This window comes from bacterium (assembly GCA_040755755.1).
Lineage (GTDB): Bacteria > SZUA-182 > SZUA-182 > DTGQ01 > DTGQ01 > DTGQ01.
Map to the genome: position 1 here is coordinate 1 of JBFLZW010000060.1, position 57,671 is coordinate 57,671.

46 protein-coding genes and 2 pseudogenes (1 of these 48 running past the window's edge) are annotated in these 57,671 nt (G+C 51.6%); 15 read left to right on the forward strand and 33 right to left on the reverse strand.

Going from position 1 to position 57,671, the window contains the following annotated elements; all coding sequences use genetic code 11:
* The first annotated feature begins 143 nt into the window (after positions 1-143).
* The 3 genes from AB1611_17535 (at position 144) to AB1611_17545 (ending at position 5,268) form a co-directional block, all read left to right on the forward strand.
* A complete protein-coding gene (locus tag AB1611_17535; protein ID MEW6381386.1) occupies positions 144-914 on the forward strand; it encodes a fumarylacetoacetate hydrolase family protein in 771 nt (256 codons plus the stop codon).
* Positions 915-928: 14 nt separating this feature from the next.
* Positions 929-1,966 carry a methionine synthase gene (locus tag AB1611_17540; GenBank protein MEW6381387.1) on the forward strand — a complete coding sequence of 346 codons (1,038 nt, stop codon included), beginning with the start codon at positions 929-931 and terminating at the stop codon, positions 1,964-1,966.
* 281 nt (positions 1,967-2,247) lie between these two features.
* A complete protein-coding gene (locus AB1611_17545) occupies positions 2,248-5,268 on the forward strand; it encodes a fibronectin type III domain-containing protein (protein MEW6381388.1) in 3,021 nt (1,006 codons plus the stop codon).
* A gap of 51 nt (positions 5,269-5,319) precedes the next feature.
* Here the strand turns inward: AB1611_17545 and AB1611_17550 are convergent, their stop codons facing one another.
* From AB1611_17550 to AB1611_17585, 8 genes are all read right to left on the reverse strand, one after another.
* Entirely contained in the window at positions 5,320-5,868 is a 549-nt protein-coding gene (locus AB1611_17550) for a phosphoribosyltransferase family protein (GenBank protein MEW6381389.1), read from the reverse strand.
* A 164-nt stretch (positions 5,869-6,032) separates the two neighbouring features.
* Complete coding sequence (locus AB1611_17555) at positions 6,033-6,905, reverse strand: hypothetical protein (GenBank protein ID MEW6381390.1); 873 nt, start codon at positions 6,903-6,905, stop codon at positions 6,033-6,035.
* Between the two features lie 262 nt (positions 6,906-7,167).
* Complete coding sequence (gene grpE / locus AB1611_17560) at positions 7,168-7,635, reverse strand: nucleotide exchange factor GrpE (GenBank protein ID MEW6381391.1); 468 nt, start codon at positions 7,633-7,635, stop codon at positions 7,168-7,170.
* A gap of 8 nt (positions 7,636-7,643) precedes the next feature.
* A complete protein-coding gene (locus tag AB1611_17565) occupies positions 7,644-7,910 on the reverse strand; it encodes a hypothetical protein (protein MEW6381392.1) in 267 nt (88 codons plus the stop codon).
* Entirely contained in the window at positions 7,910-10,030 is a 2,121-nt protein-coding gene (locus tag AB1611_17570; protein MEW6381393.1) for a tetratricopeptide repeat protein, read from the reverse strand. Before AB1611_17570 ends, AB1611_17565 begins: the two co-directional genes overlap by 1 nt.
* An 87-nt stretch (positions 10,031-10,117) precedes the next feature.
* Positions 10,118-11,086 (reverse strand): LysM peptidoglycan-binding domain-containing protein, encoded by a 969-nt coding sequence (locus AB1611_17575; GenBank protein ID MEW6381394.1) that lies wholly within the window; start codon positions 11,084-11,086, stop codon positions 10,118-10,120.
* 2 nt (positions 11,087-11,088) lie between these two features.
* Positions 11,089-13,455, reverse strand: a complete 2,367-nt coding sequence (locus AB1611_17580) for an Hsp70 family protein (protein ID MEW6381395.1) — start codon at positions 13,453-13,455, stop codon at positions 11,089-11,091.
* 286 nt (positions 13,456-13,741) lie between these two features.
* Entirely contained in the window at positions 13,742-16,411 is a 2,670-nt protein-coding gene (locus AB1611_17585) for a PAS domain S-box protein (GenBank protein ID MEW6381396.1), read from the reverse strand.
* Positions 16,412-17,922: 1,511 nt separating this feature from the next.
* Here AB1611_17585 and AB1611_17590 point away from each other — a divergent pair.
* Positions 17,923-18,381 (forward strand): PAS domain-containing protein, encoded by a 459-nt coding sequence (locus tag AB1611_17590; protein ID MEW6381397.1) that lies wholly within the window; start codon positions 17,923-17,925, stop codon positions 18,379-18,381.
* Between the two features lie 253 nt (positions 18,382-18,634).
* Here AB1611_17590 and AB1611_17595 read toward each other — a convergent pair whose 3' ends face one another.
* Together AB1611_17595 and AB1611_17600 are read right to left on the reverse strand one after the other, a co-directional pair.
* Positions 18,635-21,097: an SUMF1/EgtB/PvdO family nonheme iron enzyme gene (locus tag AB1611_17595; protein ID MEW6381398.1), complete on the reverse strand. Its 2,463-nt coding sequence runs from the start codon at positions 21,095-21,097 to the stop codon at positions 18,635-18,637.
* Positions 21,043-21,888, reverse strand: a complete 846-nt coding sequence (locus tag AB1611_17600) for a hypothetical protein (protein ID MEW6381399.1) — start codon at positions 21,886-21,888, stop codon at positions 21,043-21,045. Before AB1611_17600 ends, AB1611_17595 begins: the two co-directional genes overlap by 55 nt.
* Positions 21,889-22,478: 590 nt before the next feature.
* Between AB1611_17600 and AB1611_17605 the strand changes: the two genes are divergently transcribed.
* The 3 genes from AB1611_17605 to AB1611_17615 all read left to right on the forward strand — a co-directional run bounded on the left by AB1611_17605 (position 22,479) and on the right by AB1611_17615 (position 23,667).
* Positions 22,479-22,745, forward strand: coding sequence for a DUF4160 domain-containing protein (locus AB1611_17605; protein MEW6381400.1), 267 nt, complete (start codon positions 22,479-22,481; stop codon positions 22,743-22,745).
* Positions 22,746-22,781: 36 nt separating this feature from the next.
* Positions 22,782-23,027 carry a DUF2442 domain-containing protein gene (locus AB1611_17610; protein MEW6381401.1) on the forward strand — a complete coding sequence of 82 codons (246 nt, stop codon included), beginning with the start codon at positions 22,782-22,784 and terminating at the stop codon, positions 23,025-23,027.
* Positions 23,028-23,397: 370 nt separating this feature from the next.
* The gene (locus AB1611_17615; GenBank protein MEW6381402.1) at positions 23,398-23,667 is read left to right on the forward strand and encodes a DUF2442 domain-containing protein; all 270 of its coding nucleotides are present in this window, start codon (positions 23,398-23,400) and stop codon (positions 23,665-23,667) included.
* Positions 23,668-23,805: 138 nt separating this feature from the next.
* On the opposite strand, the gene AB1611_17620 is transcribed toward AB1611_17615, so the two are convergent.
* Positions 23,806-24,816: a nitronate monooxygenase gene (locus tag AB1611_17620; protein MEW6381403.1), complete on the reverse strand. Its 1,011-nt coding sequence runs from the start codon at positions 24,814-24,816 to the stop codon at positions 23,806-23,808.
* 1,194 nt (positions 24,817-26,010) lie between these two features.
* Between AB1611_17620 and AB1611_17625 the strand changes: the two genes are divergently transcribed.
* Positions 26,011-26,799 (forward strand): hypothetical protein, encoded by a 789-nt coding sequence (locus tag AB1611_17625; protein ID MEW6381404.1) that lies wholly within the window; start codon positions 26,011-26,013, stop codon positions 26,797-26,799.
* 451 nt (positions 26,800-27,250) lie between these two features.
* Entirely contained in the window at positions 27,251-28,558 is a 1,308-nt protein-coding gene (locus AB1611_17630) for a hypothetical protein (GenBank protein ID MEW6381405.1), read from the forward strand.
* On the opposite strand, the gene AB1611_17635 is transcribed toward AB1611_17630, so the two are convergent.
* From AB1611_17635 to AB1611_17665, 7 genes and pseudogenes are all read right to left on the reverse strand, one after another.
* Complete coding sequence (locus AB1611_17635; GenBank protein ID MEW6381406.1) at positions 28,539-28,784, reverse strand: DUF2007 domain-containing protein; 246 nt, start codon at positions 28,782-28,784, stop codon at positions 28,539-28,541. The two genes, AB1611_17630 and AB1611_17635, sit on opposite strands and share 20 nt — an antisense overlap.
* An 82-nt stretch (positions 28,785-28,866) precedes the next feature.
* Positions 28,867-29,382 (reverse strand): isochorismatase family cysteine hydrolase, encoded by a 516-nt coding sequence (locus AB1611_17640; protein MEW6381407.1) that lies wholly within the window; start codon positions 29,380-29,382, stop codon positions 28,867-28,869.
* 139 nt (positions 29,383-29,521) lie between these two features.
* Positions 29,522-31,687 carry an LPS assembly protein LptD gene (gene lptD / locus AB1611_17645; GenBank protein MEW6381408.1) on the reverse strand — a complete coding sequence of 722 codons (2,166 nt, stop codon included), beginning with the start codon at positions 31,685-31,687 and terminating at the stop codon, positions 29,522-29,524.
* Complete coding sequence (locus AB1611_17650; GenBank protein ID MEW6381409.1) at positions 31,677-33,056, reverse strand: folylpolyglutamate synthase/dihydrofolate synthase family protein; 1,380 nt, start codon at positions 33,054-33,056, stop codon at positions 31,677-31,679. The genes lptD and AB1611_17650 overlap by 11 nt, the downstream gene beginning before the upstream one ends.
* Positions 33,031-33,960, reverse strand: coding sequence for an acetyl-CoA carboxylase, carboxyltransferase subunit beta (gene accD, locus AB1611_17655; protein ID MEW6381410.1), 930 nt, complete (start codon positions 33,958-33,960; stop codon positions 33,031-33,033). Before accD ends, AB1611_17650 begins: the two co-directional genes overlap by 26 nt.
* A gap of 280 nt (positions 33,961-34,240) precedes the next feature.
* Positions 34,241-34,444: pseudogene (locus tag AB1611_17660) on the reverse strand (type II toxin-antitoxin system HicA family toxin).
* Positions 34,445-34,984: 540 nt separating this feature from the next.
* Positions 34,985-36,595, reverse strand: coding sequence for a hypothetical protein (locus AB1611_17665; GenBank protein MEW6381411.1), 1,611 nt, complete (start codon positions 36,593-36,595; stop codon positions 34,985-34,987).
* 133 nt (positions 36,596-36,728) lie between these two features.
* Here AB1611_17665 and pdxA point away from each other — a divergent pair, with 133 nt between their 5' ends.
* Entirely contained in the window at positions 36,729-37,760 is a 1,032-nt protein-coding gene (pdxA, locus tag AB1611_17670) for a 4-hydroxythreonine-4-phosphate dehydrogenase PdxA (GenBank protein ID MEW6381412.1), read from the forward strand.
* Complete coding sequence (rsmA, locus tag AB1611_17675) at positions 37,757-38,689, forward strand: 16S rRNA (adenine(1518)-N(6)/adenine(1519)-N(6))-dimethyltransferase RsmA (protein MEW6381413.1); 933 nt, start codon at positions 37,757-37,759, stop codon at positions 38,687-38,689. The genes pdxA and rsmA overlap by 4 nt, the downstream gene beginning before the upstream one ends.
* Here the strand turns inward: rsmA and AB1611_17680 are convergent.
* The 3 genes from AB1611_17680 to AB1611_17690 are packed head-to-tail and all read right to left on the reverse strand — an operon-like array spanning position 38,625 to position 41,479.
* The gene (locus AB1611_17680; protein MEW6381414.1) at positions 38,625-39,926 is read right to left on the reverse strand and encodes a stage 0 sporulation family protein; all 1,302 of its coding nucleotides are present in this window, start codon (positions 39,924-39,926) and stop codon (positions 38,625-38,627) included. The genes rsmA and AB1611_17680 overlap by 65 nt on opposite strands.
* 37 nt (positions 39,927-39,963) lie before the next feature.
* Positions 39,964-40,974, reverse strand: a complete 1,011-nt coding sequence (gene holB, locus AB1611_17685) for a DNA polymerase III subunit delta' (GenBank protein MEW6381415.1) — start codon at positions 40,972-40,974, stop codon at positions 39,964-39,966.
* Positions 40,946-41,479 carry a MogA/MoaB family molybdenum cofactor biosynthesis protein gene (locus tag AB1611_17690; GenBank protein MEW6381416.1) on the reverse strand — a complete coding sequence of 178 codons (534 nt, stop codon included), beginning with the start codon at positions 41,477-41,479 and terminating at the stop codon, positions 40,946-40,948. The genes holB and AB1611_17690 overlap by 29 nt, the downstream gene beginning before the upstream one ends.
* A gap of 262 nt (positions 41,480-41,741) precedes the next feature.
* Here AB1611_17690 and AB1611_17695 point away from each other — a divergent pair, with 262 nt between their 5' ends.
* Together AB1611_17695 and AB1611_17700 are read left to right on the forward strand one after the other, a co-directional pair.
* Entirely contained in the window at positions 41,742-41,969 is a 228-nt protein-coding gene (locus AB1611_17695; GenBank protein ID MEW6381417.1) for a UPF0175 family protein, read from the forward strand.
* Between the two features lie 77 nt (positions 41,970-42,046).
* Entirely contained in the window at positions 42,047-42,331 is a 285-nt protein-coding gene (locus AB1611_17700; GenBank protein ID MEW6381418.1) for a hypothetical protein, read from the forward strand.
* A gap of 82 nt (positions 42,332-42,413) precedes the next feature.
* On the opposite strand, the gene AB1611_17705 is transcribed toward AB1611_17700, so the two are convergent.
* The 4 genes and pseudogenes from AB1611_17705 to AB1611_17720 form a co-directional block, all read right to left on the reverse strand.
* Complete coding sequence (locus AB1611_17705) at positions 42,414-42,782, reverse strand: DUF5615 family PIN-like protein (GenBank protein ID MEW6381419.1); 369 nt, start codon at positions 42,780-42,782, stop codon at positions 42,414-42,416.
* The gene (locus tag AB1611_17710; GenBank protein ID MEW6381420.1) at positions 42,779-43,009 is read right to left on the reverse strand and encodes a DUF433 domain-containing protein; all 231 of its coding nucleotides are present in this window, start codon (positions 43,007-43,009) and stop codon (positions 42,779-42,781) included. The genes AB1611_17705 and AB1611_17710 overlap by 4 nt, the downstream gene beginning before the upstream one ends.
* 123 nt (positions 43,010-43,132) lie before the next feature.
* Positions 43,133-43,237, reverse strand: a pseudogene (locus AB1611_17715) (IS3 family transposase).
* A 332-nt stretch (positions 43,238-43,569) separates the two neighbouring features.
* Positions 43,570-44,565 carry an RluA family pseudouridine synthase gene (locus tag AB1611_17720; GenBank protein MEW6381421.1) on the reverse strand — a complete coding sequence of 332 codons (996 nt, stop codon included), beginning with the start codon at positions 44,563-44,565 and terminating at the stop codon, positions 43,570-43,572.
* Positions 44,566-45,403: 838 nt separating this feature from the next.
* On the opposite strand from AB1611_17720, the gene AB1611_17725 reads away from it, so the two are divergent.
* Entirely contained in the window at positions 45,404-47,392 is a 1,989-nt protein-coding gene (locus tag AB1611_17725; GenBank protein ID MEW6381422.1) for a hypothetical protein, read from the forward strand.
* 97 nt (positions 47,393-47,489) lie between these two features.
* On the opposite strand, the gene tatA is transcribed toward AB1611_17725, so the two are convergent.
* The 8 genes from tatA to AB1611_17765 all read right to left on the reverse strand — a co-directional run bounded on the left by tatA (position 47,490) and on the right by AB1611_17765 (position 53,726).
* Positions 47,490-47,720, reverse strand: coding sequence for a twin-arginine translocase TatA/TatE family subunit (gene tatA, locus AB1611_17730; GenBank protein ID MEW6381423.1), 231 nt, complete (start codon positions 47,718-47,720; stop codon positions 47,490-47,492).
* 24 nt (positions 47,721-47,744) lie between these two features.
* Complete coding sequence (locus tag AB1611_17735; GenBank protein MEW6381424.1) at positions 47,745-47,888, reverse strand: hypothetical protein; 144 nt, start codon at positions 47,886-47,888, stop codon at positions 47,745-47,747.
* The gene (locus AB1611_17740; GenBank protein ID MEW6381425.1) at positions 47,857-48,507 is read right to left on the reverse strand and encodes a formate dehydrogenase subunit gamma; all 651 of its coding nucleotides are present in this window, start codon (positions 48,505-48,507) and stop codon (positions 47,857-47,859) included. Before AB1611_17740 ends, AB1611_17735 begins: the two co-directional genes overlap by 32 nt.
* Before the next feature lie 3 nt (positions 48,508-48,510).
* Positions 48,511-49,317: a 4Fe-4S dicluster domain-containing protein gene (locus AB1611_17745; GenBank protein MEW6381426.1), complete on the reverse strand. Its 807-nt coding sequence runs from the start codon at positions 49,315-49,317 to the stop codon at positions 48,511-48,513.
* 6 nt (positions 49,318-49,323) lie between these two features.
* Complete coding sequence (gene fdnG, locus AB1611_17750) at positions 49,324-52,308, reverse strand: formate dehydrogenase-N subunit alpha (protein ID MEW6381427.1); 2,985 nt, start codon at positions 52,306-52,308, stop codon at positions 49,324-49,326.
* A gap of 186 nt (positions 52,309-52,494) precedes the next feature.
* Complete coding sequence (locus AB1611_17755; protein ID MEW6381428.1) at positions 52,495-52,938, reverse strand: hypothetical protein; 444 nt, start codon at positions 52,936-52,938, stop codon at positions 52,495-52,497.
* Positions 52,935-53,129: a helix-turn-helix domain-containing protein gene (locus AB1611_17760; GenBank protein ID MEW6381429.1), complete on the reverse strand. Its 195-nt coding sequence runs from the start codon at positions 53,127-53,129 to the stop codon at positions 52,935-52,937. Before AB1611_17760 ends, AB1611_17755 begins: the two co-directional genes overlap by 4 nt.
* Before the next feature lie 213 nt (positions 53,130-53,342).
* Entirely contained in the window at positions 53,343-53,726 is a 384-nt protein-coding gene (locus tag AB1611_17765) for a GxxExxY protein (protein ID MEW6381430.1), read from the reverse strand.
* A gap of 287 nt (positions 53,727-54,013) precedes the next feature.
* On the opposite strand from AB1611_17765, the gene purL reads away from it, so the two are divergent.
* Positions 54,014-57,671, forward strand: the 5' portion of a protein-coding gene (gene purL, locus AB1611_17770) for a phosphoribosylformylglycinamidine synthase (GenBank protein ID MEW6381431.1). The gene runs 164 nt beyond the window's last position; only the first 3,658 of its 3,822 coding nucleotides appear in the window; it begins with the start codon at positions 54,014-54,016; the stop codon falls past the right edge of the window.

Here is a 57,671-nt window from a genome sequence, read left to right on the forward strand (position 1 = left end):
ATATGTTCTCATATTGTCGCTCATGATATACTCCTTTTTAATTATTTTTTCAATTACTTAGAGTATATCATGAGCGACAGCTAATGTGTTCTCAATCTATTTCTAAAAATGTGTCCGGTAGTGAGGATACTATTAAGGATACTATGATCAGACGATTTGTACGATTTTCGACCCAAAGTTATACCGGCTATGGCCTGCTGGATGAAGGTGAAGAGAAAATAAGGGAGATAGAGGGCTCTCCATTCGGAGAGCACCTTGTGACCGACCGCTGGCACGATCAGAGCCAGGTCAGGATTTCGCCACCCTGTCAGCCCTCCAAAATCGTAGCCGTAGGGCTTAATTACCGGGACCATGCCAGAGAGTTGAACCTGCCCGAACCGGATGAACCCCTGCTCTTTTTGAAACCACCGAGTGCGGTCATCGGCCACGAAGGGACGATCATCATCCCCGCAATGTCTCAGCAGGTCGAATATGAAGGGGAATTGGCAATTGTCATCGGCAAGCGGGCCGGGAGGGTCAAACCGGAAGATGCGGCTGACTATATTGCGGGCTATACGTGTGCCAATGATGTTACTGCCCGTGACTTACAGAAAAAAGATGGTCAATGGACCAGGGCCAAATCCTTCGACACCTTTGCCAGCTTTGGTCCCTGCCTGGTCTCAGGGCTTGATGCGGATAATCTTGGCATTCGTACCTACCTGAATGGCCAGCTCCGGCAGTCGTCACATACCAGTCAGTTGATTTTCTCTCCCGCTTTCCTGGTGAGCTTTATCTCCCGGATTATGACCCTGCTTCCGCACGATATAATCCTTACCGGCACCCCGGCCGGGGTAGGCGCTCTGCATCCGGGAGATGTGGTGGAGGTGGAAATCGAATGCCTGGGGAGGCTGAGAAACAAGGTTATTACCGAATGAAAGGAGGAATCACCATGAAACCGGATTTCACTCCAAACTGTCTGGCCACAGGTATCGGCAGTCTGCCCCATACTGAAGCTCAAGAGGCATGTGAGCTGGTTATTCAAAATTTGCCGGATATCCCCTTCTGGCCGCAGATGCCCAAAAGAAGCCCTAGGGAAAATATGTACTGGCAATACAGCGAGAACCTGCCGGGTCTGACCTTCGAGGATGACCGGATGTTTATCCGTACGCCGGAGGATTTTTCCGCCATAGAGCGGTTTTATGAACATTTTCTGTCTGAAAATCTCGATTTTTTCTCGATCAGCCAGCCCTATGCAGCCGGATTCTATAAGCTGCAGGAATATCAGGACCATCTTCGCACTGCCTGGGCGGTCAAAGGGCAGATTACCGGGCCGATCAGCTACACTTTGCAGGTTACCGACGAAAACCGCAAGCCCCTGCTCTATAATGATGAGCTGAAAAGCATAGCGATCAAAAACCTCCTGCGCAAGGCAAACTGGCAGGAGAAAATTCTCCAAAAATTCAATCCCCGCACGATTATTTTTCTGGATGAACCCTACTTGACTGCGTTCGGATCAGCATTTACCAGTCTCAGCCTGGAGCAGGCCAGAGAATGCTTGGAGGAGGTCCTGCAGGGAATCGATTCTCGTACCGGCATTCATTGCTGTGGAAACACTGACTGGTCACTTCTTTTGGAGACTTCCATCGATATCCTCTCTTTTGATGCCTATGAGTATGCTCCTAACCTCCTGTTATACCAAAATCAGTTAAGGAAATTCCTGGATCGCGGGGGAACCATTGCCTGGGGAATAGTGCCCACCAATGAGGATGCCCTCAAAACCGCTGCAGCCTCTGAGTTATTGGAAAAGCTGGAAAAAATCTGGCAGGATCTTGCCAGGCTGGGCATTGACCGGGAACAGCTTACCCGCACCGCCCTTATTACTCCAGCCTGCGGTCTGGGGACAGTGCACAAGGATATGGCAGCCAGGGCACTGACTCTGGCCAGGGATATTTCCCAAATGCTGAGGGGAAAATACCGGCTGGAGTAAGGCAACCGATGCATTTTGCCGGTATCCTTTTCATCCCGATGCACCAAAATATATCAAAAATTCCGGCTTTTCTCCCTGCCAGCCGGGAGATGTTCAATTATCTCCAATAAAGTCAAGCTCATTTTCATGGTCTCTTCTGGCATCTATCTTGCTTTGCCTTAATCAATGGCAGAGCCGACTATTCCTATCTACAGATGCCTTTTCATCAATCAAGGTAAATAAGAACGATCCTATTGGTCTGGAGGTGGCAAATCATGAGTTTTGGCTGGAGAAGATCATGGATGAGCACTGGAGTGTTACTTTTGGGTATGATTTTGGGCAACCTGGTCCTCGCAGGGAGTGCCCGGGCTTTTCTTTCCCGGAAAAATGGGGAACCTCAGCGTAACTATACCTATTATATCCAAAGACCGGAAAGAGCCAGAGGAGAGGTAGCTCGATCAGTGACCAGAGAAGAGAGGAAACAGAGCTGGCAGGAGTTTGAGCGCAGGCAGGGAAAAGGCCGATGGCAGGCTCAATCCTGGAATACGGCAACCGGCATGCTTCACCGGGCCAGTCGAGTTACGAAGCCTGCACCGTATGAAGGGCTCTGGCGCAAACTCCTCGGGAGCGAGGATGAGCTGGTAGATGATGCCATCCAGTTTGTGGAGGAGAATCCTGAGCTCTTTCAATTAGGAGCATCCGGTATCAGGCTTGCCAGAATGGCTGAAATGTCGGGGATTTGGTATCTGGATTTTCAGCAGGAATACCAGGACATTCCGGTTTATGGCAGCCGTATCTGGTTTCAATTTGACGACTCATACCGGCTCATCTCCTTCGGAGCGGATGCCTATCCCGGTATCAAGCTTGAGGCGAGGCCGCTGATCGATGAAGCTCAAGCCTGGGAAAGGGTCAGCCAGCATCTGGGAATAGATTCGCCGGGAACACCGGGGAGCGGATACGAAGCGAGCCTCGTCATTCTGCCCGTCCGGTTCGGAGATGATCTGGAGTACTTTTTAGCCTGGATGGTGGATGTGAGCGGAGGTATATGGCGGTATTTTGTGGATGCCCGCAATGGCCAGATCATCAGCCGCTATAACCGCTCCCGGGCAGTAGTATCCGGGACGATCAGAGCCAGAATTTTACCCCAGTTCTACGATGATGCCCCCAGTGAAGTGGGATTGAGAGACCTGTATGTCTACCTGCTGGATAAGAATCAGGTATATAAGGCCCTCTTCGAGGATAACGATACAACTCCCGCCGGATGGAAAACGGAAGGGATGTGGGCCTATGGCCAGCCTGAACCACCGGCTGATTCATCCAATCTGATGACTACGGGACATGGCGGTCCTCTGGACCCGGATTCAGGGTATACGGGGCTGAAGGTTTTTGGATATAATCTCAAGGGAGATTACACCAATTTGATGCGCCCTGCCTATCTGACTACTCCTGACATCAGTTTCACCAGGAACCCAAGATCTAAACTGGTCCTGCGGTTTTGGCGATGGCTGGGAGCATATAAAGAGTATTCTGAAGATGAAAATGGAAACCGTACCAGCTACGATCGCGCCTCGGTTGAAATTTCCGTGAATAACCGGATAACATGGGACACTATCTGGTCCAATGCCAGTGGGCAGATTGAAGATGCCTTCTATCAGAAATCCGCGGGAGTTGGCTGGAACCTCCAGACCTTTGATATTTCCCCTTTCATGAATGATGGCAACCAGATAAATATTCGCTGGGGCATAGGGCCGACCGACAGTTCGGGAGTCTTTTGCGGCTGGAACATCGATGATGTGGAGGTCGTGGAAAGCCTCGTCAATCCAAATACTACTGCCAAAGGAACATTTAATACTGCCCCGGGTAACTATCAAACCGATCTCAATGGAAACTTCCAGTTTCCGGATGTCTGGCCGGGCAAAAATGCATTTCCCAACAAACTGGCCCTCACCGCCAAGCTGGCAGGGAAATACGTGGAGGTAAATAACGAAGACAGCTGGGATGCTATCTGGGTAGTCGAAGGAATTGATGACCTGGATTTCCAGGATCCCAATTACACCCGCTTTGTCTGGAACCCGGAGGATCAGAACAACGGAATTCCCCCGGCCAGCCTTGATACCCCCAGTGTCTACTCACGCATCAGCAGCTACGGTGAGTTGAACGTTTACTACCACATCAACAGGCTCCTGCAATATATCAAGAAGCTTGACCCGAAATACGATGGCATGTGGCGGAATGGGAAAAAAGGCCCCGTAAGAGCGATCGTTGGATGGGGAGATTATTATACCAATGCCTTCTGGACTCCGGAAAACCGGATATACTTCGGAGAAGGAGATGGCAAGCTGGATGGATACCGTGACTTCTCCCTGTTCTCCGATATTATTTACCATGAATATACTCATGCCATAACCGAAAGCTTCTACTCATTTTTCCAGCCTCATCCTGATGCTGCCCTGGGAACTACCAGCACGGATACAACGTCAACTCAGCCCCAATTGACCACCGAGCTTGATGCCATGCATGAAGCCTTTTCCGATTACTGGGCGGCTGCTATGACCGATGACCCCGATATCGGCAATGGCGGCTTCTGGATAGGACACGACTATGTACGGAGCCTGATTTACGACGATCCGAACGACCCTTACGACGATCCGAATGATTATTTAAGATATCCGGAAGACTATGGTGATGATGCTTATGTCAACAGTCTGATTCTGTCTCAGGCCATGTGGGATGTCCGGAAAAAAATCGTGGAAGTGTACGGGGCAGAGCTTGGAGTAGAAAAAGCAAAAGAAACGGTGGACAATCTCTTTCACCGCGCCCGAATCAGCGGTTCGACGACCTTCGCCGATTACCTGCAGGATGTTATCACCCACGATAACCAGATTAACCAGGGGGAATATTCGTTCTTTATCAAGGAACTGTTCGGCAAACACGGCATCAGCAGAACCCCTCTTGCCCCCAGCAATCCCGTGGCTACAGTGAGTGACCGCGCAGTCCACCTGACCTGGGAAGCATCTCCTGACCCTGATGTTACAGGCTATCATGTCTATTACCGGACAGAGAACGATATCGAAACCACCAGGGAGGATCCCAGCGTCCAGAGAGATGCCGGGAATGTTACTTCTTTTACCGTTGACGGCCTGACCAATGAAACGACCTATGTTCTCAAGGTCAAGTCATATAACGAGTATGGCACGGAGAGTGAATCTTCCGACTATGTCTATGCCACTCCCTATGATCCGGCAACACGGTCCTCGACTGTTACCGGAGGGGATAACAACGATGTCGGCATCTGCTTTATCACGGCCATCCGGCGGAGATAACCTCCCGTATCAATAGTCGAAACGAGGGAGGACCTGGTGATCAGATGCAGGCTATCCGAAAATTATCTGATACAGGTCCTCTCCCTTTTGCCGGATTTCTTCCTCGGTAAGCCCCTTGAGCTCATGAGGGAACACAACCCATCGATCGACCACTCTCAGATAAAAGTCGGGAACTATGTTTGTCTGGTTCTTGCACGGCTTGAAAAAGACGGTCGCCACTTTAATCCTGAGCTGTCTTTCCCCGGCCCTTTCCTGAATTGTCCGGATTACCGTGTCGAGGGTGCGGCCGGTATCGAAAATATCATCCACAATCAGGATCCTGTCACCATCCTTCATGAGCGTTAAGGCATGCTCCAACCCATCGATGTGCACTTCCCCCGGACATTCGATGCCCCGATAGGCATGCACCTTGATAACCGTATGGGCCAGATTCAGACCTTTAAAAGTCAAAAACTCATGAATGGCGATTCCCGGAGGGGTACCTCCTCTCCAGATTCCAATCAGCAGGTTCGGGGAAAAACCACTCTCATAAATCTGCCGGGCCAGAGCGAATGAGTCAAGCAGCAGCCTGTTGGCATCGATAAAGTCTTTTTTGATCATCACAGATCCTTTCCTGGGAAAGTTTTTTAGAGTAACCTCAGCACTACTATTTTATGAGAGACGAAGAATTATTTCAAGGGGATAATTCAGGGGAGAGTTGATTGAAACGGTAACAGGGATGGCTGGTTACAGCCATCCCTGATATTTTTAAAGATTACCGGAAGTTACAACCTGCCAACCGAAAATGTACCGGCGTCGGTTTTCAGGAAGAGCGGATCATGAATCAGGTAGGATCCCTGAATGATTGCCGGCAAGGTCAAGGTTGCTGCACTGAAGGTGCAGGTCAGGGTCAGAGAATAGGTGACGAGGCTCAGCGGATCAAAGTAGTTGCCGCTGAGAGTGAAAGTTGGAGCATTGTTGGTGCCCGCCACATTGATAGCTACCGGAATCAGCTTATTGCTGAGCAGCCCGGCTGTGCCGGTAACGGAAACCGTCAGGATGTCATAAACAAGGTTCATAGTCATGACATTGGTGGTAGAGGTGAGTACGCTCGTCCAACTGCCATAATATATCCCCGTAGGATCAGGATAGACGGGAACGGTAATAGTCACCGTGGGAGTAACCGCAACCGTGGTCGCAAGTGCAGGAAGGAGAAGACTTGTTCCTCCTCCTCCAGTGAGAAGGACATCCGCTGTCCTGCCCAGGGCTTCGGAGCCATTGCTCAAGTAATACCTTGTCAGATCATAGGGATAACCCAGTCCGCCAAGCCCATACAGACCGAGTCCGCCGTACAAGCCGCCATACAATCCATAAAGCCCGTATAATCCCAGCCCGCCGAGTCCGTAAAGCCCATAAAGCCCAAGGCCGCCGTACAACCCACCGTAGAGACCGTACATTCCGCCGAGACCGTACAAGCCGTACAGACCGCCATAACCATAGAGACTGCCGCCGTAGCCATAAAGGCCGGCACCATACAGCCCCCCATACAAGCCGCCGAACCCATAATAGGCATGAGCACTTCTCTGAGTCATAAAAATTGCCGTACCAGAAAGTAATAAAGCAATGACCAAAACCTTGAACCGAGACGAGCTAAACATAAATCAATCCTCCCTAACAAAAAAATTCCACTAACCTGTTTCCCCCCCTGAACCTGAGAAATACAAAATGTCGATGACGTTGCTGACTTGATAGAAGTGTCTAATTATTATTGACGGACCAGAGAGAGAAAAATTACTAAAAAAGAAGTCAGGAGTCAGAAGTCAGGAGTCAGAATAAATACTTCTGAATCCTGTCTTATAACTGCTTTTCACTGACCACTGACCGCTCTCTTCTGACTTCTGACTCCTGACTTCTGACTCCTTAATTATTTAAGACCGTAATCACTTCGGCAGGCCGGATGACCTCTCCGTCTTTCTTCCGGTACCCTTTTCGCAGTACCGAGAGAATCTCCTCGTTTTCTTTCCCCGGCAGGGCTTTGGTTTCTACCACCTTGCAGAGACCGAAAATGGCCTTATTATCCGGAAATTCAATTTGTTCTACCCCCCGTTGAGAGAGTATCCGCAATATCTTCCGGTAGACGGAGCGAAAACTTTGCATGGCCATCCGGGCGGACTTGTCCCACCCCTGTTCTTTTGCTTCAATGCTCTGAAATATATTTTCAAATGCATCGAGAACCTCGAAAAGTTCCAGGTATAGTTCCTTTTCCCATTGCCGGTGATCATTCTGGAGAGAAGTAAAGGCAAAGGAAAGGTCAGCAATCTGCTTCTGAAATCCAATCAGCCTGCGGCGGATTAATTCCTTGGGTGTGTGCGGAGGAGTCGCTGTCATGAGCGCGGTTAGAACCTGTCAAAGGAATGAAGCAATTCGAGATCGTCAATGCTCAGGTGTTTTTCCGGCAATTTGACTTCCTGTGCCCATCGCTGGCTGTCCAGAAGGTAGATAAATGCCGCTACCCTTCGGGTTCTTGGATTCATCAGCTCTTTCTGGGCATCGGCGATTTGCCGGGTTGTATGATCTTTCCTCTGCAAGGCCAGAGTCACTGCCCGGATAATTTCCTGCTGGGTGGCGTCTGGGGTAATCTGCAGGATTCTATACGGATTCATTATTCAACCTCCCTCTCCAGGTCCTCAAGTTCATCCAGGATATCGTCAAGAACGGGATGGTCAGGGTCAACCTTCTCACAATTCTGATATAAGTCCCGCAGAAAGAAGATCTTCTTTTCCCGGCTAAGGGGTGCATTATCGAATTCATCGAGAACCGTGTCAACGAAGTCAAAAAATACTTCTTCTATTTCTTCATTCTGGGCACTGGCGGCAATAGCGGCCGCTTTTTTCACATTTCCCTTGCCAAGCGCCCTGGCCATCTCATTCACAAGGTGCTGGGACTCCATCTCGCGGAGTCCGGTCCTGGCGAATTCGTTATCCGGATTCAGGTCCAAAGCCTTCCTGCAGATGCGCTCTACGTCCTGGGCCTTGATCAATCCTTTCGCATGCAGGGTATTTGCCTTGTAACTCATGATATAGGAGGCCATATCCAGAATCTCCCTGGATTTGATATGACGGACCAGAATCTGCATCACCTCGTCCAGGGCAACCAGTTCTTCCGGCTCGGCCTCGATCTTCTGTGCCAGTTGGATAATCTCTTTTTCGTACTCTTGAAACCGCTGAATCAGGGGAATGGCCTGAGTGAAATATTTCTTCAGATTGGTGGTCTCTCCCTTGTGCAGCTTCTTCATACCCAGCCGGAAAAAAATCTTCTGCCGACAGTAGCCGATAAATTCATTCTCTTCCTGGGCAGGCAGTGCGGCCATAGCCTCCTCAAGTCTCCCCTGATGCAGCAGCAGGTAACTCGACCGGGCTGAAGAGAACAATGCCCCCACCGTCCAGAACCGCTCATCCGTCTCCCATTCAGATCGCACCTCGCGCAGCCTTTCGAGAACGAGGGGGGATAAGCCAAAGTGCCCGGCAAAATCCGGAGTGCACAGGATTTCAGCCAGGGATGGCTCCTTGTGTGCAGCCTCATGGAGAAAGGTAATGGATTGCCGCTCCAACTCCCAGTGACTCAGTATCTCTTTCAGCCCTTCCTCGCCCTGACTGGTTTTATAGTGCTGGATCAGTTGCTCAAGTTTGTCCTGGAGGTCGCCGGTCATCTGCCTGCGGTCATCATCATCGGCGGCAGGCGGCCCGGATGGAAGCTGATATTTTGGGTTATAGATGACCGTCAGCCAGAAAGTAATGGCCTGCGGCAGGTACTCAGCAGCGGTTTCAGCCAGCCGGAAATAGACCTTGGCCAGAAAAAAGGGTAAAAAATCCTCATACCCTCCCTGAGACTGCAGGGAGAGAAGAAAGTCCAGCATGGCTTTGAAATTTCCCTGTGTCCAGAGGTGTTCGAGGTGTTCCAGGCTCATGGACCTGACACTCGCTCGAACCAGAGGGTCAGGACAGCACGAGAGGAGATCGACCGCCTCCTGATAGGCAGCATCGAATCCCCCTTCAATCCGTGATCTGCCGCGGAGATCGCACAGGGCTATTTCAAGGAGATGCTGCTTCTGCCGCGCTAATTCCGGTGTGTCCTGACTGATCGACTCCCATTGCCTGAGGGCCTTGCTGTATTGTCCGGTCCTGGCCAGAGCATACCCTGCATAATAGCGAGCTTCGGGCTCCTGTGAGGAGGTTGACTCGAGAAATCTGACTGCCTCGGCATATGCGCCCTGCTTCACCAGACAGATGCCGATGCGGTGCCTGGCTTCAGGATTCTCCTCCAGCTCCATGACCTCCCGGTACCGCTCTATGGCCTCGGCGTAGCGATGATCGGCCTCGGCCTGATAGCCGGGTGCAAGAGTCGGTTTGGGTATTTTGCCCAGCAGCCTGGTTACGACCGCCCGGATTTCCTTATTGTCCCAGGCTTCAAGGGAGCGATGAAAAACCTTGAGCGCTTCTCTGAGCTTTTTCTCCCGTTCGAGCTGATACCCCTCTCTCACCAGGTCCTGGGCCCTGGCCATTCTCTGTGCATTCTCCTCGCAGATATGGATCCGCCTTTGAACCTCTTCCGATGGCCAGATCTGATATGCCTGCCCAAAATGGTGTTTGGCCGACCCGAATTTTTCTTTTTGAAAAAGTTTTTCCGCTTTTTCCAGAAGTTCCTGATATTTTTTCCTGCTTTCACGATTATCAGGAAATCCCTGGCCGGATTCAGTTTCTTTGCGTTGAAGATTTTGTTTCATATTGATTTTCCTTTATTTTAAAAATAGAAGCCAGGAGACAGAAGTCAGGAGTAAGAATAACGGCTCTTTTTTCCTGACTCCTGTCCTTTAAAGATCAGGCAGCGGAATTTTAATCTTCTGACCAGGTTCAAGGCGAAGCTGAGAATTCAGGCTCTCGATCCTGGAATACTGATCGTCAGTCCGGAAAAATTTTCTGGATAAGGTTTCCGGAGTATCTCCAGCCTGGACCTGGTACCACAAAAAAGCGAGCGAGCCATGCCGCTCGACAGACCGGCTAAAGACAATGGCTGCATCCTTTGGATTTTCCAATACCTTGAGCCGCTGGCCGCCTTTTATCTCGAAGACGCTCACTTGCGGATTCATGGCCAGAAGCACCGGATAATAACGACCGCGCCCGTAGAACCTGTCTGCAATCGACCACAGGGTATCCTGGTCTGTGGCTTCATACCAGAAAAACGGGGCTTCCTTCGGCCTGGAGGCCCTGTCCTTGCGGGGGGCAGGGTGCCTGCCGGCAGTCCGGTCCGGCATGGAGGCTACGGGACGGACGGCTTTGGGGACCGGCACGGGCTTCGCCTCCTGCGCTTTCGGCTCAGGCTGTGCTTTATGCTCAGGGCTCTTGCCCGTGTCAGGCGATTCCCTGCCGATATCCTCGTGCGAAGGAGCTCCGAGCGTCATCGCTTCTTGCGCCGCTTCCTTTCCCGGCTCTTTCGCAGGCGCTTTCGCTTTTTCCGACTCGATCTTCTTCATCAGAGCCAGCATGGTCTGGTTAACATATTCCAGCCTGCTTTGATTATCCGCCAGGGTCCTGACAATCCGGAAGTTCTGGTAGAACATCCATCCCAGGCCCATGAGAAGGATAACGACTGCCGTTAATCCCAGCCACCATATCCTCCTGCTCCCTTGCGGGCTGACAGCTCTGACTGCTGTTTCCTGATGCTCCGGCAGTGCATCCAGAACCTGGAAACAGGTCAAATCCGCATTGCACTGAGGACATTGCTGCTCATCCATTGGGATCTGCTCTTTCTCGCAGATCGGGCAGCGCTGAACCTGTTGCATTCCTATTTGGCTATTCCTTTCTCCACTTTTATTCTCTGGGTTCTCTCAAGCTCTGCGATTTCCTCAACCTCCGGCATGATTTCATCGACCAGGCTCTTGAATTTCGTAAAATCGGATTTTTCCAGACAGGTGTGCATATTATCCAGATAGGTGCCAATACGCTCAGCCTTTGGAGAGTTATGCTGCCGGTAATAGCTGTAGGCTCTTTCCAGCTCCATGAAAATCACAGCCAGACGATGTTTGCTCACTTCGTCGCTCAATTCCTTCGTCAGAGCAACGGTTTCCTCATAGCTGCCTTCCTGGTCGCTTTTTTCAAGCTTTTGGAGTACCTTTTCCACCGGCTCGATTTCCTTCGGATTCATGAAAATGCGGCAATTATTCAGCATGGCTTTGGCATAATTAATGGTTCCCCAGGGCGATTCATCGTGCTCCAGCATCTTATTGGCCTTATCCAGCTTCTGCCTGGCCCGCTCGTACCTGTCCTCTTTGACCTCGCCGGTCTCAGGATCGACAATCTGGTTAATGTCCTGAATAATGCCCACTGAGCGATGAATAAGGTCGTGAACCGCAAAAAACTGATGTTCTTTGGCATTAGCATGGCGTATGGTTTCTTCCAGGGACAGAAAGAGCTTTTCATCGGCTTTCCCGCGGGAGAGTGTCCGGGATATCTGGATATGCGGCTGGTCTTTCATCCTGGCCGATACTTCGATGATATTATTTTCATCTATCCGGAAATCGCAGATTATCTCCGGCCTGGCATCTTTTTTCCTCTCCCCTTCTGCTTTTGCTTCCGCTTCGGATTCTTCGCCGATGCCAAGCCATAGGTCGCCGATGGATTCTTCCACCTCATTCACCATGTTGAAGAATTTCAGGTGAACCAGTTTTTGCTCCGGGTCAACCAACTGAAAGATTTCGGTTTTCTCTACAGGCAACGGCGTATTTTTGGCCACCAGGAGATAGCGGGGATTATTTTCCAGGTGGATGTAGTAATCATGCGCTGCTGAATGGACGATTTCAACCACGCCGGTTTCCATCAGGTATTTATCCAGATCGAATCCACATTTTTTGCAGGTCCTGTCAGCCTGCGACACTTCTTTTCCACACTCCGGGCACTCGTAGCTTTCCGACAGCCGGTGAGAGAGGATCGCCGCACCTTCGGCTACTGACAGCATGGGTTTTTTGTGAATCATGACCTTATCGGCCCCGAATCTTTCCGCTACCTTTCTCTGCACCAGCGGGATGCAGGATGATCCGCCGACCAGGAGGACCTTGTCAATCATCTGCGGAGTAAAGTGGAGCCCCTCAAGGATACCCTCCATGAGCTGAACGCTTCTCTCGACCAGGGGCTGAATCAGGGCTTCAAACTCCTGCCGAGTAATTTCCACCTCGACATTCAGGATGTTTCCCTCCTCGTCCTTCAGGATACCCAGAATATCGAAGAAGGCAGTTTCCTTTTCACTCAGTTGGATTTTCGCCCTCTCAACCTTTTCCCGCAGCTCGCCCAGAAAACGGTTTTTCGTATCCGAGGGGAGCTTTTGGATCAATTCCTTTACATTCACTCCGGGATAATTCCTTTCGATCAGGCCAAAGACATGCCCCATCAGCAGGTTGTCAATATCATTGCCGCCAAGCCACATGTCCCCGCCCTTGGCCTGCTCGATGAACTGCCCTTCGACCATGGTCAGGACCGAAATGTCGAAGGTCCCGCCTCCGAAATCATAGACCAGGATGGTATTGATGTTCTTGTCACGGGTCTGATCGACACCAAAGGAAATGGCGGCGGATGTCGGCTCCGGCAGGAGCCGCTGCACCTTGAAGCCAGCCTGGGCCGCTGCTGTTCTGGTGCCGTGCTTTTGCTTGTCGTCGAAATATGAGGGGACGGTAATGACTGCGTGCGTTACCTTTTCGCCCAGCTCTTTTTCAGCATCTTCCTTGATTTTTTTCAGGATCAGGGCTGAAATGTACTCAGGCGTATGTTCTTTTCCATTCAACATTACAGCGATGCTCTGCTCGGTGCCGGTCGAAAGGGGCCTGATCCGATAGCTGACCTTATGCTCTCTGATAATTTTCTGTACTTCTTCATTGGTGAAGCTTCGCCCGATGATGCGCTTGATGGACACAATGGTATTTTCAGGATCCTGCTTCATCCAGGCCAGGGCATCCCGGCCGACAATATAGTTCTTCTCCCTCTGGGTAACACATGAAGGAGTGAGCTCTTCCTGCTCGGCATTCTTGAGGATTTCAGTGTGAACCCGCTTGATTCCAAACACCGTGTTGGTTGTGCCAAGATCAATCCCTATGGCCTTGCCGGGTTTCCCCTCATGTTTTGCCCTGCCAAAAAGGGAGAAGGAATTTAATAAGCCACCCATTTTTTAATTTCCTCGCTTTTTTCTGCTCATTTTATTAGTTCTGTTTACTTTGAAACGCGATAGATTTGTACTGGATTTATATTATATCATAAAAGAAAGGATTTACAAACCCCATAAGTTAAGGCCAGATGTTCCCCATCTTGGATGAAAGCCTCCATAACTCCCCTCCCCCTTGAGGGGGGATGCTGGGTGGGGGTGATGGTTATTCTTCACCTTCCTCATCGAGAAAAGGAACATGGGGACATCTGAGTTAAGGCCATTACGGAGAATATTGAGAAAATCTGTCTCACTGAAGCCTGCGTTCCGCGTAAATACCCAAAAGGCCCAGAGCCCCATCCCCGGAACCGCGGACCGCCTGCAGGGAGAGCTCCAGCGAAATCTCCTGCCCTCCCTGAGCCAGATGCACCACCTTCCCCTCCCATCCTCCTTTCAGTGCCTGGCCGATAATCTGATCAACGATATCCACCGAAAGGCCGGGGCCAAAGAGGAATTCAACCGGCTGCCCCATGAGCTCATCCATAGGGTAGCCAAGCCGCCGGCAAAAAGCGGCATTGGCCAGAATAATCCGTCCGGTCCGGTCGGTCAGGATTATGTATTCGGGCAGGGCATCCACCGCCATACGGAAAAAGGATGTTTCCCTCCGGAGATCATCCAGCTTTTTGGTCAGCCACTCTATCCGGCCCTTGAGGTCGCTCTCTGCCTGTTTGAATTGAACCATATCCCTGATTACCACCTGGATGACCTGATGGTCCCCGCAAGCGACAATGTTGGCATGCAGGTCCACCGGGAACGATCCCCCCTCTTTTTGCCGGAAAAAGCTCTCGATCCGGCAGGTTTCACCCGCAGCCACCCGGTGTAAGAATTCCCGTATCCTGCGCTCCTCATCAGGGAGATGAAGCTTCCAGAAAGCATGATCGATCAACTCCTGATACGGATAGCCGGTGTACTGAACGACCCGGTGATTCACTGCCTGAATTTTCCCTTCCAGGGTGCAGATAACGATCATGTCGCTCGCCTGGTCGAACAGGGTCTGGAACTCCTCCTTGAGAATCCGGGTTTCCTTTTCAATCGCATTCCGGACAATGAGCAGGGACAGGTCTTTTGCCAGGGCGGCTACCAGCTCCTGTTCCCTGTTCGTATACCCTGCCGGCCGGTCAGCCAGGCAGATTATGCCGATCACCTCCTGGTCTGAGATGATCGGCACTCCCAAAAAGGAGTGAAAGGAAAACCGGCCAAAGGAGAGGACCGTGCGATTGGCTCCGCTTCCTGACCACGGCATGCCCCGGGAACTGGTATTGATGATCTGGGGTTTTCGCTGCCGCATAATGTCTCCCAAAACGCCGACCGGACGAAATACCTGACAGCCTTTCTCATCCGCCGTTTGAACGGAAAGCCCCAGGCTGGCCAGGGGGACCAGGTTGCCATCCTTATCTTTCAGCAGGAAAAGACCAAAAGGACTGTCAGTCAGCTCCAGTGATTCCTCCAGGGAATATTCAGCCAGTTTTTTCAAATCCCGCTCAAGGAGCAACCCGGTTGAAACCCGGGCCAGCAAGACCAGCTTTTCATTCTGCCGGGTGATTTCTCCCTCCTTTCGTTTCTGCTGCGTTATATCCCGGATGATAGCCGTAAATATCCTGCCTCCGGCTGCCTTGCCCGTCGATGTAGACAAATGAACGGGAAATTCCTCTCCGCTCCTCCGTAAACCGAAGGTTTCAATGGGCTCTTCAGTGGAGACACCGGGCGCTTCAGTGGAGACACCATGCTCTCCAGCGGAGACAGCACCGGCAGGGCTTTCATCCACCATGCTCCGGATAAAAGCGTGTTTATAATCCCGGCGAAGCCTGTGAGGGATCAGCAGGCCCGCCTTCTGATTCAGTATCTCTCCACGCTTCCAGCCGAAGATCCGTTCCGCTCCCGTATTGAAGAAAAGTATCCTCCCTTCCTCATCTATGGCCATCATCCCGTAGGCAGCCGATCGTGTCAAAATCCGGTAAATATCCACCTCTCTTTTCAATGACCTGATCTTCCGGCTGACTGAGGCCCTCATCACCTGAAAGGCCGAAAATACCGATCCGATCTCATCATGCCCGACCTCGTCATGAGGGGTTTCACCATGAGGGATATCATTATAAGGGGTGTCGTCTCCGGAATTTTCCTCCCGGCTGAAGACCGCCATTCCTTCCGACAGATTTTCCAGCCGATCAATGATCGATGTTTTGGCAAAAACCAGCCAGATCAGCACCATCAGGACTGTAAGACCAAGATTCAGCCACAGGAATCTCTCTCTGGCATGTTCCAGGAAAAGGGCCTGCGGCCGGACAGGAATGATAATCGAGATGGCCCCCAGAACAGGACCATCATTGACTTTATCATTATTGACCTTATCATCATGGCCCTGACCATGACACTGCAAACAGAATTCTCTGGCCCGGAGCGGTTTCAGACAGCGAAGAGCTTTTTTCCCCTGAAACGATACCAGCTTGACGTATTCACCTTCTTCCCCCTGATCTTTATTCCGCTCGAAGACCGCTATCCCTTCCCGCTCAAAGGAGTCTGCCATGTTCTCTGGATTACGGGGATTACAGGCGACATAGCGAACACTCAGGGAAAGAGTTTTCTCAAGGATCCTTTCCATGCGCCCTGGCCGATGACCGATATGAGAATGAAAATTCCCTGCCGGTTCCTGAGACGCATTTTCAGAATGAGTCTCCATCCTCCCTTCTTCTTCCCCCGCCGCATCCATTGAACCCATTGAGCTCATTGAGCCCATCTCATACCAATTCTCATGCAGGCTCCGGGCCACCAATCGTGCTTTTTCTCTTGCTCCCTCTACCCTGGCCAGGTATTCCCGGCGATACGTGAGGAAACTGACCACCAAAGACGCAGGCATAAAAACCATGATAATTATCAAACTGAACTTTTTGGTCAAACTCCATCGAACCGCTTGAGGTCGCATTCTCTTCCATTCCCTTGTTATATCGTAACTACTCAGGCACAAAGGGGCAAAGGCACAGAGGCACAAAGTTACCTTTGCCTCTTTGTGTCTATTTGCTGCTTAACTTCCCAGCTAAATCGCCCAGCATGCATTATATCTTCTTTGCCCCTTTGTGCGAATATATTTCACCTATCGGCTAATTCCCCGGTCGGAGGTTCAAAAGAAAATCGCTCATACTTGGTTGGATAGTTACCCCTCCTGTCTCCTGACGGCAGGTGAGACGGTTCACTGTCAAACACTGATCAGAGGCATCTCGCAAGGGTGGGGCTGCTTTTTTGCCCCACCACTATCGCATGGGCAAACCATCGACCAGGGTAAAAAATCTTACCTCTATGAAACCCGGCCTCCCCTCCCCCAGGGGCCAATGTCATTAACTTAGGGGCGAATTTTTCTCCCTCGCCCCTCTTGAGGTTCAGGGGCGGACAGTTTTAATTTATCAGAGGCAGCCTCCTGTTGTTACACTATAAGGGAGCGAATGCTCCTCATAATCCATCCCTCCCCCTATTGAGGCAGGGAGCCCCTGTGGCAGGGGAGGTTAGGTGGGGGTGAACAAAAACAAGTTCTTCCCCTCCCTTTAAGGGCAATATCTCTGATGTTAAGCTACTTACCAGGAAAGCCCCTCACCTGCCCCAGGTACTCCTGAAATTCCCCCGATGCCGGTAATTTAAGGATAGGTACAGCTCCATAGAACGTATGGACAAACCCGTAAAAGTTGCCGGTTCCTCATCTTCACGAGCCAACGTTTTCAACAGGTTCGAAGCAAAATTTCCTGGCACGGGATTTGCTTATTACCTCTGTAGTTCGAATCGGTCGCGCCTGGTGATTTCAAAAACCACAGCTCATGAGGCTCTGCCTCATTGTTCGGGGAAAAGAATAACCAGGAACAACTGATTCAGAGCGAACGTACTACCAATTTCATATTTTTTTACCTCCTTCGGCTAAAGGGAGTGCGAGCGGCTCTTTGCACTCCCTTGCTCTTACCTTTCAGGTGCTGGAAGGATAGCCCGGAGAGCAGGTATCTTTCCCTGCCCGAATGGACCTGTTCTCCCCTACACATTTGTCGAACACGGAAACCTTACAACTACCAGCATAAGCCATTAAAATTGCGAAGTATTCACGCTCCACTCATTATTCTGCCGATCTGAGAGGTTCGACAATTTTGTCACCCCATAGATCATGGTGAGCGAATAAGTCCTGGTAAATCAGTTGCTTATCTGTTGGCATTCAACTTGCTATTTAGTTAGTTGTTCTCAATAACATCATGAGAAGCAAAACGGAATTTGTCGCCCGGATTTTCTCAAGCAGCGACAATATGACTTACCGAATATCTGCTTTGTTCTTAAGGAAATATTTTCCAGGAACAAGACTTACTATGAATAAGACTTACTATCATAATCATAGAAGAGAGGAGTCAAAATATGCAGACAGAGCGAGTTGAAAAGACCCGTAAGCAAAAAAGATTGATGCAGACTATGATTAGAACCAACAAGGATTTGTGGGATACCAAAAAACGGCTGGAAAAAAATTGCAAGGATTTGAAATATAAACTCAAGCAAAACGAGCAGGAGTTGTACCGGGAAAAAAAGATCGGCCTGGCTCTCTATGAAAACATCACCAGCGGATTGCTCATTATTAACCGGGACCACTCCATTGCTTACGCTAACCCCGCAGCAGAATCGATCACCGGCTACTCCAGGGAGGAGCTCCTTCACTCCGACTGCTTTAATCTGCTTTCCTCTGCGGATTGCAGGGGAACCGGCCTTTTGCTTCCTCCTCCCCTGAAAAAGGATTCCCAGGTTAAGCTCAAAAGCCACATCCATAAGAAAAATGGCCAAAAGATCAAGGTAAGTTTGCATATTCAATCCATTGTAGATGAAAATAACCGATTTTCAAAAGGATTAATCCTGTTTAACCCGGAAGTGCAGGTTTAACAGATTGTATTGACGTGTTTATCATCGACACGAGCATCATTGACACGAGTATCATTGACACAAGCCATCACCCCTTATTTCCTCTCTCCCATAAAAGGCCAGCTCTTTTCTACCTTCAAGGAGCTGGCCTCCTCCTTTTGCTGCATGGTGAAAAAGGCATTGGGGAAAATCGTACGATTTCTTGAAAATGATCAATTCTTGCATAATCTTTGCCCTGTTTTTCAGATTTTCAGATAGTCAGAGGTTCAGAGGATCAGACTGAGGGGCCACGAACTACACGAAAACCGCTATAGTTGACCCGGCTACTCGGGACGCTCCAGTAACGGGCGGCACAGCGCAGATTGACCTGGTAGCTGAGGAACGAGCCCCCGCGAACCACGCGGCCTTCACCATTCTTCGGGCCAAGAGGGTCTTTCACTACGCCCTGCCGAGCACAAAGCTGGTAATACTTCTCGCTGTACCAATCCTGGCACCATTCCCAGACATTACCGGCCATATCGATCACCCCTTCAGGCGAGCAATTATCAGGGAAAATCCCCACCGGCGCGGCCTTCCCTGTCTCGCTTTCATAAAAATTGGCGGTCTCCGGTGTTGGCTCATTACTACCCCAGGGATACTTTCGATATTCCTGGCCAGGACCGCGCGCCGCGCGTTCCCATTCAGCCTCTGTGGGCAGCCGTCCTCCGGCCCAGCAGGCAAAGGCGGCAGCTTCATACCAGCTTACGGACACCACTGGCCTGGAAGGATACTGCTTTTGATCCTCCCACTTTTTCGGCTCCCTGTACTTACCAAAGCCGCCTGTTGCTTGCCAGTATCGATTATTCTCATACCCGCCATCTTCAATAAACCGCCGGTATTGCTCAACCGTGACCGGGTATTTACCGATGCGATAGGCAGACAACTCAACCTGGTGGACCGGTGATTCATCATTCCGGGCATCCTTATCGAAATTTCGCTCCGTGCGCTTATCCCTCTGTGCCCCCATCCAGAATAATCCCCCTGGAATCTCAATCATCGGCCCAGTCCTGGGATCACCCTCCGCCAGTCTCGGATCACCCGCCTGAGCCAGGGCGTCGGCAGCCTCAATGCGCACTTGCATCGGCACATTCCGGTAGGCGGCCTTATCAAAAATGCCCATGACCTGGCGCATAATCTCAGGATAGGCCGGGTTGGCGGGCTTATACCTATAGGGTGCCAGATCGCGCTCGATACCGCCTGAAAGCCCCACCTTTCTGGCCAATTGCGGCAGGGTCTCATTGGTTCCCTTCTGCGGTCCCCGGGTGATGATTTCGTCAATCAGATGGTTGATTTTATCCAGACCCTGTTTATACAGTACGCCACTCAGCAGGAGCACCACCTCACGCCATTCACTGCTGGAGAGCCGCTCGTTTTCAAACAGTATCTCCAATTGCTTCGCCTCCAGAAGGCCGGCGATCTCAAATGCTGCCAGATACTCCTGGAAGCTCAGATGCCAGAATTCAAGACGGTGGCTTCGCTCGACGATGATGCCGCTGTCCAGCATTTCTTCGCCCAGAAATCGCTCGGCCAGCTCAACCGCCGTATGTTCCCGGTTAGAATCAAATTCCGCAGCCAGTTGCTCGGCAGCCCAGCGCAGCCCTACCTGCCTCTGGCGGCCATCAGGATGAATGAACATAGCCAGGGCCAGCTTCTGCAGGAGCTTGCGGGATCGATCGACCGAAAGGCGGCCTGGGCGCTGCTCTCTGGCACGCAGCAGCCAGGTAATGACAGACTCATAGAGCTCGGCGCGCTGCTCGGGCAGGCGGTTTTCATTCCAGTGGACCACGGCCAGGGCGGTAAGCATGACCGGGGTGCTGGCCATCCGCCGGATCTGCGGACTTGACTGGAGCGCGCCAATAAGCTCAGCAAGGTGCTGCCGCGATTTCTCCGGCGCATCAGGGTAAAGCGCAGAGCTCCATTGGGTCAGAAAGACCTTCATGGCCTGCTCATCGAGAGGCGCAATCTCTGCCAGGGCAAAGTCTCCCTCGGGCATGACTTTGCCAATAAGCGCACCCGGCCTGCTGGTCAGGACAAGGCAGCATTTGGGGTAGGCCCTGAGCAGATGAGCGACCAGGGAGCTTATGTTTTGGCGCATTCTTGAATTCGGTGCCTCATCCAGGCCGTCGAGCATGATCAGACAATGCCCCTCCTTCATTTCCCGGCGAAAGTCCTCGGCTGAAACCTGCCAATCAAATTCTTTACTCTGCTCACCGAGAAAGTGGAACAGCCATTCTGGGCTGTCTTTGTGTGTCGGCGAGTGAGCGGGATCTTTAGCTTTCCATTCGTGGATATGGTCTGCCAACCTGCCCAGACGGACAAAAACAGGCAGGGGCGGCTGGCCTGGCCAGATGATCTTTGCTGCGGCACTGGAGGCAGACTCTTCCCCCAGCCATTTCTTACAGAGCGTAAAGGTGATCAGCCGCAGAAAAGTGCTTTTTCCGGCACCGGGATCGCCCTTGATGATCAGCCCGCACCTGTGCATGGCTTCCTTCATGGTTTCCTGCAAGGATATTTGCAGAGCTTCATGCAGGGACATTTCACCTGCCATCATTCCTTCATCAGGGTGCAGCCTGCCTTTTCCATCGCTTTTCCGGAATGACCGGCCCGCAACACCGGCAGTCTTTAAAGGAATATAGAGCTGATCTATGCCGAATTGATGGACCTTGCCTTCACCGGACACCAGCCCCCGAATGTCCATATATCCTGTCTCCGCCTTGAGATAGCCGAGGTAGCGGTTAAAGTCCACTCCACGAGCTCAAGGGAAAAACCAAGCCTGTTACCCAGCATGCGCTCGATTTGGGCCACTACGGCACCGACTTTTTGCCGCTCGGCATCGACATCGCCGGGAGAGGAGAGAAAAATGCGGATTTTCCGCACAAAGGTTTTTTCTCCGGCAGCAGCGTCCCTGCCTTTATCACTGGGGAGCGAATGCTCCCTGGTCCGGATTTCTGGCCGTTGAGGGATAACTCGGTGGGTGATGGTATCGGCTATCCTGTGACCATCGGGATTCTGGATGATGTACACATCTCCGTGTACAGTGTTAATGACACCAGCAGGATTCTGGCTCCCGGTGATGATGGTGCTATCACTCACCCTGCCGCCGATAGCTGCACCGCCAGCCCCGGCGGCCACAGCTCCCGGCCCCTGGGCAATAGCCCCGTCGCCATGCGATACGGCATGACAGACCGGCCTGTCAGCTGGTGCATACTGCTTCAGAAGATCGAGCAGGGCCTGAGCCTGTCTTACGATCTCATCATCCTGGCTCGCGTTAGCGCTTTTGAGTACTTCCTTTAGTGCTTCCTGCCCGTCTTTAGAGTCTGGCTCCTCATCTAACCGATCAAGGGCGACCTTAGCCCCGGCTCTGTTGCCAAGCTTGCGGGCAATAAGGGCTTTCAGTCCCGCGTAAGCGTCCTTCATTCCCTGCGCAGTCACATCCTGAGCTGCGGCCGCCGCACCGGCGGCCAGTGCTGCTATGATTGTTCTCTCCATTCCTTGCCTCCCTGCTATTTACCTTCTCCCTCCTTAAGAGGAATATTTCCTTGCTCGTACAGCTCTTGATACCATTCAAAATACCCTTTAGTTGATACTCTTACATCAGAAATTTCATAATACTATTATTATTGGATAGAATCCAATTAAATTTCTCTGGATCATTAAGGAGTTGGGGAGCAGGTGTCAGGTCCTGACATGGTACATAAAGCGCTCTTATGGGAAAGACGGCACGGCAGTGTTGTATTTTTCCCGCAGAGGCGCAGAGGATATCATTTTCAGTCATTCTCTGCGCCTTTGCGTCTGCGGGAGATCATTCTTTCATCCTTAAATATGTGCCATCGGATGTGTGCCATGTATCCCATATGGGCGATCCCCGAACATTGGCAGAGTAAATTGACTTTAGTCGCAGAGGCAAGCAAATAGCGTGAAGCAGGTTCGGCACTTGACTTGATACTCAAAATTCGATACAAAAACATGAAAGTCTAGGATGGATTTCCGATTCATATTATGGATATGAGAAGATAAAAATAGAGAGTATATTGAAAAACGAATTATTTTTCGATCATATAGGGAAAAAGGGAGATGTAATGCCAACAATTTCTATGTTTTATGGGATAATAATTCGAATGTATTGTGCTCCAGGTGAACATAATCCGCCACATATTCATGTGTACTATCAGGAGTATAAGGCTATCATTAATATTCTATCCTGCGAAATAACAGAAGGCAATCTGCCGGTGAAGCAAAGCAGACTTGTTCTGGCATGGGCTGAAATTCATAAAGAGGAATTGTTAGCGGACTGGGAGTTGACATCGAATGGCGAGCTTCCTTTCAAGATTGAACCTTTGAAGTGAAATGAAATGAAATGAAGTAAGTGAAATGAGGGTTATATGTATTTATCAGTCAAAAATGTAAAACCACTAGATGAATATAAATTATTGATAAAATTCGAAAATGGTGAGGAGAGGATATTCGATGTTGCTCCATATCTAACCATTGGTAAATTTTCAGAATTGAAAGATGTATCGTTATTTAATTCAGTGACGGTTAAATATGATACGATAGAATGGGCAAACAATTTGGACATGGACCCTGAATTTCTCTATAGTAAGAGTATCGAAGTCAATGGAAAGTAAACGGTAAAATTGGGAAGAAAGGTGTGAAGTTGGGGTCATCCTCAAATCCGGAATCAAGTCTTGAATTGTAATTTTCCCTGTGCTTCTGAGAGGCAGATAAATAAAGCATAAAGCGGAGACATGGGCGCTCCCCAGGTATATGCATTGACACGGTTATAGGCTATTAGTTACAATTATTTTGCTTGGTCATATTACCTATCACCTTTTTAGGGATGAGAGATAACATTTAGTAAATTTACCTGATAAGTCATAAGCGGATAATGAGCATATAATTGGGAGATAGAGTTGATGAATAACTGGAATCTTGCGCAGTCAGGCCAAACGATAAATAAAATCGAACCATTACCATGAGGCAAGACATATGTGGGATATGAACGAAGTAGTCAAAATCGAATACAAGGGCGATTATGTGTACCATATCGTTTTTGACAATTCTGTCAACGGTGATATAGATTTTTCACTCTATCTCACTAAGGGGCCTGTGTTTCATGCTTTAAAGGACCCAGAGTTATTTAAAAAAGCTCGTATTGACGGAGGGACGATAGCTTGGCCTAACGGCGCCGATATCGCTCCTGAAACTATTTATGAGGCCATCGAATCCGCGAATCCGCAGAATCCGGGGTCAGAATCGGGGTCTTGAATTATGATTTTCCCTGCGCCAATATTTTTCTCACTCCACACCCCTCACCCCAGCCCTTCTCCCCAGAGGGGCAAGGGAGCAGGAAAGCCGGGCTGAGCCTGATGCATATCCCCCCTCACTCCCATGCCTTTTCCCCCCTCACTCCCACAGCGAGGCCAGTTTTGTTTCCGCACCCTCGACCAGTTCCCGGATAATTTCCTGCACGGGCTGGATTTTTTTGACGAAGGCCACGCTCTGGCCAGCCATGACCGAGCCGTTTTCCACATCGCCGTCGATCACGGCGCTTCGCAGGGCACCGACCCAGAATTCCTCCAGTTTCATCTGTGCGGCCCTGCGGTCGATCCTTTCTTCTTCCAGTTCCTTCAAAAGGTCCAACTGGAGTTGGTTGAATCGTTTGGTTGCCTTATTGACAATGGCCCGGACAGGGACAACCGGCAGAAAAGGATCAAACTGGTAGGTCTGCTGAGCATCGCGGGCACTTGATGAGATCAGTTTTTTCTTGAAATCCGGATGAGCGATGGATTCTTCAGCCGCGGCAAAGCGGGTACCCAACTGGCATCCGGCAGCCCCCATCAGGAGGTACTGGGCGATCATTTCTCCCGTGCCGATTCCACCGGCCACAAAAACCGGCACGTTCTGGACGTGCAGCAGGATTTCCTGGGCCAGGACAGTGGTCGAGACCGGGCCGATGTGCCCTCCTGCCTCGTTGCCCTCCAGTATCAGGGCATCCGCCCCTGCCTTGATCATCTTTTTGGCCAGGGCAAGGGTGCTGGCAAAACAGATAATTTTGGCCCCGCTTTCCTTGACCTGATTAATGGCCTTATCCGGAGGGATGGCTCCGGCAAAGATGACGTGGCTGAGCTTCTTCTGAGAAACCAGGTCAACGTGCTTCTCAAAATTGGGGGCAATGGTGATCAGATTTACTCCAAAGGGCTCCCGGGTCAGCTTTTGTGTGGCCTCGATTTCCTTCTCAAGCACCTCGACCGGCATATTGCCGCCTGCCAGGACCCCGAAACAGCCATGATTTGAAACCGCTGACACCAGATGAGATTCACTGACCCAGGTCATGGCCCCGCATAAAATAGCATACCGGGTTCCCAGAAAATGGATGCCCTTTTCCCACAGCTTACCAAGATATTTCAATTCCATCAAAACTTCCTCCTTTCACAGGAAAGTCCTTATTATAGGGCTGCCGGGCGGTAAAGTCAATTGACGGCACTCCGAAAAAAACCATAGGAATTATGTACCCATGCAGATGCATGGTATCTGGGAAGCGTTCATCCCGTTCACCTGCCAAGACCCCTTGCAAGATAGCCGGTTCAATCAGTTACGGTCGCCTCCGAAGGGGGATTGCGATTTCCATAGAAACTATGTATCCATCCATAGTTTCTATGCGAACCACACCCTCCGCAAATTGGCAACAGAACCTCCATCTTCCCTCTCCGCTGTGCAACATATCGAAATTAAAACAAATAGTTATTCATGTTACTCCCTGCCAGAGGAAAATCATGCCCACACCTGGCATAAAGATTGCCCCAAGCGGCAGATGGAGCGGTAATGAGGAGCATGTATCAGCCTCATCGATCGTCCGGTACAGTCAATTCATATTCATTCCAGGAGCGCAACAACTTCAGGAGAGCAGCAATTATGACAAGTTAAATTACTCCATATCACATAAGACCATAGAGACATTGCCGAGAGGACAAAACAGCTTATCTTGCGGCTGCCGCGCTTTCTTCTCTCACTTCACCTTCCGCTATCTCTGGTATGAGCTCCACTGTAGAGAGTCTCCTGTTCGATCTCCATTTTCTGTTTTTCTGAAAAACAGGTCTCATTTTCCCGGCTCAAAAATCCCACGGACAGCAATTCTTCCAGGACCGCATCTCCTTATGATTGGCTCTGATACTGATTCCCGACCAGGTAATCGCATAAGTCACTAACCTGGCCGGAGAGCAATTAGCCGGTATTTCTGCAGCGGGGCAGAATCCGTCTTCCCCTGTGGCTGGAAAGTTTCCTTCATCCTCTTCTCCCTCTTCCCTCCTGAAAGGCAAGGTTTGCTCTGAGGTAAAAGGAATGAGGTCTGCCATTTCCGGCGCTGGTTAACCCAGAGCAGGCGCAAGGGAGGGAGAAGAGGGAGAAGAGGATGAGAGCAGTCTTTGGAAGTCAAAAGTCACAGGGCAGGTGAGCTGTTCCTCACAAAGTGATGGTGATAAAGAGTAGGGTCAGGAGGTGAGACGGTCATTTTGAAGTGACAGGATGAAAATTCTGAAGAGGCAACTATTTTTTTCTTGTTCCGGAACGAGTCAAAGCAATCTTTGGGGGGAGAAAGAGGGGATTGGAATCATGAAACTTTCTCAAGGCAAAACCTTAATTATCGGCATTCTTTGTTTATTGACGTTTACTTTGTCCAGCGGGACGGCAAAAGCGTATTACGGCGGCCTGTATGGAATGGGATTGTACGGCGGCATGTACGGCCTCTACGGCGGGATGTATGGCGGGCTTTATGGTGGCCTGTATGGAATGGGATTGTACGGCGGCTATGGAATGTATGGCCTGTATGGCATGGGCCTGTACGGCGGCATGTACGGCCTCTACGGCGGGATGTACGGCGGGTTTAGTCCCTTTGGACTGCAAAATATGTACTATACTATTGACACAGGATCAGGGTTAAGTTATCAGGTACCCTTCCTGCAGATCGCTCCGCTTCTCGGTATAGCCGGGATGTATTCTGCCATGTTCCCGTCCCTGTTTAATCCGGCTGCTGCACCGGCAGTGGCTGCAGAACAGGCTGGCTTCTGGCAGGGGCTGTGGTCCAACAACGTCTACTCCGGCCCCATGACTCTGAACCTGGCGGCGGATCCCCTGACCCAGGCCCTGAGTGGAACCGCACAATTGCTGACCAATTACAACCTTTCAGTATTGGTACCCGTTACCGGCACCGCCCTGAACGGCCAGGTTCTTGTTTCCGGCACCGGAATCGGCATTGGCAGCCAGACCTTTGAGCTTGATATCAGCGGACTTTTGACCTCAACCACAACCATGGGTGGAACGTATACGATCATTAATCTTGGCAGCAGCGCGGTTGTTGAGACAGGAACCATTAACCTGGCACTGTCTGCCCCGGTTATTTAATCGAATGTTCGTGAAAACCCTTCCTGACTGAGGCAGGCAAGGCACCGGCAAGGGAGGCGCGGTGCTGAAGTGGTACTGCCGCAATCAGGTTTGGGATCAGCAGGAGGCACAGCCGGAAGCCATACCAGGCTCTCTCCGCTGTGCCTCTGGTGTTTTCTCCTGTGCCTCTGTTATGTTCTGCAGTCAGTTTCTTCTGAAATACTCTTCGGTGCAGCTTCCGGAAAATCGGAATTTTTTCATTTTTCCCCCTCTTTCTATCACTTACCCTCCCTGATCACCTGCTTTCTCACCGGCACGAGCCACCGGATGCGGTCAATTTTGAAATAAATATCCTGTAAGAGAGCCTCTGTGCCGAAAAAGTAATTAAGAGGCTGAGGCTGTTGAACCCAAGCAATGAAGATGCTGAAGCTGAACCTGAAGCGATACAGAGACCGAGAAGGATACCAAGACAATGCCGCTGAAGCCATTTTTTTCTCTCCTTGACGGTGCACTCAATTACGATTGCTCATCCTGCAAGGCAGCCTGCTGCCGGGGCGGATATGGAACCGCTGTCATGCATGGCCGCGAATGGGCCAATCTGAAGCAGAAATACCCCCTCATCTCCTATTTCGCCATAGATCAGGGGAAATACATCTATCTTATTAATCATGCGCCCAAGTGCTTTTTCCTCAATAACCAGTACCTTTGCCAGATCGAACGGGAAAACAGCCGGATTGAAAAACCGCTCCAGTGCAGGATTTTCCCCTACCAGATCTGCGGGCGGGTCCAGGACAGGCCCTTCATCCGCGTGGGTCTGCTGTGCCCTTTCACCGTTCATGAAGGACTGGATGGCAATATCCGAAGCGAAAATTTTTACCGGGAAATCGAAGGTCCTCGTGTTGTCGAAAAGGCATATGATATCTTTGATACTCAACTGGAGAGTTTTCTCCCCGCTCCTCTCTCTCTGGAAACGAGCAGTATTGAATCCGCCCGCACGTATTTCCGGCAGGGAGATATTGAAGGATTTCTGACAGAGCAACTGGCTGCAAGCTCTGCTGTCCTCAGAGAAACAGGGCTCATCAGCGGACGGCCTGAGCTTTCTTCCCGCCTGATCATGGAAAAGCTGATTTCCCAGCAATGCCAATTCTTAGGTATTGATCCGGCAAGGCTTACGGTTGATAAAAAGATTATTGGCCGCTCTCTTATCAGCATCAGCCCTGTCCTGCGCTCTTCAATGCTGGAAAAACATCCCTATTTTCAGGTCGGCTACCTCCTGGCCCTTTATCTCTATTCTCTGATTTCAAATCAAATCCAGGATGACTCACTCACGGTCCAGACAATTGCCAGCATTAGTCTTCAATTAGGGACGAAACTCGAATACCTGGCCCTCTTCCCCTTTCTGATGACACCCAGGTGCAGCCCGGAGACTATTATCTCAAAGACCAGGAGCCTGCTCGATAAACACCCCGGCTCCAGGGAGGGACATTACCCTGGTGCAACCCTCCCTGATTACCCTGACAGTGCCGATCCGGAGGCCGGGGACAGAGGCCGTGCTCTCCTGGGTTTTGTAGAGGATATTCTCCAGGGTACGGCTTTCGGTTCTGCAGCCTGCCGGCACTTTGGCCCTCTGTGCGAATTCAGCAAGAATCAGGCTATTGAATATTATATCCACTATCTCTTACCCTTCTTCGTGCAAGCTTTTGACGAAGAGGCTTTCCTGACCGGGAAAAAAGCAACCTCACTCTGCCGGAACCAGTTCGCTATTCCGTCCTGTCCGTGAGATAGTCCTGAAGTATCTGCTTTCCTGTTTCAACTTCAGTCATCGGCACCATGATCTTAACTTCGCCCAACTGACCGATATCAAAAGGAAACTGAGCCACGCGGGAAGACCTGAGGAGACAGAAAATCCCTTCTGACTCCAGGAGCCCTTTGATAATCCTGGCTTCGTATTCACTGGTGGTAGCGTATATCTCTACCCATTTCTGGCTGCTCTTTTCATCAGCCATTTTTGCTGTCCCCCAATTTTTTCTGGCTTCATGGCAGTCGGCTGCGCTTTCATGGCAGTTGACTGCACATGAATCAATTTGCTTATATGATCTTTACGCCTAATACCGTTTCCATCTGCTTCAAGGCAAAGTGCTGGATTTCAGAGCTGCTGAAGGAGGCCACGCCCTGGGCAGGCACTCTGACGGTATAGTCCCGCTCCCGCAATCCTGCTGCGGTAAAAAGGATACTGATATCCGTGCATATGCCCATAATAATTACAGTATCAACATCGAGCTTTTGCAAAATATCCTCCAGGCCGGTCTGATAAAGACCGCTGAACCTTGCTTTAGGCACGATAATTCCCGGATAAGGCCGCAGCTCCTCGATCAGTTCCGTTTCTTCGGTTCCTTCGATGCAATGGGGAGGAAGCATCTGAAATTCCTTATCGTCCGGAGCATGATGGTCGCACAGGTAGATAACCGGAAGATGGGAATACATTTTCAGAAATTCGGCCACATAGGGAATAATCTCCCTCACCTTGTCTCCACAATAGAGAGGGAATCCCTCCAGAAAAAATCCCTTGACCATGTCAATCACCAAAATCGCCTCAGTATTCATCTCAATAATCCTTCTATAGCAAATTGTCAAAACTCAAAAAAGCCTCTCAACCGGGCACAACGGTTTTCACCCGGTGTTTTTCTCTGTGCCTCTGTGTCTTGAGTGGTGTCCTTTGCCTTTTGCCTTTTGGCAGTAACTCCTAAAATCCCAGCTCGCCCAGAGATTCAAGACCCAGCGTAAAATTCCACCGCTGTCCGTCAAACCTCTGGATGTAGCCCAACCGAAGGGACCAGCAGCTTCCCTGATAGGTAAGGCTGTATTGGTTCTCGACCACTGATCCATTCTCAAGATCGTAGTAAAGAGTCACCTTTCCCATGAGTCGGGAAGGTAAAATCCGGAGCGGCAAACCGGATTGCACGCTTCCCTGGATAAGGTTGATGCTTTGATCCTGAACGATCCCGTGCTCTTCATCACTGATCTTCTCAAGATGGTTATACCGCCAGCCGAGACTGGCAAATTCCTGAGAGGATCCATATAACCAGCGGACATCCGTCAGCCGCATCTGCCCTGCATCGCAATTGTAGCCGTACTTGAGCTCAAACTGGCTCCCTGTGCCGCTGCTTTTGGGATGAAAGGGGCAGGAAGATGCTTCAACCTCAAAATCCGTGAATCCGGCCTCGCTCCCCTGCCATCCTCCCTGGCTTTCCCGGCCTTCCCGGTATGGTGACGGATAGCTTCTCCGAAAACCGTATTTTTGCCGGATAATCAAGCTCAGCCACTCCCACTCTGCCTGGCTGCTCCGGTTTTCGGTTGCGGGCTCGATCTCCCATACCCGGTTAATCACCGAGAAGGAAAGCTCCCGGTTTTCTCCCAGCCGATCGATGTGATCGAGGCCGAAAATTGCCTGATCTTCATCATGTCCGCTCCTGTGCCGGTCCATGGTCTCATAGACCAGATTGAGCTGAGGATACAGGTTGTGGTCCAGCCGTCCGGAAAAACTCCGGTAGAATTTGGGGCCGGTAAGGTCCAGACCACCGCCGTACAGGCTTCGGGTGGTTACAGCTTCCTGATCATCCTGAAAGTAATATGTCCTCCGGTAAAAAAGAGAAGGAGTCAGCGTGTACAGCCTGCCGGTGAAGGAAGAGAAAATCCGGGGAGAAAAGTCAGCCCTGTAGGCCCGCATCAGGGATTTTTGCCGGGAATCAACGACCCGTAAATTGGCCCAGGAGGACTCCCACTGCACGAAAAGGGGAAGATGGGCATAGGACCGGAGCCTGGTCGAAAAGCTGACCTGCGGGATTGTGCGGAAATAGATATTCGACCCTTCCTGCAAAAAGGTGGTCTGGTCAGCCAGAATCCTGGCTTCCCAGGGATCTGCGGCTGTCTCCACAAAGGCCCGTGATTCCAGAAACTGGCTGTATCGCTGCTTGATCTCCTGCCGGAAATCCCGGTAATAGTCATCATCGCTCATGGCATGCACATCAGCCACAGCCCGGACGCGGGAGGCAAAAACCTGCTGAAACTGCAAAGATGCATCTCCCCGCTGCCGGCCCCTGTGCCGGTCGTAGATTCCATACAGCCGCAGACGGCCGAAATCCGATCCGGTGAGGCTATAGCGGTACTCCAGCCCGGTCCCGACTCCCCGTGTTTCATAGTAATCGATTGGAAACCCCAGGTCGGTCCAGTCGCGGAGCGGCAGGTAAAAATAATTCTGCACAAAGACCCCAAGGCCGCTCGACCGCCCAAAGTCCGGAGTCAAAAATCCCGGAGCTTTTTCCTGATTAATCGGAAACCAGAAGTACGGCAAATAAAGCACCGGCGTGTCCTTGACTCGAAAAAAAATGTTCCTCAACATGGCAGAGTGCCCGATTTCAACATCTCCCCGGGAGAAGGAAATTTTCCAGACCGGATCGTTCGGATCACAGGCAGTATAGACAGCGCGGGTAACGACGATTTTCTCCCGCGACACCTGCCCGATCTCTTCGGCGGTGAAATAGTATGAGGGCTCGACAAGGACATGGCTGTCGTAAACGCTGAAAAGACGGGAATTGAGATCGAACTTCAGAGAGCCGCTTTGGATCTGAAAGCCGCGGCCCGGAGAAAGGCGTACATTCCTGCGCGCTTTCAGTACCTTTTCGGGAACCGAGAATTCGATTTCCTCGGAAGTAAAGGCCAGTTCTCCGTATCGGACCTGAATGTTCCCATCACCCCTGATCCGCTCTCCCTGCTTATCAAACTCCAGATGATCGGCCAGAATGGAAATTTCATCGGCCTGTGGAGCTTCCCGGGCCAATCCTGAAGAGGAAAAAGCCCACAGGGAAAAAAGGACCATAATCAAGGTCAGGGTACCACGCCTACAGTGCATCCAGGAATACCTTGGCCTCCCCAACCGTATACAACGAGCCGCTCAGACAGATGAGGTCACCGGGGGCAGCCATTGCCCTGGCCATAGATATGGCTTCAGGGATGCCGGCGGCCGTTGAGACACGTCCCCAGTCCGGGATCAGAGCCCTGGAAGCTAAAATATTCATGATCTCCTGCGCTGATGCGGCCCGATCGATCTGAGGCCGGGTCAGAATAAGCCGGTCGGCAAGTGGAACCAGTTCCTGACAGATTCCGCCGATCTCCTTGTCCTTCATGATGCCTAAGACGAGAATCAGGCGGGGAAAGGCCAGACTTTCAAGAAGCCGGGCCAGTTGCCTGGCGCCAGCCGGATTGTGGGCACCATCGAGCATAATGGCGGGCGATCCGGGATAAACCTGCGCTCTGCCCGGCCACCTGGTGACAGCCAGCCCCCGTGCGATCTGGGCCGCAGATATACCGGCGGACAGCGACCGGCTCAAGGTTTGAATTGCCGCCAGGACGATCAGGGTATTTTGAATCTGGTGGTTCCCGATCAGCGGGATCGAAAACCGCTGCCAGGAGGAGGCGTCAGCATCATTCCAGGCCAGAGGCAAGGTGACAGCAGGCCAGGCAACCTCAAATTCCTGCCCCTCAAGGCCCTGACTGACCGCCCTGACAACGGAAGGCGAGGGGCAAGGCACACGTATCATTTCCGCTCCCCTCGCGCGGCATATCTCTGCCAGGAGTTGTACAACTTCCGGCTGCTGAGCTCCGGTGACGAGCGGTATTCCTTCCTTGATTATCCCTGCCTTTTCACGGGCAATATCCAGCAGCGTGTTGCCCAGATACTGCTGATGGTCCAGATCGATTGTCGTAATGATGCTGAGCAGGGGCCGGATGACATTGGTGGCGTCAAGCCTTCCTCCCATGCCTGTCTCCATGACCGCACAATCAACCTGCTGCTCGGCGAAATAAGCCAGAGCCATGACCGTCACTACCTCGAAAAAGGTCGGATGAGCGGACCGAAAATCACCCTCACGGATAGCCTGTCGGATCTTTTCGGTCAGGCGCACCACTTCCGGTTGGGAAATCGGAAGGCCGTTGATCGAGATACGCTCGGTAAAATCCACCAGATGCGGCGAGGTGTAGAGCCCCACCCGGTATCCGGCGGCCTGCAGCACCGAGGAGATCATCGAACAGGTAGAGCCTTTCCCATTCGTGCCAGCTACATGAACGGTCCTGATCTTCTGGTGCGGGTTGCCAAAATAACTTAATAAAGACAACGTGTTCTGTAAACCAAACTTGATTCCTATCGGCTGGAGATCATAGAGATATTTTATGGTCTGATCATACAACGGCGTCATGTCACTGCTGGCCATTTGATCTTGCATTATTGCTGCCAAGGTTAAAAAAGCTCATGATTTTGATGAGCGTAGGCCGCATTTCTCTCCGGTCAACGATCATGTCAATCATTCCATGAGTCAGAAGAAATTCCGCTGTCTGGAACCCCGACGGCAGTTCCTGGCCGATCGTCTGCTCGATTACCCGCTGCCCGGCAAAGCCGATCATGGCCTTCGGTTCCGAAATAATGATATCGCCCAGCATGGCAAAACTGGCCGAAACTCCTCCGGTCGTAGGATCGGTAAGGATAGAGATGAACGGCAGCCCCGCCTCAGCCAGTTTACCGGCAGCGGCGCTTGTCTTGGCCATCTGCATGAGGGAAAGAATCCCCTCCTGCATCCTGGCTCCTCCGGAACAGGCAATGGTGATCAGCGGAATTTTCTCAGCCAGGCACTTTTCCGCGCCGCGGACAATTTTTTCTCCAACCACCGAGGCCATGCTTCCGCCCATAAATCCGAACTCCATGGCGCAGATCACTACCCGATAGCCTCCGATAGTTCCCTCACTGCTGATTATGGCATCTTTGAGTCCGGTAAGAGAAGCATATTCCCTGAGGCGGTCACGGTATTTTTTCCGGTCGCGGAATTTCAAAGGGTCCATAGGTTGAAGGTGTTCATCGAAAATTCTGTACCCCCCCTCATCATAGAGCAGAGAGAGTCTTTTTCTGGCACTGATGTAAAAGTGATATTGGCATTTCGGACAAATATCGAAGTTACGTTCGACCTCTTTTTTATAAATGATTTCCTTGCAGTTTTTGCAGCGAACCCAGAGTCCCTGCGGTATTTGCAGCTTTTTATTCTCAATTTTTTCTTTTGGTTTATTTTCTCTTTTAAACCACACAAGATTTCTCCATAGTTCTGAAAGACCTGTGGCCGGCCAGAGCGAATGATCCATGCTATCCCCTACCCCTTAAAATTCCAACTGCTCAGGCTGACTGCTAAACAACCAACAGGTAAGGCAATCGTAATCATAATCATTCCTTAAAATCTTGTCAAGGACTTGGGAATTTCGAAAATATAAAGCTGCCGAAGAATTTAGCAAAAAAAGTCAAGCTTTTTTCGACCACACAATAGCCTGAGCTCCAGTTATCATTAAAAACTCAGGAAAAACAGCTCAAATCAATTTTGTTACTCTTCGGAAATAAGGACTAAAAAAAACGATAGGATAAATCGCATTACGGATTGAGGGGTTCTGATATTATGAGATCAGCTTTAGTCTTTTGATGTCTCCTTACAGTCCAGCGGGCTTGAACTTCAATCATACTTCTCAATATCTTCGGTGTGTATGTATCTGAGAGATGATGAAAAGAAACTGTCACCAGGCGACCATCCGGGTGACGATATTGCTGATGAGAACCGCTTTGCCGTTCCAAAACAAAGCTATCTTTTTCTCAAGCTCTTATTATCTGCCTGGCAGTCAGACTTCTTAATCTGCTCAAGTCAATTCCACTCATAAGCCAACAGTAACAGCAACCAAAGGTTCAGGGAAAACCATCACCTCGTCTTTGGGTTCTTCAGGAATAGCCTCTTTATGCTCAACCATACTTTCGACAACCATCCGTACTACTTCCTGAATATTCTTCAAGGCATCCTCTTTACTATAGCCCCACGTAGCAGCTCCTCTTTTTCCAGTAATGGACAATAAGCAAACCAGCGGTCTTCATCTGGTTCAACTGCGATCTTAAAAGCGTATGTTTTCATTTTGATACCCTTCCACCATCAATGTTAATGTTTAACTTTTCTGAGAGCGTCGCTACTTAAAGTATAGGAAACTCAGAGGAATTGTCAAATTTAAACTTGTGCAGCCAGTTTTTCCCCATTTCCCCTGCCACAGGGGTTTGCTGTTTCTCGAGAGGAAGGGTGGGAATAACCATCACCCCCACCCAACCTCTCACGTAAACCCGCATCTTATTATCCAGCTAATACGACCACCACGGCTGGACATCCAGGATGAAGGTCTGCTCAGCCAGTCCTCCGCGTTCATCATAGGCGGTGATTTTCACCAGGTACTGGCCGGGGAAGTAGGTAAAGAAGCTGAACACCGCACCCTGAGCGCCATCGGTCCGCTCGGTCACCGAGCCGACATTGCAGGAGTAGAAGAGCTTGTCACCGTCAGGATCGATGAATTCCACCGGAACGCTAAAGGGGACGCCAGCCTTGGCTACCTGCGGATTCTGAATATGCTGACCGAGAACCGGATTATGGTTCAGCCATGTTCCGGGATTGGACACGGTCAGATAAATCGGCCCCTGGGTCCGCATACCCCGGCTGTCCTGGACAGTAACCATGATTTCAAATTGCCCCTCAAAGTATGGCGTAAACCTGATCTGTCCGGTAACCGGGTTGATGATATTGAAATTCCACGGGCCAAACTGGTACGAGGGGAGGCCGTTGATGGTAGCTGAGTAGGTGATGATATCACCGTCAGGGTCTCTGGCCAGCACATCATAAACAAATTCCTCTCCTACGCGGGCGACAGCGGCATTCAATTCCTCCAGCAGCGGCGGATGGTTTATGCCGTAGACCGGATAATTGACCACCGACAGGGGGAAGGTTTCGACATCCGACAACAGGCCATCGGTAACCCGGACGGTCACAATCAGATCCTCCAGGACCTGGGGGACAAATTGCATGAGGACGATATCCGGCGCAATTCCGGCGTTCACATCATTGGGATCAAGTGGCAGACGAAGGGCCAGATTGCTGGTATTCGATCCATTGGCACCATATCCTCCGATGGTAACGATAAAATCCAGCATATCGTTGTCAGGGTCACGGGCTGCAATCAGCATACGGAAAGGAGAAAACAGGGTGGCAAACTGCGGTCCGATTCTCCACAGCTCCGGTGGATGGTTATTGATAAACTTCAGGTCATCGTGGAAATAGATATCATCCAGCCGGTACTCATTTCCCCGGATAATGATTGCCCTCACCTCTTTCAGGCCTGAACCGGGAATAGCGGCCCTGATGTCATCGTCCATGTTCCGGGCAATCAGGTGCCAGGTTCCGTCCTGGTACTGACGGCCAAGGCAGACCTCAATAGTATCCCCTTTTTTCACCGGACCGGGGCCTTCTACCGGGCGGTAAACAAGCGTCTTATTCTCATTGCCGGTGGTAACCACGGCCACGCAGAACTGAAACATGGCAAAATATTCAACCGCCAGGGGAGCCTGAAGCTTGAAGGAAATGACCTTTTTGCTGAGAGGACTGCCGGTCAACTGATCGATGAGATTGCTGTTGTAAATCTGATAAGGCATTAACTGATTAAAGACCGACGGCGTACTCTGAACCTGAAGAACGCGGCTCCCTTCAGCAAAATCAACAAGTGTCTGCAAGGCACCGGTCCCGATATTATACCCATATACCGGATAGGCCGGGTCAGAAGTCCGCCAGCCATGATTCAGGGGACTGTCCCAATACTCGAAGGTATCAAAGGCAAGACTTGTGGCCAAAGCTGCAGAGCCGGAAAAAAGGGCAGACAAAAACAGAGTGCAAAACAGGATAATAATCAGGAGCTTCCTCGTAAACACAAAATTCCCCCCTTGTGCTGGTGAAAAACAAGTTACCGATAACCATTCCCCGAGAATTTGCTATAATTAGGAAAAGCAAACGATATGCCATACGAATTATTCACTATTTTCACCTCAAACGAGAGGAGGGAGAATGTCAGAGGAAATGTCCCGAAAAGAGGCTGTTATCGGTATAACTATGGGGGATGCGGCCGGGGTCGGCCCTGAAATCATTGTCAAGTTCTTTCACCAGGAGATTGCGCCAAGGCACTATCGCAGCCTGGTGATCGGGGATGCGGGTATTTTGCAGGAGGTGGCCGGCCGTCTGGGGATCGGGCATTCTCTGAGCTTTCACTCCATTTCTTCGCCCCGGGAGGCTGATTTTGACCGGGCCGGCGTCAATGTTCTGAATCTGAACAATATCTCCCTGGACGAAGTAAAGATTGGACAGGCCGGATCAGCCTGCGGCAGGGCATCGGTGGAGTACGTCGAGCGGGCTATTGCCCTGTGCCTGCAGGATGAAATTCAGGCCATGGTTACTGCGCCGATCAGCAAGGAAGCCATCCACCTGGCTGGCTGTCAATTTGCCGGTCATACGGAAATGCTGGCCCATCACACCAGGACCCGGGATTTTGCCATGATGCTGGCAGGAAGAGGGCTTCGGGTAGTGCTGGTCACCACGCATGCGGCTATTGCCGAGGTTTCGGCAATGATCAGCGAGGAGCGGATTTACCGGATAATCCGGCTGACCGACGAGTGGCTCAGGAAATTTTACCCCGCGGAGCGAAAAATAGCGGTCTGCGGACTGAATCCCCATGCAGGAGAAAGCGGATTGTTTGGCCGGGAGGAAATCGAGGCTATCTCACCGGCCATAGCACGGGCCAGAGCCGAAGGTATACCCGCTGAAGGCCCCTACCCTGCCGACACGCTTTTTTACCAGGCCCAAAAGGGAATTTTCGGCGCTGTGGTGGCCATGTATCACGATCAGGGACTTATCCCTCTGAAAATGCTGGCTTTCGATGTCGGGGTCAATATTACCCTCGGCCTGCCCATCATCCGGACCTCGGTGGATCATGGCACTGCCTACGATATCGCCTGGCAGGGAAAGGCGAACATATCGAGTCTTTCGGCTGCGGTGGAAATGGCCGGGTATCTGGCCCGGCAACGTCAGGAGGCGAAAAAATGACGGACTCTCTCCGGCGCAAGGTGCAGGACACCCTGGCGCGATACGGGATATTTCCCCAAAAAGGCCTGGGCCAGAATTTCCTGGTAAGCGATCAGGCGCTTTTGCGGCTCCTGGCTGAAGCTGCCCTGTCAGCCGGGGACATGGTCATCGAGATCGGTGCCGGATTGGGCCAGATCACCCGCCTGCTTGCCGAAAAAGCCCGGTGGGTCATTGCCCTGGAATTCGATCCGCGGCTTATGGCTATCCTCCGGCAAGAGCTTGCACCCTTCGGCAACGTTACCCTGATCCAGACCGATGCAGCCTGCTGCTCCTATCAGGAAGTCATAGAGCATTTTCCGGAGCAGGAGGAGGGAGGTGTGAACATCGAGAAAGGAGAAAGGAAAATCAAAGTGATCGGCAACATTCCCTATTATGTGGCCGTTCCGATTCTGGTTCATCTCGAAGAGATCAGGGACCGCATCTGCCTGATTATTACCACCATCCAGAAGGAACTGGCCGAGCGGGTCATGGCCCGGCCCGGAGAGAAAGCCTACGGAGAGCTGAGCATCCGTCTTCAGTACCGCTATTGGATCGAAAAGGTCAGCCATCTTCCGGCAGAAGCCTTTTATCCCCGTCCCAAAGTGGCTTCGGAAATCATTGCTCTTCGGCCCATCGATAACCCGCAGGTGTCTGTCCAGGATGAGGCTCTTTTCTTTCGCCTGGTGCAGGCTGCTTTCTCCCAGCGCAGAAAAACCCTGCTGAATGCCTTAAGTGCTCATCGGGAACTGGGGGTCCGGCGGGAAGAGTGGCCTGCCCTCTTCACCCAGGCCCATATTTCCCCTCAGCGCCGGGGTGAGACCCTCTCGCTCGCCGAATTTGCCAGTCTCAGCGACCTTGTTTTCCGCCATCGTGCTGCTTCGCATCCTGCTGCTGCTTCGGGGGCTTCTTAGCGGGTTTTTTCTGTTCCCCTTTCATGCGCTGAACAGCCGATCCTTCGACCTTGAGCACCCTTCCGTCAGGAAATTCCACAAAGACCAGCCCTTTCAGGATATCAAAGGAAACCACCTTGCCCTCTTCGTTATTCAGGAGAACCCGCTCACCCAATTTGGGAAGTTTCTTGCGGACTTCCTCATAGGTGGCAGCCTCATAGACCAGACAGCACATGAGCCGTCCGCAAATGCCCGATATTTTCCCCGGATTCAGGGTCAGGCACTGATCTTTGGCCATGCGGATCGAAACCGGCTCAAAGTCGCGCAGGAACAGAGAACAGCATAACTGCCGTCCACAGCAGCCAAAACCGCTGATCATCCTGGCCTCATCCCGGACACCGATCTGGCGCATCTCGATGCGGGTCCTGAACCGGACAGCCAGATCCTTGACCAGGTCCCGGAAATCGATGCGGCCTTCAGCCGTGAAGTAAAAAACCGCCTTGCTGCCATCAAAGGAATACTTCACTTTGATCAGCTTCATGGGCAGGCCCCGCTCGATAATCTTTTTCTGGCAGATCACCTGGGCCTTCTTTCCCATTTCCTCATTTCGTCTGGCCTGATCGAGGTCCTGAGGTGTCGCCTTGCGGCTGATCCGCTTGAGAGGTTTGCGGCCCTGCTTTTTGCTCCGCGTGGCGGAAAGCCTGAATACCCTGGCTATCTCTTCACCTTTGTCCATCTCAACGATGCAATAATCTCCGATCCGCAGATCAATGCCATTTTGGAGGTAGTCATAGGTTTTTCCCGTTGGTTCAAATCTGACACCGATGACCCCGGCTTCGCCAGGCTCATCAATCTCCCCGGCATCGGTGTCTTTTGATGCTGCCTCAGCCTCTTTCCCGTTCTTCGGCCCGGAATCTGTCTGCCGACTCTGGTCCTCGATCTCTTCGATCATCTCCGGAGTAATGAATTCATCGTCAACAATTTTAGTTTTAACCTCGACGACTTCATTTCCACTGGCCGGGTCCGCGACCACGACGACCTCGACGATTTCCTCGCTTCCTGCGATGTCATCACTGCCAATGTCACCATCGACCAGAAGCTGATCGTCAATCACCTGGTCATCAGAGGGTTGATCATCAGGCAACTGCTCGCCATGCTCATCCTGCCCTTCAAGCTCATCGCTGGCCAGTTCCCTGCCCTGCGACCCGTTCTTTGCTGATTCTATTTTTTCAGGGTTATTATTTTCTTCTCTGCTCATGAATCTATCCTGTCCCGCTCTTGACTTAGGAGGCATTCTATTCACTGCTGGCCGCAAGTCTCATCATCATGGTCTCAAGCGCCAGTTGTTTGTTCACATTCCGCTGCAGGGCAGCACATGTTTCCTCGATCTGGTGCAGGTTTTTCTCAATCTGGCGGATGGGTAATGTCCGGGACTGCTGATGAATGTTTTCTATCCGATCATTGTTGATTAAACTGTCTCCATCCCTGGTTATTTTGTATTTCCAGAGATCATAATACCAATATATCCAAAGGTCAAGCAATTGCTGAAGGCTATCGGGGTCTTTATTGTCAGCCAGTTTTTTGGCCTGGCTGAATAAAACCTCGATGCCCGCCGATGACCCCAGGCTTTCCAGCAGGTGAAAAATTTCCTCCCGCTTCTCCTGCAAACCGGCCACATCGAGCGTTTGGGCTTTGCCAAGACTCCCGCCGGCCAGGTGAGCCACAAGGCGTGCCGTATCCGGAGGAAGAGCCATGCGCTCTGCTATCAGACGCTCAAGATCATGATTGGGCAGAGGGGAAAACTGAACAATCCTGCACCGGGAGCGAATAGTCGGCAGAATTTTATCAAGGCTTCCGGTCACCAGGATCAGGAGCATGTCCGCCGGAGGCTCTTCCAGGGTTTTGAGCATCGAATTGGCGGCGGAAGCGCTCATCCGGTCCGCCTGATCGATAATGCACACTTTCCGCCTTGCCAGATAGGGCCGGTAGCGGATAGCGGCCTGAAGATCCCGGAACTGTTCGACTTTCAGGGTTACTCCATCCGGCTCAACCAGAAACAGGTCCGGATGGATCCCCTTGTCGATCCTGCGGCAGGAGTCACAGAGGCCGCAATAATCCCCCTTCCGCTGAAGGCAGTTGACCGCCTTGGCCAGGCCAAAAGCGGTGAGTTTTTTGCCGACACCGTCAGGGCCGGTAAAAATATAAGCATGAGAGATGGCCCCTTTCAGCAGCGAAACCTGCAGGAAGCGGACAGCCCTGTCCTGGCCGACAATCTGACTAAAGGACATGCGGATTGCCTCCGGCATGCGCATCACCTTTGCCGCAGTCGCTCGGATCACCTTTCAGCTTGGCAATGGCATGAGGAATAGCCGGGAGGGCAACCTCAAGGCATTCCCTGGCCCCATTGGGGCTTCCCGGAAGGTTCAGGATGAGCGATTCCCGGCGGGTTCCGCAAATGGCCCGCGAGATCATGGCATGAGGGGTTTTGGCCATGCTTTTCATTCTCATGGCCTCGGCAAAGCCGGGCACGAGCCGGTCAACCACCTCGCTAGTGGCTTCGGGCGTTACGTCCCGGGGGCTCAGGCCCGTTCCCCCGCTGGTCAGAATCAGGTCACATCCCGGCCTGGCATCGGCAAATTGCCTGATCGCCTTCTGAATGGCTTCCTTCTCATCAGGCACGACCTCAAGGCCGACTACCTCATACGTCTGGTCCTGCTGATCCTGAAGAAGCTGCCGTATGGCCGGACCGCTCCGGTCAGCCCGCTCTCCCCGGGCACCTTTATCGCTGGTAATGATAATCGCTGTGCGAATGGTCATATGCTTCGATCCTTGTAAGGATAGTGGTCAGTTACCAAAAAATTGGCGGGGCGAAAAGCCCCACCATCCACCAATAGTGAACGCATTATATCATATACGGCCGGTATACCAAAGAAAAGAAATAGGAGCTTCAGAAGTCAGGAGATGACATTTTCATGGTAAAATATCTCCCTGATACTGAACATATATCCATTTCCAGGCATTTAGCGTATAATAATGAATAGCCTGATTCTCTAAATTTAGGATCAATCCGGAAATGGTAGAAGAAGCCATGAAATACCCATGGGAAAAAAATCCTGAGCTTCATAAGGCTGTAGTTATGGATGCCTACTTAGATGAGAAGATTAACTTAACCAGGGCTTCGGAGCTTCTTGGGATAAGCGGGTTAGAGCTTGAAAGGGAATTAAAGCAAAAAGGGGTTCCCATCAGGCATTTATCTCAAGAGGATATAGTAGCTGAAGTTGAAGCGATAAAAGAGTGGTAAGATATGGAAGTCATTGTTGATAATACAGTGTTTACAAATTTTGCTTTGGCAAAGCGTGAGGATATATTAAAAAGAAGGTGTTTGAAGATAATCTTTTCACTTCTGAGGCGGTGCTGGCAGAGCTTCAACAAGGTGAGGAAAAAGGTCTTCTACCACAAAGAGACTGGAATTGGGTCACGGTACTCAGAATTGAATCCGAACAGGAGAAATACAGCTTCGATCTCTTTGGGCATCGGTTGGGAAAAGGAGAGTCAGCTTGTTTGAGTCTGGCTGCTAATCGCCATCTGAAAGTGCCAACAGATGACCTCGATACGAGAAGATTGGCTCAGAGGAGAGGAATACCCGCGTTTCGGGAACCATAGGCGTGCTTGTTGCCGCTGTTAAAAAAGGCATTACTTCACGCAGAAGAAGGTAATAGCCTTCTTCAGAATCCGTCTCTTTAAGTCATTGAGCAAGAGGCAAAATACGTGCTCTGGCTTTGGTCTCATCCAAAACAACCGGAGCTCCCTGTTCGAGTAATGACCTGTGCTGATGTAAAGCGCGAATTACAATTCCCTCGAGATGTCCTGGTGTTACGTCCTGTGTCCGGACCTGGAAAACGCTGGGACCCTCACCTCGCGTGACAGCCAAAATAGCGCCAAAATCAAGATCGTGCGTGAAAACAATATAATTGTTAGCGCGTGCCCAGGCCATAATAGTAAAATCCGATGCATGGGGATCACCAACCGTTGACCAATGAATCGCCTCCAATCCATTGCGCTTCAAAACAGTAACCCACTCCGGCGACAAATTTACATCGATAAGCAGTTTCATGCCTGAGTCACCGGTATATCAATCTCTTCCACTCGCCAGGCGGCATAGGCCAGCGCTTCATGGATATCTTCTTCCTCCAGATATGGATATAATTTCAAGATCTCGTTCACCGAATGTCCGGAGGCAACAAGCCCGACGATAGTACCTGCGGTGACACGGAGGCCACGGATACAGGGCTTGCCACCCATTACTTCTGGATTAAATGTTATCCGTTTTAATTGCAGCATCGTTATGTTTTCCTCTCCTAAAAGATTCGATTCACCTGTTAATGTCATTTAATACAGTGGACTCGGTTGTCAAGGCAAAAAGTTAGAGTTTCTTTACCTCTTTACCTCACCCCAATAGACCGCTTCCAAGCTGGTTGACAGTTCCCAGGAGATCACATAGCGGCTGAACCAATCAAGAATAGCCACCAGGTACAACCACCCCTTTTGCATCTGGATATATGAGCTATCCGTAAGGATAATGGCCGTCCGTTCATCCTCTCTCCATGAGAAGGAAAGCGGTATCGTGCTACCGCAGTCCGAAGCGGCTGCCGCCGCAGAAGGCAGAGGCCATATCATAAGGGCATAATAGCGTTGTCTCCACGGAGAAGGGGATAGGTTAGCGGGGTTCATTCTGTAAGTACCATTCGGCCATAGGTGAAATGTTAAATTCATTTCAGATTACTCTTCTTCCTCGGTTCAATAACTTATACCATTTCTCGATTCAATCGTGGCATAAGTATCCTTGATCCCCTGACTCCCGGCTCCTTGCCTTCCGCCCACTGCTGACCACTGGCCACTGCTCACTGGCCACTCTCTTCCCTGATCTCCCGCAGCAGGTCCAGCAGGTGTGCCAAATCTTCCGGCAGGGGGGCGGTGAATTCCAGGTAGTTTTTCCGCTCAGGGTGGATAAAACCCAGGCTTTCGGCATGCAGGGCCTGACGCTTTAGGTTGGCAATGGCATGACACACTTTCTGATACTTTCTGCTGGATGGAGGAGGCGGGTTGCGGTGTCCGTAGACCGGGTCTCCCACCACCGGATGGCCGAGGGAGCTCAGGTGAACCCGGATCTGGTGAGTCCGGCCAGTCTGAAGGGATATCCGCAGGAGGCTGAAACCGGGGAAAACCTCTTCCACCGCATAGCGGGTAATGGCCAGCCGCCCCTTTCTGGTCACGGTGGACATTTTCTTCCGGTCAGTAACATGGCGGCCGATCCGGGTTTCAATCTCCCCTTCCGACTGGGGCATCTGGCCGTAAATAAAAGCCTTGTAAACCCGCTTGACCGTCCTGGCCCTGATCTGCTCACTCAGGCTGCGGTGCGCGGCATCGGTTTTGGCCACAAGCAGAAGGCCCGACGTGTCCTTATCAAGCCGATGAACAATGCCAGGTCTCATCTCCCCGCCGATCCCGGACAGAAACCGGCAGTGATGAAGCAGGGCATTCACCAGGGTCCCGCTGTAATTTCCGGCTGCCGGATGGACCACCATGCCAGCCGGTTTATTGACCACAATGATCGACTCATCCTCATAGACAATGTCAAGGGGAATATCCTGGGGGAGAACCCGGGCTTCCTGTGGCTCAGGCAGGGTGATCTCAACCCTGTCGCCCGGCCTGAGCAGATAGCTTGCCTTACCTGTAACCAGGCCATTGACCGTGACCTGATCCATTTCCAGAAGCTTCTGGATCTGCGACCGGGAAAGATCGAGTTCCTGCTGCTGGCTCAGAAAGCGGTCAATCCGCTGATGAGCCTCGTGTGGCTGTATGGTGAACTGATGGGACCTTCCTGTATTCATGCTCATGGTTTGTCTCTCAAGAAGGAGTATAACGGAAAGCCCTCTCAGAGTAAATAGCTTCTTCCTGCTATTAGGTGAAATTTTTTTCATACTTTCATAACTAATTGTTTATCAATGTTAAATTATCCCATTATAAGATATAGTATCTGTATATTTTTTCATATTTTTAATTCTGGACTTTTACATAATCATTAGTTTTTATGTCAATTTATTAAAAAATTATAATTTTTGGCAAATATTTATAATTAAAGTAAATAAAATTAAGATGGCATAATTTTTGCAGTATTAATAAAAAGATTTAATTATCCCCCCCTGGTAAATAACAACTGATATATCCACATAGTGACATTTTGGAAGCTCATTTTCCGAGATAGTCGACTTTCTGAGGTAGTTCCTCTTTATTTAAAAAATTAGACCTTTTTCAACAGGGTAAGTAAGGGAAACACGGTGGGGTAAATCCGCGCCCTGTTAGGATCAGTAAATAGATCGTGTGCAGTATTGGTAAGGTAAAAGCTCCAGCATGCATCTCCATCTGTCTGACTTTGCAATGGCATCTTACTGGGCGGGTCGCGTGTCCATCAACCGAAGGGCGCTGCTGCGTCAGCGCCTGTTGAAGGGCTCACCCCGTATGGCCGTCCACATACCCTAAATTCTCTATCACCTGAACAGTCGGCCAGATTCGATGGGGAGGGGGTGAGATAATGAGAGTTAATGCTCTTTGTACTTTGAAAGGGGGTGATCCTTGATACAAGAGCGAGGGTTAACTGATTTGAATTACTGAATTTGAGGTTACAAAAATTCTTACCAGGTTAAAGTCTAGGCTAAGGGAAGGAGAGAAAAAGATATGAGACGGTCTTTATCATTGTTAGTAATTTTAATGATGGCAGTCGGCTTTTTGTCCTTAGTAATTTCACCAGCCCATGCAGACACATATACCTATACTACAGACGCTGATTTCGATCAGGGTACTTTGACCAATGTGGTCCATGATCCGGCTGATCAACTGCAGCTCGATGATACGACTTCGGCATCCCATTTCATCTGGGTAGCTGTCTCTTCCAAAGGAACGGTTGTCAAGATCAACACCCGAACTCATCAAATCGTAGGTGAATATCAAACTGCCCCCAATGGCATGGGCATGAATCCATCCAGAACTACCGTAGATGCCGATGGCAATGTATGGGTAACTAACCGCGATGAGTATGGCTATGTACCATCAGAAGGCCAGTGGATGGGATCCGTGACTTATATAGGTTCACCGGAGACACGCTGGATAGACCGCAATGGTAATGGGGTCTGTGATACCTCCACCGGATTGGGTGATGTTAAATCATGGACGAACGCTGGTGGTGCTGATACCTATGGCGGGACATCCACTGCGGAGGATGAATGCATTATTCACTATGTACGGGTTCACTCCACAGGTGCCCGCCATGTTTCGGTGAATGAGGATAATGATGTCTGGGTCAGCGGTACAGGGGGTAGTAATTTCGATCTTATAGATGTTGAAACCGGAACAATTAGCCGCACCGAAAATTCAATCGGTTGTGGTGGATACGGCGGCTTGTACGATCAAAACGGCGTTATCTGGTCGGCAACTCCAGGTTCTTTGCTGCGATGGAATACATCCAGTCCCTTAAGTACCGGTACCTGCATTAATCATGGTTATTATTGCTATGGTCTGGGCATCGATAGTCAGGGTAATGTATGGAATAGTTCGCTGTATAACAACCAAATCTGGAAGTACGCACCTGACGGCACTCCGCTCGGCACTTATAACCACGGAAGCGATAGTGCCCAGGGATGCGTCGCCGGCAATAACGATCATATCTGGGTAGCCCATAGCTTACTTGGACCTTCAAGCACGGTTGGTCACATTCTCAACAATGGTACCTACATTGGCAACGTGTTTCTTGAGCAGGGAGCCGGGCCTACCGGCGTAGCAGTAGACGCGGATGGTTATATCTGGGCCACCGGCTATTATAGTGGAAAGGTATATAAAATCGATCCTTCTGCAGGACCTATCGGAGCTGATGGAGTGACACCGATAGGTGCGGTTGTGTGGACAAGCCAGAACCTTGGCGGCAACCTCTACGACTACAGCGATATGACTGGAAGCACTCTTATTGTCCCGCCGAATAATGGAACCTGGACTGTGATTACCGATAGCGGGGAAGCAGGTGCCGAGTGGGGGAAAATCGACTGGACTTGTGATACCCCGGGGGATAGCTCCCTGACTGTCTCAGTAGCCAGCAGTGATGATTCGTCTGCTTTCGGACCACTAGTTGATGTAACTGATGAGCAGGAATTGCCCAACACCGGTCGATACCTGAAAATCCAGGTAAGTTTTAGTCGAAGTACGACAGATAGTGATGGTGATGGCGTTAAGGATAGCCCCATCCTGTATGACCTGACAGTCATGACCAATGAGCCCCCGGATTGCTCACAGGCGTATGCTGATAACGGATGCCTGTGGCCACCCAATCACAAGATGGTTCCCGTGAGCATTCTTGGTGTTACCGATCCTGACGGTGATCCGGTGACCATCACGATTACCGCTATTACCAGCGATGAACCTACTGCTTCTGATCCGGGTTCTGGCGGCGCCAAACATTCTCCGGATGCACAAGGTGTTGGAACCGGTACGGCTAAGCTCCGGGCTGAACGTTCCGGACCTGGAAATGGTCGAGTTTATGAGATTACCTTTACTGCCAGCGACGGTAAGGGAGGAGAATGTGAAGGCACGGTGCAGGTTAAAGTGCCGCATGATCAGAGCACACCCTGTACTGCCATCGATGACGGACAGAATTACAACGCTACTGAGATCAATTAGTAATTGGTGGCTAGGTTAAGGTAGATAGAAAAATTATGGGGAAAGCAGGATGCCGCTTTCCCCTTTTTTTATTCCTTCTTCAAAACCACACCGATTCTTATTCCTTCTCCTTCTGAGCGGTATCATCATCCTGGAGCAGTTTTTTGCCGCTCTCTTTATCCTCCCTGCTCTCCTTGATTTCCTTGTTCTCCTTGCCGCCCACTCCCGCTTTGAAATTGCTGATACCCTTGCCGAGAGCACCGCCAATCTCAGGCAGTTTGCCCGCCCCAAAGATAATCAGAACGATAACGAGTATGACTACCAATTCCGGCATGCCGACACCAAACATCGTGGTTACCCTCCTTACTTTTGCTCAACCGCCCCCCGGCTCTGCCTCCTGTGGCTCCCGGCTTCTCCTCACTGACCACCGGCAGATGTCTTTTCTGACCACTGGCCACTGACCACTGGCCACTGATGACCACTGATCACTGACCACTCCCTTTCTTTGCCTCGACATGCTCCCGGTACCATTTTCCGTGCTGCAGGCGCAGCCAGCCTTTCGTGGCCCAACCAAACGTCATGGCCTGGAGGCTGCCGGGATTGCAGATGGTTCCGAAATAGGCATGGACCATCCAGGCGGAGAAAAAGAAAATACCACCGAAAGAGTGAACCGGGTAGCAGATACTGATCCATGCTTTATTGAAATAATGGGCGGTCGGCGCCTGCCACATGGTCCAGCCGGTCACGCCCATGATAATTCCCATAATGATTGTAAAGAAATACATCCCCTTCTGCCCCGGATTAAACCGGCCGGATTCGGGCACCTTTGCCTTCCACAGGTATCCGCCCATATTGCGTATCCAGTCGATATCGTCGCTGTCGAAGTGGGCTGATTCCCTGAACATGGCCAGGAATATCATGACCACCGAGACCAGAAAAACGATGCCGGTATAATTATGCACCAGCACCGCAGCCCGAAGGCCGCCGAAAAATTCCGCAAAGTGGATAAACTTTTTGGAATAAAAAGCCAGGCCCGTAAAGACCAGAAGCAGCCAGCTCAGAGCCAGAAGCGTATGAGACAGGCGCTCAAACCAGCTCGAAACCTTGACCAGACCCAACTTATCGTAATCAGCCATTGGTCAATCGCCTCCTTCCCTTTCGGTAAGTTTTGGCCCGTGCAGAACATAATGGAAGACCACAAAGCCAAGCCCGCCCAAAACCGAGGCCAGCCCGACGGGCTTAAGCCAGTCTTTCCACAGCTTGACCGACAAAGGCACCTGGGGATCAGCGGGCAGTCCCTCGTATTTGCTCCGGTCATACTTCAGAACATACATCACTCCAAGGCCGCCGCACTCATGCTCTCCGTACAGGGATGCCTCCCGGTATCCTTTTCCTTGCAAGGCTTGAATCCGCTGACGGGCTCTGGCAACCAGTTCATCCCGCGGGCCGAACTGAATCGCCTGGGTGGGGCAGGCCTTGGCGCAGGCCGGAATCAGGCCGTTGGCGATCCGGTCATGGCACAGGTTGCACTTTGCAGCCCTGCGCTCTCTGGCATCGAAGCGGGGAATCTCAAAGGGGCAGTTCTGCGTGCAGTAGCCGCATCCCGTGCAGTAGGTACTGTCAAGAACAATCACCCCGTCCTGGTTCCGGTAGAGGGCTCTTGACTCAGGGCACACTTTCAGGCAGGTGGCATCCTGACACTGCATGCACTGCACTTTACGAAAAAGCCACTCGAATCCGCCGGCCGGCAGTTCATGCTCCGTAAACCGCACCCGCGTCCAGGTGATCAGGGACAGGTCAGCAGGGTTCTCGTAGCTGCCCCTGGTTTTCCAGGTTTCTTTCGGCTCAGCCGGCAGTTTGTTCCACTGCTTGCAGGCCACCTGGCAGGCCCGGCAGGCCATGCACCGTGAAGTATCCAGTAAAAGACCGATCCGTTCCTTGCTCATGGCTGTCTACACCCCCTTCCTGACATTGCATAAGAATGCCTTGTATTCGGGTATTCTGGTGTTCGGATCGCCGATATTCGGCGTCAGGACATTGGCCGGATCTCCGGTAGCCAGGCCAGCATAGCCGTAGCACCAGGGGAGGCCGATCTGATGGACCGTGCGGCCGTTGACCGGAAATGGTCTGAACCGGGCGGTGACCATGGCCACAGCCCTGATCGATCCTCTGGCCGATGAGATGGTGCACAGGTCTCCATTATTGATACCCTTCTCTTTGGCCAGTTCCCTGGACAGCTCGACAAACATCTCCGGCATCAGCTCACACAGCCACGGCTGCCAGCGGGTCTCGATCCCGCTCTGCCAATGTTCGGTGATCCGGTAGGTGGTGGCCACGATCGGAAACTCCCGCTGGTCGCCTCTCCTGTCGAGGTCGGTATTATAGCCGAGGAACACACAGGGGTTGATCTGCTGGGGTGAAAAGATATTATCCACCGGGCTTTCGTACGGCTCGTAGTGCTCCGGAAAGGGTCCATCGGCCATATCCGGACCAAAGAGCCGGGCATGTCCCTCGGTTCTCATGATAAAGGCCCCGACATTGTCCGCAGGGAGGACTTTCTTGCCATAATCCGGCACATCTCCCTCCCACTGCTGCATGGTCTCGTTCCACCAGATGACCGCCCGGTCAGGGTCCCAGGGACGGCCCTTCGGATCGCAGGATGCGCGGTTATAGATAATTCTCCGGTTAAGCGGCCAGCACCAGGACCAGCCGGGATACAGGCCGATGCCGGTCGGATCGTCCTTTCCCCGCCGGGCCATCATGTTGCCCGCTTCGGTGAAGCTGCCCGAATAGATCCAGCAGCCTGATGATGTGGTGCCATCTTCCAGGCATTGGGTGAAATTATCCAGCAGCCTGCCGGAAGAAAGATCATAGCCGTTGATTTCTCTGGCAACCACAGCGGCACTTGGCTTGTCGGGAGAGCCCATTTTCCAGGAAAGTTTAGTGATTGGATCAGGGAATGGTCCGGCATCCTGGGCATAGAGTTTTTTCAGCCGCAGCATGAGGGCATTGATGATCCACAGGTCTGATTTTGCCTCTCCCGGCGGCTGCTCGCACTTATTCCGCCATTGGGCCCACCGGCCGCTGTTGCTGATGCTCCCCTCTTTTTCGGCTGATGAGGCGGCGGGAAGGAGGAAAACTTCGGTTTTGATCGCCGAAGGGCTCACCCCCGGCCGCTTCCAGAAAATGGAGGTTTCGGTCTCGAAGATATCCGTGCAGACCAGCCAGTCAAGTTTCTCCAGGGCTTTTTGCTCCATCAGGGCATTGGGCCCGCTCACCGCCGGGTTCTGGCCCCAGCAGAAAAGCCCCCTGATTTTTCCCTGGTACATGCTCTGAAAGATAGACATATGAGAGTAATTGCCGGAGGCCTTTGGCAAAAGGTGAAAGGAGAACTCGTTTTCCGGGGTGGCGTTCTCCCCATACCAGGCCTTGAGCAGGCTGATCATGAACTTGGGGTAATTTTTCCAGTAGTTGACGCTTTTCGGGTCTTTCGATACCGGCGTGCACCGGTCGAGGTAAGCCTGAAGGGTGGCGTCCTTGTCAACCGGTGCCTTCAGGTACCCGGGCAGAAGATGAAAGAGCAGGCCATAATCCGTTGACCCCTGCACATTCGGCTCACCGCGCAGGGCATTGACTCCGCCGCCGGCGATGCCGATATTGCCCAAGAGAAGCTGCAGGATGGCAAAGGCGCGGATTATCTGTGTGCCGGTTGTGTGCTGGGTAAAGCCCATGGCATACATGATCGTTCCAGCTTTACGGGGGTCTCCCGTAGCGCAAAAGGTCCTGGCCACTTCCAGGAATTTATCCCTGGGAGTTCCGGTGACCTTGCAGACCGTGTCGGCGTCATAGCGGGCAAAGTGGCTTTTCAGCAGTTGGAATACACAGCGGGGATCCTGGAGAGTCCTGTCCTCACGGGGAATGCCGTTTTCATCGAGCTGGTAGGCCCAACTGGAGTTGTCATACTTTCTGGTGGTCTGATCATAGCCGGAAAAAAGACCCTCGGAGAAGGAGAAATCCGGAGAGATCAGGTGGCCGGCATTGGTGTATTCCACGACATATTCGTGATTGTAAAGCTGATTTGTGAGGCAGTAATTAATCAGCCCGCCGATAAAGGCAATATCCGTTCCGGAGCGCAGCGGGGCGTAAATATCGGCCAGGGCCGAGGTGCGGGTAAAGCGCGGGTCCACACTGATGATCCTGGCCCCCCGCTCATCCCTGGCCCGAAGAACCCAGCGGAACGACATGGGGTGGTTTTCCGCGGCATTGCTGCCCATGACGATAATGCAGTCACTGTTTTTCAGATCGATCCAATGGTTGGTCATTGCTCCTCTGCCGAACGACTCTGCCAGAGCCGCTACCGTAGCGGAGTGTCAGACCCTGGCCTGGTGATCGAGATTAACGATCCCCAGGCTTCTGGCAAACTTGGCCAGGGCATAGCATTCCTCATTATTGAGCGCCGCCCCGCCAAGGTTGGCGATCCCTTCGGTCCGGTTGACAAGCAGGCCGTCCCCGGTCATGGTGGTAAAGGTAGTGTCCCTCGTCTCCTTGACCTTCCGGCTGATTCTGTCCAGAGCCCAATCCCAGTCCTTTTCCTCCCAGGTGCTGCCTCCCGGAGCGCGGTAGAGGACTTTGCGAAGCCGGTACTCGCTGTGAGCCTCCTGATAGAGGGCCGAACCCTTGGGACAGAGGGCCCCCTCATTGATGGGCGAGTCAGGATCTCCCTCGGTATTGATGACCTTTCCATCGACGGTATGCACAATAATGCTGCACCCGCACGAGCAGTAAGGACAAATGGTGGTGGTTTCCCTGGCATAGCTGATTTTGAGGGGATGAGCATTCGCCGATACACCCGAAAGATCAAACCCCAGGGAGCCCAAGGCCGCACCTGCTGCGGCTGCACCTGATATTTTCAGGAAACCTCTTCGGCTCAGATCCATTGAGTCCTCCTCTGAAAAAGGGTTGACGGTCGATAGTGCTGACCTGACTTGGGTCCGGAAAAGTTTTGGTGCTTTATATGCATGTGGCTTATTTGCAGAGCGGGTATTTGCATGTAATATAAATATATGCAAGATATATGCCTTCATGGGAGGAATAATAATCAAGGGCTCATGGTCCCTCCTCTTCTATTTCATCAGGGTAAGCAGAGTGAAAATAGCTGCTGTATAGGCAATCAAAAGACCAGCAACCCAACCTACTACCCATTTAATTGTGCTGGATTTTGCTTGTCCTATCTCCGATCTGACCTTCTCTATTTCCAGCTTGACCGATTCAATCTCTTTGGTCAGCTTAAGCTCAGTTTCTTTGATCTCTCCCCGTACCTGCTCTATTTCTTTGGTCAGTTTAAGTTCTGCTTCTTTGATTTCTCCCCGTACCTGTTCAATCTCTTTGGTCAGCTTAAGCTCAGTTTCCCGGATATCCCCTTTTACTTCCCGGATATCCTCTTTTGTTGCCAATTCCCGTTTATGATCGCTTATCAGTGCTTCAATATCTCTCACCGCTGCCTGAGCTTTTTCCTTGCCGAAGGTTCCTGAGAAGATATCAAACAGTTCTATTGCCTCGATACTCATCTTGTGGTCACCTTCAGGTTACTTGCCTTTTTAAGAAAATCGTCTACATCTGACCTGTAGATTCGGTAATCTCTGCCGACTTTGGCCGCTCTCAACTGTCCTGTCTTGATAAGTTTAAAGACAGTCGGTCTCGTAACCTTGAGGTATTCCATAACCTCTTTTGTGGTTAAGATTTCCTCTTGTTTTACCATTATTATCAATACCTTTCATGTATTAATATTAATTATGAATAGTCCTTTATCACTTTTTATAATTATAACTTATCATTTATCGGCACGTCAAGCAAGTAATTCAACCTGCCGAGTCAATCTGCAAATTTTCCCAGATTGCAAATGATTACAATAAGCCGCTATAACACTGTATAGTATTATTTCTCCCGCAGAGACGCAGAGACGCAGAGGATATCATTCTTTCAAGCCATTGACACATCGGGTAATACCGGCTTTCATCAGGGCTTCGCCAAAGTTGAGCAGATAGCCAAGCTTGCACCCTGTAAGTCGCAGATAGGTCTGTACCTGCTTCTTATGTGCTGCTGTCACCTTCTCAATCGATTTCACTTCCAGGATAACCTTGTCATTAACAATGATGTCCGCACGGAACCCTTCGTCAAACTTGATGTTTTTGTACTGGATCGGCAGAGGAACCTGCCGTTCAACCTTCAGCCCTCGATCCTGCAATTCCCGAGCTAAGACGATTTCGTACACGGTTTCAAGGTGCCCCGGACCAAGCTCGCGATGCACGGCAATAGCACAATCAACCACCATTGTCCCTATATCATTTTCGTTCATTCTCTGCGCCTCTGCGTCTCTGCGGGAGATCGTTCCCCATCATTCATACAGTGTTATAGCGGGTTATTGAATAATTATACGACAGATTCATTGCCGGAGACCTTACCATTCCCCTTGCCTTTACCGCCCTCCGATATTATAATAGCCCCTGCTGATAGTTATCCATACTTTTTCGATATTCAAGTTTTTCTGATATATGAGCCAATACTGAAGTCCTGCTCATGGAGGATATTTTCTGCCCGATAAGGCGACTTCATCACCAGTATGGGCAAATGGAGTATAGATATATGATTCTGACTTTGCAATCCAGCCTGGACAAGCAAAAGTATTACGTGCTGGAGTTCCAGACATCTGACCGCAACCCTGCCCAGGCTCCTTCCGGGCCAGAGGCAGCAATGAAGTCCTCTTCAGGTCCGGTTCCGGTTTCCGGGGTCTCCTCCGGCCTTGACCCGGAGACTCTGGACCGGATTGCCTGGCTGTTTCAGGCCAGGCCGGTTTCCATCAGAACGGGGTTATTTATCGGCCCCCGCAGGGAAATGGTAACTCCCTGGTCAACGAATGCGGTGGAAATCCTGAAGAACACCGGCATCTCCGGCATCATCAGGGCTGAGGAGTTCATGCTGGTTGAGCCTTCATCCTCATCAGGAAACCAGCCGCCGGACATCGACCCCATGCTTCAGGAAGTATACCACCGGATTGACGATCAGCTCTTTGCCCCGCAGATCAAGCCCGTGCCCGTCCGGCAGATCGAAGATATTGCCGCCTATAACCGGGAAGCGGGCCTGGCCCTTTCCGACCAGGAAGTTGACTACCTGACATCCTATGCCCGGAAAGCGGGCCGCCATCTGACCGATGCCGAGCTGTTCGGCTTTGCTCAGGCCAATTCCGAGCACTGCCGGCACAAGATATTCAAGGGTAAATATGTTCTGGACGGCCAGGTGCAGCAGTTGTCCCTTTTTGACTGGATCCGGCAGACCTCGTTGCAGAATCCGGCCAATATTGTCAGTGCCTATTCGGACAATGTGGCCTTTTTTAAGGGCCCGGTCGTGGAGCAGTTTGCCCCGGATGAATCGGGCCGCTTCAGGGTGCGGGAGATCGAATCGACCTTAAGCCTGAAGGCTGAAACTCACAACTTTCCGACCACGGTCTGTGCCTTTCCCGGCGCTGCCACCGGCACGGGCGGCGAGATCCGCGACCGCATGGGAGGGGGCATCGGTTCTCTCCCCGGCGTTGGCACAGCCGGATATCTCACCTCCTATGCCCGCATGAGTGATCTTCCCTGGGAGGATGCCCTGCCCGCCCGCGAGTATCTCTACCAGGACCCGGCCACGATCCTGATCCAGGCATCCAACGGCGCGTCAGATTATGGCAACAAGTTCGGCCAGCCGCTGATCGCCGGAACGGTCACTACCTTCGAGCACACAACCGGCGAGGTATTCTGGGGTTTCGACAAGGTAATCATGCTGGCCGGAGGCGTGGGCCAGGCCAACATCCGGCATGCCCACAAGAAGGTTCCTGCCAGGGGGGACCGGGTCATCCTGCTGGGAGGGGATAATTACCGGATCGGCATTGCCGGAGGGTCGGTCTCTTCGGTCAACACGGGCGAGATGGAAAAGAAGCTCGAACTGAATGCTGTCCAGCGGGCCAATGCCGAGATGCAGCAGCGGGTTTACCGCGTGCTCCGGGCACTGGCCGAGGATGCTGATCACAATCCGGTTGTTTCCCTGCACGATCATGGTGCAGGCGGCCACTTCAACTGCTTCTCGGAGCTTCTCGAACAGTGCGGCGGCGTTATTCTCATGGACCGGCTGCCCCTGGGTGATCCCACCCTGTCTGACCTCGAGATCATCGGCAACGAATCCCAGGAGCGCATGGGGCTGATCGTTCCGGAATCGGCAGTGGAGCGCATCCTGAAAATCGCCGACCGGGAGCGCTGCCCCTGCTTTGTGGTCGGAACCTGCACCGGAGACGGCAGGCTGGTTTTCCAGTGGGAGGACAGGCATGCTCTGAACGGGGAGGGCAATAATACCCCGGTTGACCTGGACCTGAAGTTTCTCTTTGGCAATCCTCCCAAAACTGAAACCCGGGCCGAAACGATTGAGGTAAACTTCCCTCCGGTCACCATTCCCGAAGCATCCCTTGAGGAGCACCTTCGGCGAGTGCTCCGGCTGACCAAGGTGGCCAGCAAGGAGTGGCTGACCCATAAAGCGGACCGCTCGGTGACCGGCCTTGTGGCCCAGCAGCAGACCGTCGGCCCCTGTCAACTGCCCCTTTCGGATGTGGCTGTCAAGGCCCTTGATTACACGGGAAATCACGGTCTGGCCCTGGGGATGGGAGATAACCCGATCTGCGGTCTGGTCAGCCCCGAAGCCGGAGCGCGGATGTCAGTGGCCGAAGCCCTCCTGAACATCGTCTTTGCACCGTTAGTCAAGGGGCTCGATTCGGTGGTCCTCAGCGCCAACTGGATGTGGCCGTATAACCAGCCTGGAGAAAAGGCCAGTCTCTACCGGGCGGTCCGGGCCCTGGGAGAGGTCTGCCTGGGACTTGGGATCGCCGTGCCGACAGGCAAGGACTCCCTGTCCATGTCCCAGCAATACCCTTCGGGGATGGTGGTCCGCTCTCCCGGAACGGTCATTGTCACCGCAGCCGGATGGTGCGATGACCTTACCCATATCGTTACCCCGGACCTGCAGCGCAGGGAAAAAACCGGCCTGGCCTATATCCCCTTCCAGAAACTTCCCGACGATCCTTCGGCCTGCCTTGGCACCAGCAGCCTGGCCCAGGTGTATAACCAACTGGGCGGCAGCGCTGGCCAGGTGCCCGATCTTCGTGACCCCCGGCTCTTTAAAACCTGTTTCAACACGATCCAGATGCTCCTTGGCCAGGGACTGATCCTGGCCGGGCACGATGTTTCCACTGGAGGCATAATCACTGCCCTGTGCGAGATGGCTTTTGCGGGAAACTGCGGCCTGGAAATCAATTTTCCCGATAATATGCTCTTTTTCGAGGGTCCGGGGGTGATTATTCAATACCCGATCGAGGCCCAGGAAAAGATTCTGGCTCATTTTACCAGGGCGATGGAATTTTACCCGATCGCCCGGCCTGATTTCGATGATCTGACTATCAGGACTCAGAGCGGGAGCCTGCGGGTCGGAATGGAAGAGCTGCGAAGAGTCTGGCAAAAGACTTCCTATGAGATGGAGCGGCTCCAGATGAATCCGGCTGTAGCCGATGAAGGATTTGCCCATTTCGGCACACCGCTGAAAAGTTTTGCCTTTCCGGCTGACTTTGATCCAATGCGCTATCCGCGGCCTGCGGCCTCATCTTCGTCGCCGCTTCCTGTCCGGGCGGCTATTATCAGAGAGAAGGGGACCAACGGAGACCGGGAAATGGCCTACGCCCTGCACATGGCCGGGTTCGAGGTCCGGGACGTCACCACCACCGACATTACCTGTGGACGGGAGACGCTGTCTGATATCGGGTTCATTGTTTTCTGCGGCGGATTTTCCAATTCGGATGTCCTTGGCTCTGCCCGTGGATGGGCAGGCATCTTCCGGTATAACCAGACAGCCCGCACCGTGCTCCGGGACTTCTACCAGCGGCAGGATACCCTGTCCCTGGGCATCTGCAACGGCTGCCAGTTGATGACCCAGCTCAATCTGATCTATCCGGCCTATGAAGAGAGCAAACAGCCGAAACTCCTGCCGAACAGGTCGAATATTTTCGAATCACGGTTCCTGACCGTGGACATAGCTCCCTCCCCGGCCATTCTGCTTCAGGGTCTGGAAGGATCGTGCCTTGGAATCTGGGTAGCTCACGGAGAGGGGAGATTTTCCTTTGGCGGCAGCAGGGAGGAATACATCATTCCGGTTACCTATTCAGCTCCCCATTATCCGGCCAATCCGAACGGTTCACAGTTCGAAGCAGCCGCCATCTGCTCTGCCG

Excerpts from the sequence above, each read along its gene's own strand:
- AB1611_17710 (MEW6381420.1), bottom strand. The coding sequence starts at position 43,009 with ATGCTGCAATTAAAACGGATAACATTTAATCCAGAAGTAATGGGTGGC.
- AB1611_17600 (MEW6381399.1), bottom strand. The coding sequence starts at position 21,888 with ATGGAGAGAACAATCATAGCAGCACTGGCCGCCGGTGCGGCGGCCGCA.
- AB1611_17620 (MEW6381403.1), bottom strand. The coding sequence starts at position 24,816 with ATGGAATTGAAATATCTTGGTAAGCTGTGGGAAAAGGGCATCCATTTT.
- AB1611_17735 (MEW6381424.1), bottom strand. The coding sequence starts at position 47,888 with ATGTCGAGGCAAAGAAAGGGAGTGGTCAGTGATCAGTGGTCATCAGTG.
- pdxA (MEW6381412.1), top strand. The coding sequence starts at position 36,729 with ATGTCAGAGGAAATGTCCCGAAAAGAGGCTGTTATCGGTATAACTATG.
- AB1611_17760 (MEW6381429.1), bottom strand. The coding sequence starts at position 53,129 with ATGGTAAAACAAGAGGAAATCTTAACCACAAAAGAGGTTATGGAATAC.
- AB1611_17550 (MEW6381389.1), bottom strand. The coding sequence starts at position 5,868 with ATGATCAAAAAAGACTTTATCGATGCCAACAGGCTGCTGCTTGACTCA.
- AB1611_17610 (MEW6381401.1), top strand. The coding sequence starts at position 22,782 with ATGTATTTATCAGTCAAAAATGTAAAACCACTAGATGAATATAAATTA.
- lptD (MEW6381408.1), bottom strand. The coding sequence starts at position 31,687 with ATGCACTGTAGGCGTGGTACCCTGACCTTGATTATGGTCCTTTTTTCC.
- accD (MEW6381410.1), bottom strand. The coding sequence starts at position 33,960 with ATGGATCATTCGCTCTGGCCGGCCACAGGTCTTTCAGAACTATGGAGA.
- AB1611_17535 (MEW6381386.1), top strand. The coding sequence starts at position 144 with ATGATCAGACGATTTGTACGATTTTCGACCCAAAGTTATACCGGCTAT.
- rsmA (MEW6381413.1), top strand. The coding sequence starts at position 37,757 with ATGACGGACTCTCTCCGGCGCAAGGTGCAGGACACCCTGGCGCGATAC.
- AB1611_17605 (MEW6381400.1), top strand. The coding sequence starts at position 22,479 with ATGCCAACAATTTCTATGTTTTATGGGATAATAATTCGAATGTATTGT.
- AB1611_17565 (MEW6381392.1), bottom strand. The coding sequence starts at position 7,910 with ATGAATCCGTATAGAATCCTGCAGATTACCCCAGACGCCACCCAGCAG.
- AB1611_17580 (MEW6381395.1), bottom strand. The coding sequence starts at position 13,455 with ATGGGTGGCTTATTAAATTCCTTCTCCCTTTTTGGCAGGGCAAAACAT.
- AB1611_17640 (MEW6381407.1), bottom strand. The coding sequence starts at position 29,382 with ATGAATACTGAGGCGATTTTGGTGATTGACATGGTCAAGGGATTTTTT.
- AB1611_17725 (MEW6381422.1), top strand. The coding sequence starts at position 45,404 with ATGAGACGGTCTTTATCATTGTTAGTAATTTTAATGATGGCAGTCGGC.
- AB1611_17705 (MEW6381419.1), bottom strand. The coding sequence starts at position 42,782 with ATGAAACTGCTTATCGATGTAAATTTGTCGCCGGAGTGGGTTACTGTT.
- AB1611_17590 (MEW6381397.1), top strand. The coding sequence starts at position 17,923 with ATGATTAGAACCAACAAGGATTTGTGGGATACCAAAAAACGGCTGGAA.
- AB1611_17755 (MEW6381428.1), bottom strand. The coding sequence starts at position 52,938 with ATGAGTATCGAGGCAATAGAACTGTTTGATATCTTCTCAGGAACCTTC.
- AB1611_17595 (MEW6381398.1), bottom strand. The coding sequence starts at position 21,097 with ATGGACATTCGGGGGCTGGTGTCCGGTGAAGGCAAGGTCCATCAATTC.
- AB1611_17650 (MEW6381409.1), bottom strand. The coding sequence starts at position 33,056 with ATGCAAGATCAAATGGCCAGCAGTGACATGACGCCGTTGTATGATCAG.
- AB1611_17625 (MEW6381404.1), top strand. The coding sequence starts at position 26,011 with ATGAAACTTTCTCAAGGCAAAACCTTAATTATCGGCATTCTTTGTTTA.
- AB1611_17575 (MEW6381394.1), bottom strand. The coding sequence starts at position 11,086 with ATGCAACAGGTTCAGCGCTGCCCGATCTGCGAGAAAGAGCAGATCCCA.
- AB1611_17765 (MEW6381430.1), bottom strand. The coding sequence starts at position 53,726 with ATGAACGAAAATGATATAGGGACAATGGTGGTTGATTGTGCTATTGCC.
- AB1611_17635 (MEW6381406.1), bottom strand. The coding sequence starts at position 28,784 with ATGGCTGATGAAAAGAGCAGCCAGAAATGGGTAGAGATATACGCTACC.
- AB1611_17745 (MEW6381426.1), bottom strand. The coding sequence starts at position 49,317 with ATGAGCAAGGAACGGATCGGTCTTTTACTGGATACTTCACGGTGCATG.
- AB1611_17680 (MEW6381414.1), bottom strand. The coding sequence starts at position 39,926 with ATGAGCAGAGAAGAAAATAATAACCCTGAAAAAATAGAATCAGCAAAG.
- AB1611_17555 (MEW6381390.1), bottom strand. The coding sequence starts at position 6,905 with ATGTTTAGCTCGTCTCGGTTCAAGGTTTTGGTCATTGCTTTATTACTT.
- tatA (MEW6381423.1), bottom strand. The coding sequence starts at position 47,720 with ATGTTTGGTGTCGGCATGCCGGAATTGGTAGTCATACTCGTTATCGTT.
- AB1611_17720 (MEW6381421.1), bottom strand. The coding sequence starts at position 44,565 with ATGAGCATGAATACAGGAAGGTCCCATCAGTTCACCATACAGCCACAC.
- grpE (MEW6381391.1), bottom strand. The coding sequence starts at position 7,635 with ATGACAGCGACTCCTCCGCACACACCCAAGGAATTAATCCGCCGCAGG.
- AB1611_17545 (MEW6381388.1), top strand. The coding sequence starts at position 2,248 with ATGAGCACTGGAGTGTTACTTTTGGGTATGATTTTGGGCAACCTGGTC.
- AB1611_17540 (MEW6381387.1), top strand. The coding sequence starts at position 929 with ATGAAACCGGATTTCACTCCAAACTGTCTGGCCACAGGTATCGGCAGT.
- AB1611_17570 (MEW6381393.1), bottom strand. The coding sequence starts at position 10,030 with ATGAAACAAAATCTTCAACGCAAAGAAACTGAATCCGGCCAGGGATTT.
- AB1611_17695 (MEW6381417.1), top strand. The coding sequence starts at position 41,742 with ATGGTAGAAGAAGCCATGAAATACCCATGGGAAAAAAATCCTGAGCTT.
- AB1611_17740 (MEW6381425.1), bottom strand. The coding sequence starts at position 48,507 with ATGGCTGATTACGATAAGTTGGGTCTGGTCAAGGTTTCGAGCTGGTTT.
- AB1611_17615 (MEW6381402.1), top strand. The coding sequence starts at position 23,398 with ATGAACGAAGTAGTCAAAATCGAATACAAGGGCGATTATGTGTACCAT.
- AB1611_17585 (MEW6381396.1), bottom strand. The coding sequence starts at position 16,411 with ATGCGACCTCAAGCGGTTCGATGGAGTTTGACCAAAAAGTTCAGTTTG.
- holB (MEW6381415.1), bottom strand. The coding sequence starts at position 40,974 with ATGCCGGAGGCAATCCGCATGTCCTTTAGTCAGATTGTCGGCCAGGAC.
- AB1611_17630 (MEW6381405.1), top strand. The coding sequence starts at position 27,251 with ATGCCGCTGAAGCCATTTTTTTCTCTCCTTGACGGTGCACTCAATTAC.